54 protein-coding genes (1 of these 54 only partly in view) are annotated in these 56,103 nt (G+C 62.5%); 23 read left to right on the forward strand and 31 right to left on the reverse strand.

The window, feature by feature from the left end:
- A partial coding sequence (locus tag CKO25_RS15515; RefSeq protein ID WP_200388862.1) for a transposase occupies positions 1-292 on the forward strand: 292 nt, incomplete at its 5' end.
- A 193-nt stretch (positions 293-485) separates the two neighbouring features.
- Here CKO25_RS15515 and CKO25_RS15520 read toward each other — a convergent pair.
- Positions 486-1,187 (reverse strand): phospholipase D family protein, encoded by a 702-nt coding sequence (locus CKO25_RS15520; RefSeq protein WP_200388863.1) that lies wholly within the window; start codon positions 1,185-1,187, stop codon positions 486-488.
- A 116-nt stretch (positions 1,188-1,303) separates the two neighbouring features.
- Here CKO25_RS15520 and CKO25_RS15525 point away from each other — a divergent pair, with 116 nt between their 5' ends.
- Entirely contained in the window at positions 1,304-1,543 is a 240-nt protein-coding gene (locus CKO25_RS15525; RefSeq protein ID WP_200388864.1) for a hypothetical protein, read from the forward strand.
- A gap of 130 nt (positions 1,544-1,673) precedes the next feature.
- The gene (locus CKO25_RS21645; RefSeq protein WP_200388865.1) at positions 1,674-2,024 is read left to right on the forward strand and encodes a tyrosine-type recombinase/integrase; all 351 of its coding nucleotides are present in this window, start codon (positions 1,674-1,676) and stop codon (positions 2,022-2,024) included.
- Here the strand turns inward: CKO25_RS21645 and CKO25_RS15535 are convergent.
- From CKO25_RS15535 to CKO25_RS15550, 4 genes are read right to left on the reverse strand one after another with little or no spacing between them, the layout of a single operon-like run.
- Positions 1,912-2,253, reverse strand: coding sequence for a ferredoxin family protein (locus tag CKO25_RS15535; protein ID WP_200388866.1), 342 nt, complete (start codon positions 2,251-2,253; stop codon positions 1,912-1,914). The two genes, CKO25_RS21645 and CKO25_RS15535, sit on opposite strands and share 113 nt — an antisense overlap.
- Before the next feature lie 2 nt (positions 2,254-2,255).
- Complete coding sequence (locus CKO25_RS15540) at positions 2,256-3,572, reverse strand: FAD-dependent oxidoreductase (RefSeq protein ID WP_200388867.1); 1,317 nt, start codon at positions 3,570-3,572, stop codon at positions 2,256-2,258.
- Complete coding sequence (locus CKO25_RS15545) at positions 3,569-4,603, reverse strand: electron transfer flavoprotein subunit alpha/FixB family protein (protein WP_200388868.1); 1,035 nt, start codon at positions 4,601-4,603, stop codon at positions 3,569-3,571. Before CKO25_RS15545 ends, CKO25_RS15540 begins: the two co-directional genes overlap by 4 nt.
- Positions 4,600-5,454 (reverse strand): electron transfer flavoprotein subunit beta/FixA family protein, encoded by an 855-nt coding sequence (locus CKO25_RS15550; RefSeq protein ID WP_200388869.1) that lies wholly within the window; start codon positions 5,452-5,454, stop codon positions 4,600-4,602. The genes CKO25_RS15545 and CKO25_RS15550 overlap by 4 nt, the downstream gene beginning before the upstream one ends.
- A 470-nt stretch (positions 5,455-5,924) precedes the next feature.
- Here CKO25_RS15550 and ypfJ point away from each other — a divergent pair, with 470 nt between their 5' ends.
- Together ypfJ and CKO25_RS15560 are read left to right on the forward strand one after the other, a co-directional pair.
- A complete protein-coding gene (gene ypfJ, locus CKO25_RS15555) occupies positions 5,925-6,815 on the forward strand; it encodes a KPN_02809 family neutral zinc metallopeptidase (RefSeq protein ID WP_200388870.1) in 891 nt (296 codons plus the stop codon).
- 138 nt (positions 6,816-6,953) lie between these two features.
- Complete coding sequence (locus tag CKO25_RS15560; RefSeq protein ID WP_200388871.1) at positions 6,954-7,457, forward strand: FKBP-type peptidyl-prolyl cis-trans isomerase; 504 nt, start codon at positions 6,954-6,956, stop codon at positions 7,455-7,457.
- Positions 7,458-7,638: 181 nt separating this feature from the next.
- On the opposite strand, the gene CKO25_RS15565 is transcribed toward CKO25_RS15560, so the two are convergent.
- From CKO25_RS15565 to CKO25_RS15615, 11 genes are all read right to left on the reverse strand, one after another.
- Complete coding sequence (locus CKO25_RS15565; RefSeq protein WP_200388872.1) at positions 7,639-7,800, reverse strand: hypothetical protein; 162 nt, start codon at positions 7,798-7,800, stop codon at positions 7,639-7,641.
- A gap of 185 nt (positions 7,801-7,985) precedes the next feature.
- Positions 7,986-8,297 (reverse strand): P-loop NTPase family protein, encoded by a 312-nt coding sequence (locus CKO25_RS15570; RefSeq protein WP_200388873.1) that lies wholly within the window; start codon positions 8,295-8,297, stop codon positions 7,986-7,988.
- Positions 8,298-8,350: 53 nt separating this feature from the next.
- Positions 8,351-8,860, reverse strand: coding sequence for an FKBP-type peptidyl-prolyl cis-trans isomerase (locus CKO25_RS15575; protein WP_200388925.1), 510 nt, complete (start codon positions 8,858-8,860; stop codon positions 8,351-8,353).
- Between the two features lie 4 nt (positions 8,861-8,864).
- Positions 8,865-9,215, reverse strand: a complete 351-nt coding sequence (locus CKO25_RS15580; protein ID WP_200388874.1) for a hypothetical protein — start codon at positions 9,213-9,215, stop codon at positions 8,865-8,867.
- A gap of 182 nt (positions 9,216-9,397) precedes the next feature.
- A complete protein-coding gene (gene aprA / locus CKO25_RS15585; protein ID WP_200388875.1) occupies positions 9,398-11,281 on the reverse strand; it encodes an adenylyl-sulfate reductase subunit alpha in 1,884 nt (627 codons plus the stop codon).
- Positions 11,281-11,763, reverse strand: coding sequence for an adenylyl-sulfate reductase subunit beta (gene aprB / locus CKO25_RS15590; RefSeq protein ID WP_200388876.1), 483 nt, complete (start codon positions 11,761-11,763; stop codon positions 11,281-11,283). Before aprB ends, aprA begins: the two co-directional genes overlap by 1 nt.
- A gap of 38 nt (positions 11,764-11,801) precedes the next feature.
- Positions 11,802-12,665 (reverse strand): adenylyl-sulfate reductase, encoded by an 864-nt coding sequence (locus tag CKO25_RS15595; protein WP_200388877.1) that lies wholly within the window; start codon positions 12,663-12,665, stop codon positions 11,802-11,804.
- Positions 12,666-13,051: 386 nt separating this feature from the next.
- Positions 13,052-13,936: a hypothetical protein gene (locus tag CKO25_RS15600; protein WP_200388878.1), complete on the reverse strand. Its 885-nt coding sequence runs from the start codon at positions 13,934-13,936 to the stop codon at positions 13,052-13,054.
- 269 nt (positions 13,937-14,205) lie between these two features.
- Positions 14,206-15,753: an ATP-binding protein gene (locus CKO25_RS15605; protein ID WP_200388879.1), complete on the reverse strand. Its 1,548-nt coding sequence runs from the start codon at positions 15,751-15,753 to the stop codon at positions 14,206-14,208.
- Between the two features lie 52 nt (positions 15,754-15,805).
- Complete coding sequence (locus CKO25_RS15610; protein WP_200388880.1) at positions 15,806-16,579, reverse strand: efflux RND transporter periplasmic adaptor subunit; 774 nt, start codon at positions 16,577-16,579, stop codon at positions 15,806-15,808.
- Positions 16,576-17,628, reverse strand: coding sequence for a TolC family protein (locus tag CKO25_RS15615; protein ID WP_242467655.1), 1,053 nt, complete (start codon positions 17,626-17,628; stop codon positions 16,576-16,578). The genes CKO25_RS15610 and CKO25_RS15615 overlap by 4 nt, the downstream gene beginning before the upstream one ends.
- A gap of 224 nt (positions 17,629-17,852) precedes the next feature.
- On the opposite strand from CKO25_RS15615, the gene CKO25_RS15620 reads away from it, so the two are divergent.
- From CKO25_RS15620 to CKO25_RS15655, 8 genes are all read left to right on the forward strand, one after another.
- Positions 17,853-18,713 (forward strand): META domain-containing protein, encoded by an 861-nt coding sequence (locus tag CKO25_RS15620; protein ID WP_200388881.1) that lies wholly within the window; start codon positions 17,853-17,855, stop codon positions 18,711-18,713.
- Between the two features lie 157 nt (positions 18,714-18,870).
- Positions 18,871-19,062, forward strand: coding sequence for an LPS translocon maturation chaperone LptM (gene lptM / locus CKO25_RS15625; protein ID WP_200388882.1), 192 nt, complete (start codon positions 18,871-18,873; stop codon positions 19,060-19,062).
- A gap of 43 nt (positions 19,063-19,105) precedes the next feature.
- The gene (gene lysA, locus CKO25_RS15630; RefSeq protein WP_200388883.1) at positions 19,106-20,356 is read left to right on the forward strand and encodes a diaminopimelate decarboxylase; all 1,251 of its coding nucleotides are present in this window, start codon (positions 19,106-19,108) and stop codon (positions 20,354-20,356) included.
- Entirely contained in the window at positions 20,353-21,024 is a 672-nt protein-coding gene (locus tag CKO25_RS15635) for a class I SAM-dependent methyltransferase (protein ID WP_200388884.1), read from the forward strand. The genes lysA and CKO25_RS15635 overlap by 4 nt, the downstream gene beginning before the upstream one ends.
- 53 nt (positions 21,025-21,077) lie before the next feature.
- Entirely contained in the window at positions 21,078-21,896 is an 819-nt protein-coding gene (gene dapF, locus CKO25_RS15640) for a diaminopimelate epimerase (RefSeq protein ID WP_200388927.1), read from the forward strand.
- Between the two features lie 10 nt (positions 21,897-21,906).
- Positions 21,907-22,635: a DUF484 family protein gene (locus CKO25_RS15645; protein ID WP_338115147.1), complete on the forward strand. Its 729-nt coding sequence runs from the start codon at positions 21,907-21,909 to the stop codon at positions 22,633-22,635.
- A complete protein-coding gene (xerC, locus tag CKO25_RS15650; protein WP_200388886.1) occupies positions 22,632-23,555 on the forward strand; it encodes a tyrosine recombinase XerC in 924 nt (307 codons plus the stop codon). Before CKO25_RS15645 ends, xerC begins: the two co-directional genes overlap by 4 nt.
- Before the next feature lie 95 nt (positions 23,556-23,650).
- Positions 23,651-24,313, forward strand: coding sequence for a sulfotransferase family 2 domain-containing protein (locus CKO25_RS15655; protein ID WP_200388887.1), 663 nt, complete (start codon positions 23,651-23,653; stop codon positions 24,311-24,313).
- Between the two features lies 1 nt (position 24,314).
- Here the strand turns inward: CKO25_RS15655 and CKO25_RS15660 are convergent, their stop codons facing one another.
- Positions 24,315-25,109 (reverse strand): DUF2189 domain-containing protein, encoded by a 795-nt coding sequence (locus tag CKO25_RS15660; RefSeq protein ID WP_200388888.1) that lies wholly within the window; start codon positions 25,107-25,109, stop codon positions 24,315-24,317.
- A 244-nt stretch (positions 25,110-25,353) separates the two neighbouring features.
- Here CKO25_RS15660 and CKO25_RS15665 point away from each other — a divergent pair, with 244 nt between their 5' ends.
- Together CKO25_RS15665 and CKO25_RS15670 are read left to right on the forward strand one after the other, a co-directional pair.
- Entirely contained in the window at positions 25,354-25,896 is a 543-nt protein-coding gene (locus CKO25_RS15665; RefSeq protein WP_200388889.1) for a hypothetical protein, read from the forward strand.
- A 101-nt stretch (positions 25,897-25,997) separates the two neighbouring features.
- Positions 25,998-26,960: an MBL fold metallo-hydrolase gene (locus CKO25_RS15670; protein ID WP_200388890.1), complete on the forward strand. Its 963-nt coding sequence runs from the start codon at positions 25,998-26,000 to the stop codon at positions 26,958-26,960.
- Between the two features lie 80 nt (positions 26,961-27,040).
- Here CKO25_RS15670 and CKO25_RS15675 read toward each other — a convergent pair whose 3' ends face one another.
- From CKO25_RS15675 to CKO25_RS15685, 3 genes are all read right to left on the reverse strand, one after another.
- The gene (locus CKO25_RS15675; protein WP_200388891.1) at positions 27,041-28,225 is read right to left on the reverse strand and encodes an MFS transporter; all 1,185 of its coding nucleotides are present in this window, start codon (positions 28,223-28,225) and stop codon (positions 27,041-27,043) included.
- Between the two features lie 433 nt (positions 28,226-28,658).
- Entirely contained in the window at positions 28,659-29,510 is an 852-nt protein-coding gene (locus CKO25_RS15680) for an OmpA family protein (protein ID WP_200388892.1), read from the reverse strand.
- Positions 29,511-29,557: 47 nt separating this feature from the next.
- Entirely contained in the window at positions 29,558-30,382 is an 825-nt protein-coding gene (locus tag CKO25_RS15685; RefSeq protein WP_200388893.1) for a DUF502 domain-containing protein, read from the reverse strand.
- Between the two features lie 278 nt (positions 30,383-30,660).
- Between CKO25_RS15685 and CKO25_RS15690 the strand changes: the two genes are divergently transcribed.
- From CKO25_RS15690 to CKO25_RS15705, 4 genes are all read left to right on the forward strand, one after another.
- Positions 30,661-33,024 carry an ABC transporter permease gene (locus tag CKO25_RS15690; RefSeq protein ID WP_200388894.1) on the forward strand — a complete coding sequence of 788 codons (2,364 nt, stop codon included), beginning with the start codon at positions 30,661-30,663 and terminating at the stop codon, positions 33,022-33,024.
- 53 nt (positions 33,025-33,077) lie between these two features.
- A complete protein-coding gene (locus tag CKO25_RS15695) occupies positions 33,078-34,298 on the forward strand; it encodes an efflux RND transporter periplasmic adaptor subunit (RefSeq protein WP_200388928.1) in 1,221 nt (406 codons plus the stop codon).
- A gap of 308 nt (positions 34,299-34,606) precedes the next feature.
- Positions 34,607-36,376 (forward strand): FAD-dependent oxidoreductase, encoded by a 1,770-nt coding sequence (locus tag CKO25_RS15700; protein WP_200388895.1) that lies wholly within the window; start codon positions 34,607-34,609, stop codon positions 36,374-36,376.
- A 148-nt stretch (positions 36,377-36,524) separates the two neighbouring features.
- Positions 36,525-37,646, forward strand: a complete 1,122-nt coding sequence (locus CKO25_RS15705) for a baeRF11 domain-containing protein (RefSeq protein ID WP_200388896.1) — start codon at positions 36,525-36,527, stop codon at positions 37,644-37,646.
- 57 nt (positions 37,647-37,703) lie between these two features.
- Here the strand turns inward: CKO25_RS15705 and CKO25_RS15710 are convergent, their stop codons facing one another.
- The 7 genes from CKO25_RS15710 to CKO25_RS15740 all read right to left on the reverse strand — a co-directional run bounded on the left by CKO25_RS15710 (position 37,704) and on the right by CKO25_RS15740 (position 47,517).
- Positions 37,704-39,059 (reverse strand): phenylacetate--CoA ligase family protein, encoded by a 1,356-nt coding sequence (locus tag CKO25_RS15710; protein ID WP_200388897.1) that lies wholly within the window; start codon positions 39,057-39,059, stop codon positions 37,704-37,706.
- Positions 39,060-39,222: 163 nt separating this feature from the next.
- Positions 39,223-39,660 (reverse strand): ACT domain-containing protein, encoded by a 438-nt coding sequence (locus CKO25_RS15715; protein WP_200388898.1) that lies wholly within the window; start codon positions 39,658-39,660, stop codon positions 39,223-39,225.
- A gap of 91 nt (positions 39,661-39,751) precedes the next feature.
- Positions 39,752-41,080, reverse strand: coding sequence for a phenylacetate--CoA ligase family protein (locus CKO25_RS15720; protein WP_200388899.1), 1,329 nt, complete (start codon positions 41,078-41,080; stop codon positions 39,752-39,754).
- Between the two features lie 10 nt (positions 41,081-41,090).
- Positions 41,091-41,591 (reverse strand): 2-oxoacid:acceptor oxidoreductase family protein, encoded by a 501-nt coding sequence (locus tag CKO25_RS15725; protein ID WP_200388900.1) that lies wholly within the window; start codon positions 41,589-41,591, stop codon positions 41,091-41,093.
- 166 nt (positions 41,592-41,757) lie between these two features.
- On the reverse strand, positions 41,758-43,383 hold the full coding sequence (locus CKO25_RS15730) for a thiamine pyrophosphate-dependent enzyme (protein ID WP_200388901.1): 1,626 nt from the start codon (positions 43,381-43,383) through the stop codon (positions 41,758-41,760).
- A 126-nt stretch (positions 43,384-43,509) separates the two neighbouring features.
- A complete protein-coding gene (locus tag CKO25_RS15735; protein ID WP_200388902.1) occupies positions 43,510-44,349 on the reverse strand; it encodes an SWIM zinc finger family protein in 840 nt (279 codons plus the stop codon).
- 18 nt (positions 44,350-44,367) lie between these two features.
- Positions 44,368-47,517 carry a DEAD/DEAH box helicase gene (locus tag CKO25_RS15740; protein ID WP_242467656.1) on the reverse strand — a complete coding sequence of 1,050 codons (3,150 nt, stop codon included), beginning with the start codon at positions 47,515-47,517 and terminating at the stop codon, positions 44,368-44,370.
- 113 nt (positions 47,518-47,630) lie between these two features.
- On the opposite strand from CKO25_RS15740, the gene CKO25_RS15745 reads away from it, so the two are divergent.
- Positions 47,631-48,053 carry a hypothetical protein gene (locus CKO25_RS15745; protein WP_200388903.1) on the forward strand — a complete coding sequence of 141 codons (423 nt, stop codon included), beginning with the start codon at positions 47,631-47,633 and terminating at the stop codon, positions 48,051-48,053.
- A gap of 20 nt (positions 48,054-48,073) precedes the next feature.
- Here CKO25_RS15745 and CKO25_RS15750 read toward each other — a convergent pair whose 3' ends face one another.
- Genes CKO25_RS15750 through CKO25_RS15765 form a run of 4 tightly spaced genes read right to left on the reverse strand, consistent with a single transcriptional unit; the run spans position 48,074 to position 53,235 of the window.
- Entirely contained in the window at positions 48,074-48,865 is a 792-nt protein-coding gene (locus CKO25_RS15750; protein WP_200388904.1) for an ABC transporter ATP-binding protein, read from the reverse strand.
- Positions 48,866-48,868: 3 nt separating this feature from the next.
- A complete protein-coding gene (locus CKO25_RS15755; protein WP_338115148.1) occupies positions 48,869-49,963 on the reverse strand; it encodes a FecCD family ABC transporter permease in 1,095 nt (364 codons plus the stop codon).
- A complete protein-coding gene (locus CKO25_RS15760) occupies positions 49,960-51,015 on the reverse strand; it encodes an ABC transporter substrate-binding protein (RefSeq protein ID WP_200388905.1) in 1,056 nt (351 codons plus the stop codon). Before CKO25_RS15760 ends, CKO25_RS15755 begins: the two co-directional genes overlap by 4 nt.
- Positions 51,016-51,021: 6 nt before the next feature.
- Positions 51,022-53,235 (reverse strand): TonB-dependent receptor, encoded by a 2,214-nt coding sequence (locus CKO25_RS15765; RefSeq protein ID WP_200388906.1) that lies wholly within the window; start codon positions 53,233-53,235, stop codon positions 51,022-51,024.
- 254 nt (positions 53,236-53,489) lie between these two features.
- On the opposite strand from CKO25_RS15765, the gene CKO25_RS15770 reads away from it, so the two are divergent.
- The 3 genes from CKO25_RS15770 to CKO25_RS15780 form a co-directional block, all read left to right on the forward strand.
- A complete protein-coding gene (locus CKO25_RS15770) occupies positions 53,490-53,927 on the forward strand; it encodes a rhodanese-like domain-containing protein (RefSeq protein WP_200388907.1) in 438 nt (145 codons plus the stop codon).
- A gap of 336 nt (positions 53,928-54,263) precedes the next feature.
- Positions 54,264-54,881, forward strand: a complete 618-nt coding sequence (locus CKO25_RS15775; RefSeq protein WP_200388908.1) for a DUF2076 domain-containing protein — start codon at positions 54,264-54,266, stop codon at positions 54,879-54,881.
- Positions 54,882-55,097: 216 nt separating this feature from the next.
- Positions 55,098-56,103, forward strand: partial view of a hypothetical protein gene (locus CKO25_RS15780; RefSeq protein ID WP_200388909.1) — the 5' portion only. It continues 629 nt past the right edge of the window; only the first 1,006 of its 1,635 coding nucleotides appear in the window; it begins with the start codon at positions 55,098-55,100; the stop codon falls past the right edge of the window.

The following is a 56,103-nucleotide window of genomic DNA, read 5'->3' on the forward strand; positions in this document are numbered from 1 at the left end:
AAGGCCTCTCTCAACAGGACAAGGAAAACGTCAAATCCGTCGCTGGATGCGACAGGTCTCGAATCGCGGAATCAGGTGTTTCGATCGCTTTCTTGGAACGCTTAGAACTCATTTCACTGAAATCACTCATTATTTTGTCAACCGTCAGACGAGCGGATTTGTAGAAGGTCTCAACAATAAATTGAAAGTCCTCAAACGACGATGTTACGGCATCACCAACCTCGCCCATCTGTATCAAAGAGTGTGCTTGGATCTCAACGGATACGCTCGCTTCGGCGTGGAGCCAATATGAATCAATGCGTTAGAGTTTTCGTGTTCAGCGACTTTTCGTAGTTGATGTGTACGTCAAATCTAGCGTTAAATAATTGTTTTTAAATTCTTTTTACATTCCCCTGAAATCCGGGAGAGCCTTTGGAACTACAAAATATCATAAATTTCAACATCTAGACGTTCGTAACAACTCTAATGTCATCTTGATACACATGTTAGTCTTCGGGTCGGAATGTATTAGGCCAAAGGAAATACGGACCAAACTTAGGACTCATACGAAATTCACCACCCACCTCCTTACCTTTAGCGGTAAGGTAGTACTTTCCCTCGCGGGCCTCTAGGTATGCGAGTTCCACGAGTTTTTCTGTGAGTTCTCCAGTTTTCACCCCGAGCTGCTTGGCAAGTTTTGAGGTGGTTAGCTTATCGAATGACGTTTCCTCGGTCTCTGGATTGCTCTCAACCTCACTCGATACTCGCTCAAGCGAAATTCGCACCTCTTCGCTGATGCGAATAATCCTTTGTGATTCTTGGTAAGCATCTTTATAAAGTTCCCCATCGTCAGTCCGGCGAATTAGAACTCCCATTTCGTTATTATTGACTTGACTAAACTCGTAGAGATTCAGACTGGCAATGATGCAAAGCTCCTCGTTCATGTAGCACTTCGCATGAAGGTTCTTGCAAAAGCTAGTGCGGATGTATGTCAACTCCTTAAGCCAGTTAATTTCTTCTGGCTGCAGCTCGCTTTTCCCATAGACAATCCGAACGTCAATCTTTAAACGGTTCTTGTCGGCAAGAAGCTCCTTTATCCGATCATTTAGCTTCAAAAACGGACTTATTAAAATGAGGCGGTCTTTTGTATCCTTGATCAGTTCTTCAAGAAAATAGTTGATCGCACTTGTGTTCAGAAACTTGGCCATTCGTGGATCTCGGATGTTGTCTGCGTTGGGTTCTTCAGAAGGCTAACGTGTTCTAGGTTGCATGCGTCTTTCCGTGTACAAGACTGCATGCAGTCTAGCGCAAGAGTAGCCTAACGATGCCTGACGTCAACACCACGCGGACGCGCCGTGAGGACGGCGCACCGTCGAACTGGGACCGTTACCTGGATCTCCTGATCCGCCGTGAGGTTCCGGCGAAGTTCCGTCAATGGTACGTCCGACGGGTCGAGGATTTCCTGAAGGACCTCAAGCCGGCGGCCTTGTCGGCGCTGACGGCGGACCAGGTCACGGACGACCTGCGACGCATGTCGGCACGTTCCGATCTCGCCGAATGGTAGATACGTCAGATGGTCGATGCCTTGCGCTTGCTGTTGGTTGACCTAGCGCAAGTTCCTGCCGGGAGGGGGTTCGATTGGGGCTATTGGTGGGAGGGGCAGCAGACCTTGTCCCCCGAGCACGCGACGATTGATGGAGTGCGTACGGCTGCGGGTGCTGGATCTCGATTTCGATAACGGCTTGATCCTGGTGCGCAACGGCAAGGGCGGCAAGGATCGGGCAGTGCCCTTGCCGCAGCGGCTGCGCGAGCCGTTGCAGGCCCATCTAACTAGGGTCGAGGGTCAGGCGGCGCGGATCGCCAAGCGCCTGCAACAAGACAAGCGCCGCTCGGTCGATCTGCTCGATGGCGGTGTGTTTCATCCTCTTGGCCCTAGCCGAGCTTGTAGGCGACGCCGTAGCCGCCGCGCGGGAGCGCCCAGCCGATGTTGTGGAAGGGGCAGCCCACCCGACAGCTTCCGCACTCGAGGCAGGCCTGGTAGCTGACCATCACCTGGCCGGCCCGGTCCAGGTGATAGACCCCGGCGGGGCAGAAAGCGAGGCAGGGTTTGGCCGGACAGCCCTGGCAGACCTCGTGGTCCTTGATCCAGAGATGGGCGAAGTCTTCGTCGACTTCGTATCGGACCGCTCCGATCAGGGCATCCAGATTCACCTGCGGCAGGCTTTCCTTCAACTTGGGATCCAGGGGTTCGGGTTGGCGTTGTCGTTTGGTCATGGTCAGCCTCGCAGGCCACGGAGCAGTTTCATCATGTCGTGGGCGATTCCGAAGAAGGAGCGTCGCCCGCGCAACAGGCCCAGGATCTCGCCCTCCATCTCGCGCTTCGGCATGCCCTGGGCGGTGAAATAGCGCAGCGCGGCCTCGTTCATGAAATCGACATAGGTCCCGATGACGTGTGGTGTGCTGTCGAGGAAGTCGGTCATGCGCCGATACTGCTTGAGATCCTTGAGCACGAAGCTCTCTTCGAGCTTGGTGCGGTAGGCGCGTAGGAAGGCGGCCGAGAAGTCTCCTCGGCGATGGGCCTCGAGCGCCGTCTCGCCGGCCATGCGCCCGGCGGTCATGGCGAGATTGGAGCCCTCACGATGCACCGCATCGACCATGGCGGCCGCGTCGCCGGCGATCAGCACACCGTCTCCCACCAAATCGGGCATGCGATCGTAGCCCTGCTCGGGGATCAGATGGGCGCCGTACTCCAGCACGGTCGCACCCGCGAGATAGGGGCGCACGACCGGATGGGCCTTGAAGCGCGCCAGGATCTCGTAGGGCTTGAGGTTGTGGACGATCAACTCCTCGAGCAGCAGGCCGACTCCGATGGAGATCGCCTTGGCATCGGTGTAGATAAAGGCGGTGCCGGGCAGCCCCAGAGTGGCGTCGCCAAAGATGTCGATGGCCACCCCTTCATCTGCCCCGGCGAGTCCGAAGCGCGCCTCGATCTCGGCGGCTGGCAGGGCCAACACCTCCTTGACCGACAAGGCGACATAGCGTGGTGGGAGGTCACCCTTGGCCAAGCCCAGGCTCTGGGTGAGCAGATTGTTGACGCCCTCGGCGATGACCAGGATGGGGGCCTGGACCAGGCCCTCGGGGCGGTCGGTGGCGACGCCGAGGGCCCGTCCCCGAGCGTCGCGCACCACCTCGGTCACGGTTGTCTTGGTGATGAGCAACACGCCGGCTTGGACCGCCTGTTCGGCAAACCAGGCATCGAAGCGTGCCCGCAGAGCCGTATAGGCTCCGGTCGGCGCGGTCTTATAGTGCACGCTCTTGTGCATGATCCGCACCACGCTGTCGGGTGACAGCAGCCAATAGCCCTGCTCGGTGACAGGCCGCTCGAAGGGCGGGTGGCGCTCGGCATAGTCGGGGATTACCTCGGCGAGTGCATGGGGATAGAGCACGCCGCCGAACAGATTCTTGGCGCCGGGGAGGCGTCCCCGCTCGATCAGGCAGACCTTCAGACCGCCCTTGGCCATGGTGATGGCGGCGGCGACCCCGGCCGGGCCGGCGCCCACCACGATGGCGTCGCAGCGGTGGTTCGGCGTCATGGCGAATCCCCCGCGCGCAGCGTCTGCAGCTGGCGGATCAGCTCGGGGATCACCTCGTGGAGATCGCCAACGATCCCGAGATGGGCGATCTGGAAGATCGGCGCCTCGGGATCCCGGTTGATGGCCAAGATAAGATTCGCATCGCCCATGCCGACTCGATGCTGCACGGCACCGGAGATCCCGGCGGCGATATAGAGCTTGGGCCGCACCGTCTTGCCGGTCTGTCCGACCTGATGATCAGCCGAGATCCAGCCGGCATCGACGAGTGGCCGCGTGACGGCGACAATGCCGCCGAGCAGATCAGCAAGCTGCCTGAGCAGTGTCAGGCCGTCGGGACCGCCGAGCCCGCGCCCGCCGGCGACGATCACCTGAGCGTGCTCCAGGTTGAGCCGCTCGGCACCGGGGATGAGCCGCAGTCGTCGCACCGGGAGGTCGGCCTCGCGGAGATCCAGCTCGACCGCCAGGATCTCGCCCGTGGCACCCCGCGGCAGTGCCTCGGGAAGCGGCAGCACGCGCGGTCTGACCGTGGCCATCTGCGGGCGGTGTTTGCGGCAGAGGATGGTCGCCATCAGGTTGCCGCCGAAGGTTGGCCGGGTGGCGGCCAGGATCCTGAGTTTGGGATCGATGGTGAGTTCGGTGCAGTCAGCGGTCAGTCCGGTTTCCAGTTGGGTGGCGATGGTGCTCGCTAGGTCCCGGCCGAGAGTCGTCGCCCCGATCAGCAGGATCTCGGGACGATAGGTCTGGGCCAAGCGGCTGACGCCGAGGGCATAGGGCAGATTACGGTAGAGTGCCAGCACCGGATCCTCGAGCAGGTACACCCGGCTGGCGCCGTAGCGGAAGGCCTCGGCGGCGAGGTGGCGCACACCGTACCCCGGGAGCACGGCTTCCACGCAGGTTGCCTCGCCGTCGAGTTCGCTCGCCAGCCGCCGGGCCGCGCCCAGCAGCTCCCAGGAGACGGGATGCACCTGCCCGGCGTCTTGCTCGATCAGCACCCAGATACGTGGGGCACCGAGATCCGGCGTTTCAGTCATGCGTTGCTCTCGTCACGGGGGGCGGTCGCGGGAGCGGAGCTCAGCACGCCGGCCGTGACCAGACGTTGCAATGCCTGGCCAACGACCCTGGTCAAACCGCTCTCGGCCACGGACATCCGCTCACCTGGCTCCTTGCGCGGTGGCGTGAATGCCTTTGAGACAATGGTGGCCGACCCTTTGATCCCGATGCGGGCAGGATCGAACGGAACGGGGGTGGTGGCATCCCAGGTCTCGGGTCGATAGTGGGCCGCACGGACCAGATTGGGCAGGGGCGCGCGGGCGATCGTCGCGATCTCCTTCTCGACCGTCAGGAGCGCCGGCAAGGTGGTTTCCAGCACCTCGATGCCTTGCTCGATCCGGCGGTGGATGATGGCCGTGCGGGTCGCGGGATCAAGGGACTCGATGCGCATCGCATAGGTGATGAGCGGGACGGCCAAGCGCGTGGCGACGCCCGGCCCGACCTGCGCGGTGTCGCCGTCGATCGCCTGCTTGCCGAACAGCAGCAGGTCCGCCGGGTCCTCGACCTGGATGGCCGCGATCGCATGGGCGATGACATAGGCGGTGGCGAGGGTGTCGGCGCCTCCGAATTTGCGGTCGGACAGCAGGATCGCCCGATCCGCACCCTGTTCCACGCACTCGACGAGCGCCTCGGCCGCCTTCGGCGGCCCCATGGTCAGCACGGTCACCGTGCCACCGAACCGTTCCTTGAGTCGGATCGCCATCTCCAGGGCATGGCGATCATAAGGGTTGATGACCGCCGGCACGCCCTCTCGAATCAAGGTGCCGGTCTCCGGGTCGATGCGAACATGGGTGGTGTCCGGCACCTGCTTGATGGCAACGATCGTATGCATGCGCGAGTCAAAAAAGAGGATGCGTCTCCCAACGGGGACAAGACGATTTCATTGTAGGCGGTCGATGATCCAGATGCCGTGCGGTGGGACACGAATTCGTCCGTGGATCGATCGGCTGCGAGACCGGGGCCGGGTCGAATCCAGGGCGAATGGATGCCCAGTGCGGCCCAGGTGTTGATTCCATCGCCCCATCCCCGAGCCACGGGTCGGTGTGATCGGGCAGGCTCTGGCGCGCAGAACCAGCTGAATACAGGAGTCAATCTCAACGCACGGCATCTGGACCTTCGTTGCGATCTTGCGCACTATCTGCATCATCTTGGCCGGTGGGTGGATTGGGGTCATGTGTGTCCTGTGACGCTGATCGTTCTGTGGACATGGAGCATGGGCATCCTGGCAAGACCCTGGCAAAGCGCAACCCGAGGGAGCGTGCTGGGTGCTCCAGGGACAACTGGCATCGGAGATGTTGAGACATGAAGTGGCGAGATCGTCAACAAAGCAACAACGTCGATGACCGGCGACACCAGAGGGGGCCCGTGCAAGGGCAGGGTGGGGGGCCATCGGTTGCAACGATCCTGATGCTGTGGCCCATCATCAAGCCGCTGTTGCGCTCGAAGCTGGGGCTGGCGATCCTGGGCATCGGCGCGATTTTTTATTTTGCCGGCTTCAACCTGTCACTCGACCCTGGTCTGAGCGGCTCCAGCCCGATCGACGCGGCACGCGACGACGAGATGGCGGCCTTCATCAAGACCGTGCATGCGGACACAGAGGCTGTTTGGTCTCGCCTCTTCGCTCAGTCCGGACATCGTTATCCGCCGCCTATCCTGGTGCTCTATCGGGGATCTACGCAGAGTGGCTGTGGCCCCGCAAGCGCGCGCATGGGTCCTTTCTATTGCCCGCAAGACCAGCGCATTTATGTGGATCTCGGATTTTTTGATGAACTCGCACAACAACATGGCGCCAAGGGCGAGTTCGCGCGCGCCTATGTCCTCGCGCATGAGGTTGGTCACCATATCCAAAACCTTGAGGGCACGTTGGCGGATGTCCAGCGCGCGAAACAGCAGGTGCGAAGCAATGCCGAGCAGAACGAATTACAGGTGCGGGTGGAACTGCAGGCCGACTGTTATGCCGGTGTTTGGGCGAATCATGCCCAGCAATTGTTCAGTATGCTGGAGGAGGGCGACCTCGAGGATGCGCTGAGGGCCGCCGCGGCGATCGGTGATGACCGACTACAGCAACAAGCTCGTGGTTTCGCAATCCCGCATACCTTTACGCACGGAACCTCGAAGCAGCGCGCGGGTTGGTTTGCGCGTGGTTTCAAGACGGGTGAGATCAGCGCCTGCGACACCTTTGGTGGCGGTTAGCCCAATGCCGCATGATCTCTGCTCATCGGCGTCTTGGCCGTGTCAACGCGCGTGGTCGTCGGGCAGATGCACTGACCGCTGGAGTCGAGCGGCACACCGGGACACGCCAAAACCGACATCACCTTTCCGGAGAGGACCATGACCGAAGCCGCTACCCATGCGATTGCCGCAGGCAAGTATGTCGAACTCACCTATTGCGTCAGGGACAGCAAGAGTGGGGATATCCTCACCGAAATCACACGGCCACTCAATTATGTTCACGGCGTGAATGAGATCCTCGCGCCGGTGATCACCCGCGAACTCGAGGGTAAGACGCAAGGAGAGCGGGTCGACTTACTCGTCGACTGCACCGAGCTTTATGGTCCGCGAGACGAGTCCCTGGTGATCACGGAAAAAGTTTCTCTCGTGCCGCGCGAATATCGCCAAGTCGGCAGTCAGATTTTGATGGAGAACAACCTCGGTCGCATGAAGAGCTTTCTGGTGACCAAGATTGAGGGGGATCGGATCACCTTTGATGGCAATAACCCGCTCTGTGGCAAGGAGGTCATCTACCAAGTCAAGATCCAGTTGGTGCGGGATGCAACGGAAGAGGAGCAACAGTTGGGTGGTCACCCAGCGGCGGAGGCTGGCTCCGAGTCGTGAGGGCGAGGGTCTTGATGCCGCCAGGGGTAGGCTAGGAAAGGTTGAGCTGGCGTGATGATCGGTGATCAACGGCCAGAACTCGCCGGTTCGGTGAGCATCGCACGCGGCCCATCCAGTCCGATGGGAGGTCGTGGGGTATCGCGGTCGCCATGACCACGGAGCCCCACGATCAACCCCTCACTCAGGGCCGTTTCGGCGCCTTGTACTCGACTTCTTTCTGGAGATTGTCCCAGAGTGTTTCATAGCCGACGAAGCCCTTCTCGTTGGGCTCCATTTGCTTGGTTCTGAAAAACCGGGCCTTGCCTTCCGGGACCTTTGGTCTGCTCTTGGTTTGCTCGCTCATCAATCACCTCTGTCAACACATCATGATGGATAGGATGGGGCGCGACCTCGATACCCGTGGACCACGGGATCAGGACGCCTGATTGCCACACATGCTCGCTAGCCTCAAAGACATCATCAGTTCGACTCGCGTTTCCAGCGCATTGCCGATGAACCGACGAAGCACTGAACAGATGATGATTCGGCTCAAGATTTCAGCAATTGCTCCAGAACCTCATACACAAATTCATGCGTGTACGAGTTCTCGCCACAGTGAACCAATTCTTCATCGGCGGTGCGAAACGTGAGGTACGGATGCACTTCCGTGCCATCGAATTCAATCGCCGATGTGTCATCGATTGCGCTGACCACGCTGAATGCGATGCTGGCCGTCAACTCATCGAGCTTGACGCCACTCAGCCCGGCTTCCTGCAGTTTCACCCGAATGCTCTGGACCAGTTCGCGCACCAACAGGGCCTGCTGTTCTTCGAATCGCGCGGTATCGAGCTTCAACTGCATGTTTTGTATCCTATGCCGGAGGTGTCAAGCCCATCGGACCGCCGGCGTTGGTGCTAGAACGGAACAGGCGTGACACCTGACAATTTAGGTTGCTTCTCGACCTTGCCGCCCGCCGCCATTTCGGCTTCCGTGGCATCACGCACGGTCAGGATCTCGAGCTCGAAGATGACCTGACGGCCACAGAGCGGATGGTTTCCGTCGATCGTCAGCGTCTTTTCGTCGATCCTCGTCACCAGGAAGGTCCGGGTGTTACCCTGCTCATTTTCCATGACGATGCGGGTTCCGATCGCTCGGTACTCCTGCGGAACATTCTCGATGGCGTCTGTCACGACCAGGGATTCATCCCGCGGGCCAAACAGCCGGTCGCCGTCCAATTCGACCGAGATCATCTCGCCGGTTGTTTTGCCCTCCAGTTCCGCCATGACTTGGGGCGACAGCACATCATTGACGCCATGCACATAGCCTAAGGGAAAATCGACCCCGGTGAGGACTTGCACGGTCTTTGCATCGATCACCCGGTATTTGAGTTCGACGTACTTATTGCGTTGAATCGTTTCTGTCATGGCACTAGAAAATCGATGCGGCAAAAATGCGGACTTCCCCTTTCTCATAGCCGAGAACCATCCGCCCCAGCCATTCGCCTTCCGTAGTCGTGCTGCGCACGCGGTAGAGGACGGTCACATGCTCGCCGCGCCGAATCAGACCGAGGAAATTGCGTTCTTCGACCAGGTTCCGGGATAGGGTGCTGTGTGCGAATTGCTTGCCGAGCTCGACCTCGTTCAACCCGAGCAGTAATTCATAAGAGAAGTGGCGAATAAACTTGCCGTACTGGCCTTTGTTGGAATACTTGATGAGATCGTCCCATAGCGGATGGGCGATCTCGAGAATCTCTTCGTCTGACTGATCGATGATATTCATATCGCGTCGCGATTCTCAGCGCTCGAATTCTAACGGCCGGACCCTTGCGAGTCGGCGAGTGTGCCGTGATGGAGCCATCGACGGCTGCATCCCTGTCGCATCCACCAGTTGTCGCGCCCGTGTCGCTGCGCTCGGAGCAGGCATCCGAGGCCCCGAACCCGGGGCCTCGCTGTCAGAGACGTTTAGGCTGCCGCCGCCTCGGGCAGATCTTCAACCAAGTGATAGCAGGGTGCTTTCTCCATGGTGTATTCGCCGGTTTCGGGATCGCGGCGGGACACCGTCAACACATGCCAGTTCTCGTCGTCCACCTTCATCGCGTCGCCGCGATAGTAGTAGCCGGGCCAGCGGGTTTCCTTGCGGAACAGCGTGTGATGCATGACCGCCTCGGAGGTGAGGTGGCGATGCTTCAGTTCCCAGGCACGCAGCAACTCGTGGATGTTCTCTGCCGCCAGCTTCTCGAGGTCTTCCTCCAGCAGCTTGATCTTCTTCAGGCCGATTTGCAGCAGCTTCTCGTTGGTCATGTAGCTGACCGTGACGCCACCGCAATACTCGTCCATCAGCTTCTGTAGACGATCCAAGCCCTGACGCGGATTGATGTAGTTCGGGTTGACCGAACCCGCAGTGATCTCATTCCGATAGATCTTATAGTGCTCCATCGGCTTGTAGATCTCTTCCTTGCGACGGTTGATCTGCTCCTCAGAGACGCGGATTCCCTCGGCCTTGCCGTCATCGATGTACTTGCAGGCCGCCTTGGCTGCGAGTCGGCCTTCCGTGAAGGAGCCGGAGGAGAAGGCGTGCGGGGTTCCACCCACGGCATCACCCGCGCCGAACAGACCTTCCACCGTGGTCATCCGGTTGTAACCCCAGAAATAGTCTGGTGGGGACACATCCTCGGGGCCGGAACACCAGGCACCACACCCGGTGGCATGCGAACCCATGACGTAGGGCTCAGAGGTCGTCAGCTCCGGATTTTCATATTTCGGATCGACGTCCGTTGCTGCCCAGAGCACCGCCTGGCCCACGGTCATGCCAAGGAAGTTGTGCCAACCGATCTCTTCGAGATGCGGATCCTGGAACGCTTCCATCGTCACCATGTGGATAGGGCCGCGACCGGCGTTCACTTCATTGATGAACGCATGATTGCGCAGGCAAGTTGGAATCGGGCGATGGGACAGATGCGACGCCGCGACATCCAGGTAGCGTTTGCCGACCATTTCCTCGAGGGCTGGGAACCACTTGGATTCGTATTCTTCGCCCATGCCGTTCTGTGTGTAGGTCTTCAGGTGCAAGAAGTAGGCGCCGACCGGACCATAGCCGTCCTTGAAGCGGGCGAGTACGATCCGGTTCTCCATCTGCGTCATCTTCGCGCCGGCACCAATCATGAGGCCATAGGCGGAACCGGACGACCAGGGTGCATACCACACGCGACCAGCGCCCTCACCGACGGAACGCGGTTTGAAGATGTTGGACGCACCGCCCGCGGCGACGATGACCGTCTTGGACTTGAAGACATGGTAGTTGCCGGTGCGCACATTGAACCCGACGGCACCCGCGACGCGGTTCTCCTTGGATTCATCCATCAACAGATGGGTCACGCACACCCGGTTGAAGACCTTGTCAGCGGACTTCTTGGCCGCCTCGGCCACGATTGGCTTGTAGGATTCACCGTGGATCATGATCTGCCAGCGGCCTTCGCGCTGGTAGGCCCCGGTCTTGGGGTTACGCATCAGCGGCAGACCCCACTCCTCGAACTGGTGCACGGTCGAGTCCACATGGCGCGCCATGTCGAACAGCAGATCCTCACGGACCATGCCCATTAGGTCGATGCGCGCGTAGCGAACGTGGTCTTCCGGGTTGTTCTCGCCGAAGCGGGTGCCCATGTAGCAATTGATGGCATAGAGGCCCTGGGCGACGGCGCCGGAACGGTCGATGTTCGCCTTCTCGGCGATAACGATCTTTTTGTCCTTGCCCCAGTAGCGCGCCTCGAAGGCGGCACCCGTGCCGCCGAGTCCGGCGCCACACACCAACACGTCAATGCCATCCTCAACGATTGTTTTGTAAGCCATTATTCGTAAACCCCTGTTTTCATTTTGAGTCCGGCGGCTTCGAGTGTGTGGAGACCACCGTCATCGAAGCGGAGGTATTTCGGCTCGTTGAACAACAGTTGTCCGTCGCGCATCTCATCACTGGGTGCTGGCTCATCGGCTAACTGCGGAATGTGCTTGCCCCAGGGCTTCGTGGTGATCGGCGCGAGGAGATTCATATCCTTCTCGCCGTTGCGGAAGATGATGCGCCAGGCGATGACACCCTTTTCCTCATCGCGGCGTACGCGCACCGAGTGGCCGAGCGGAGCGAAATCAGCATAGCCGCGCACGTCGATCGCGTTATGCGGACAGGCCTTCACGCAGGAGTAACACTCCCAACACATGTTGGGCTCGATGTTGTAAGCGCGGCGGACCTTCGGATCGATATGCATGATATCCGAGGGGCAAATGTCGACACACTGGCCGCAACCGTCACAGCGGGTCATATAGACGAACGTAGGCATTCTGGATTCCTCTTCGTAACTGGGGTGTGCGTCGCAGGTCAGTAGTGACTGGGCGCTTCACGCTTGATGCCGAGTCCCATGTTCGGAGGATTGGCCCCCATGTATTCCGGAATGTCCGGATACCGCTCCCTGCACTCGGCGCTCGCGAGATCAGGGATCTCGGGCAGCTTGTCGCGCGAGCCGTCCGCGACCGCAACCTTTTTCTGGAAGGCCGCCGCGGGTTTGAAGAACATGTGCGCGAATTTCGACCACAAGATCGTGCTGAACAATGTGGTCGATGCCAACACGAAGAGCACGAAGGCGAGGACGCTGACCACGGAGGTCGGACCTGTGATCGTCTGGAACAGCGACCAGATCAGCGCGAACGTCGCCATCAGCAGAAGCGAAACGACGAAGATGTCGGACTGATGCACGTCATACCAGGCATTCCCTTCGGAACGGACATCGGCGCGCAGTTTGAACCAGAACCAGTAGCCGCCAACGCAGATTGAAACGGCTCCGAGATGCCACAACATGCCAATTAAAGCTGCTCCGAACCCGCCGGCACTGGGCAAGCCAAAGATCAGAGTGGCCGTCGTCACCACGAAAACGATAAAGCCGTACATGGTGAAGAGATGCGCGAAACGCCGATCGGGATTCTCGAACTCGCTCGAGCGCAGTACTTCGTTCTTGAAGGTACTGATCGCCAGACTCATCTTCTCCGAACTGTCAACCTCGCGCTTGGCGAGTTTCTTGAGCGATTGGCCCTTTTCGAAGAAATACTTGGCGCTTTTCTTGTGCACGACATCAAGCAAGGTGCCCCCGATGACCAGCAGGACCATCAGCACCACATACGCCTGCATGACTCCCGGTTCGAGCGGGAGATTCACGGACAAGGCCGCGAAAGGATTATTAAAGATCATTGGATGGTGACTCCATTTTCTGACCCGTACGATTTGAAAAACAGTGACCCGATCGGTTTTCTCATCAGATCAACTGGCCACGCCGAAACGATGAATACCCACGACACTGGGTCTTCGGCTGTCCGTGACGCGCGTCCCTGGCTCCAACGACATAGTCTACGCGCTGTCGCTAAAGTTGCGTGATTGAAACATTTTCGGGAATCATCACCCCCGCTAATGATCTTCCTCGGTGCATCCGTCGCGCACCTCGGGTGATCCATCTCTGACTCTGATCCTCTTCGTTGAGGATCTCCCTGGGATGCCGCGTCGCTTCAGCGATGGCGGCTGGGTTGACGTCTTATCGCTCTGCTGTCTCGACCCGGTGTCTGCGTTTCCTCGCGACAGGGTCACTGATAGAGCACGCCATCCCGACGTCCCATCACATAGGGCCGCTCCCCGGCCGCCATGCGCAGCCGCGCTTCGACCCGAATGTTGTCCATCACGGTGCTGTCGGCGATATCCGGGTAAAGCGGATAGAAGCGCGCCACGTCGAGCGCGTTCGCCTTGGCCGCCAACTCCATTCTCCTGCGGTCCTCCCGACTCACGCCATGCAGCATCAACAATCGTGGTGCTTGGCGATGCAGATAGCGTTGGCAGAGATCCTGATGCTCCTCGCTCGGCCAATCCTCACGAATCAGGAACGGGGGAAACGTCTCACCTTCAGTCTCCCCTCGGGTAAACCATTGCGCTCTGGGTTTGGTGCCGGCGCGCTCGGCGACGCACCGCTCGAGTCGGTAGTTCACCGGTCCATAGGATCGGCTGCGCTCGACCTCGCTCGTTGCGATCGGCATCACCGCCGCAGGGAGTGCCGTCCACTCCGTCAGTCGCGGGAACGAGGCCATCTCCGAGGCGTGGACGCAAGAGAAGATCAGTGCGAGCGGCGAGTCGTCCGTTGGGTCGAGCAGCCAGTATTCATAACGATCGGCGGCTGCGAACGGCAGTCGTGCCTCAAGCAGGAAGGTCGCTAATTCAAGGATGCGGTGGTCGACGTCTCCGTCATCCGTGGACGGGTTCTCGCTGATTGTTTTGAGATCGCACTGCCGGATGTGTGCCGCTCTGACAAAACGACCGCGCCGTGGACCGCTGCCATCCTGGCGATGAGACTGGGCGTAGATAAATTGGAACTCCCACAGATCACCATCTGTCGAGAGTGCACGCGCGTGCTCGGATTCGGCAATTTGGACTTGCGCGGAGTATGGCTGCAGGAGGCGTTGAGAGTGGGCTCTAATCATCGACCCTGACTGTGGTGAATTGAGCACTGCGTGCCTGTGTGCCCGCAACTTGTGCTTGCCCGAGTGTAGGCTAGCGAGAGTGGCAGGGCAAGGTCTGCGCGGCGCCGATGGCGGGACTCGAACCGCGCAGGCATGGCGACCTGATGGTCTGCTCCAGCAAGCCGCGAAGCCCTTGGGGGAATGGACAAGCACTGAGTCGGTTTTAAGAACACCCGGGCCTCGCGCGCCCGACGGGCGCGGTGGCAGGCGAGGGTGACGAGCCCGTGGCGTCAACGTCTCATTAGGGTTGGCAGTGTGATGAGGATCTCGCAGCCACCCGTTTCCGCGGCAGCCGCGGTGATCGTTCCACCATGGGCCTCAACGACATTTTTCGCGATGGCGAGGCCAAGTCCCGCGCCGCCGGTGTTGCGACTGCGCGAGTGATCGACCCGGTAGAGACGGTCGAACAGGTGTGGCAGATCGGCTGCAGGAACGCCGGGTGCGGTATCGGCGAAGCGAATCCGATAGGCGCCATCCGGGCCGCGCGCGAGCGTGACCCTGAGCGCTCCCCCCGGATCGGTGTAACTCAGACTGTTGCGGAGCAGATTGCCGAAGAGCTGAGCAAGCCGGTCCGGGTCGGCCCACAGTCGCGGCTGTGCGTGACGGCCGAGACGAGTCGCTTCGCCACTGGGGCGGTCGAGTCGGTTTTCGAAAATCAGGTCGAGCCGAGCCTGCTCGAATCGCGCCCGATACTGCTCGATCTCATCGGCCAGGATGTCGGCGAGGTCCGTGTCTCGCATCCGATAGGTTAGCGCCCCGAGATCCGTCATCGCGAGATCCTGTAAGTCGTCCACCAGCCGGGACAAGCGCAGGACATCTCCGTGCAGACGGTCGATGGCACTGTGCTCGAGCGGTCGGACGCCATCCTGCATCGCCTCGAGATGGGCGCGCAGCAGCGCGATGGGCGTGCGGAGTTCATGGGAGATGTCGGCCACCCACTGCCGACGCGCCCGATCGGTTTGCTCCAAGGCCGCGGCGAGCGCGTCGATGTCCGCACCGAGACGGCTGAGTTCATCGTTCCCCGTCGCGCGCACGCGGGCGCTGTAGTCTCCAGCCGCCAGTGTGCGCGCGATCTGTTGGACGGCCTGCACGGGGCGGATCAAGCGTCGTGAGAGTGGATCGGCGAGGATGGCCGCGAGCGCCAGCATGGCGAGCACGAACAGCACAAGACGTCCGCCTTGGCGCTCGACGAAATGGAGGTCGGCCAGTTCGGCGACCGGAGGGCCAGGGATGATGGCGAGGCTCCCGATCGGTTGCCCGCCCCACTCCAGGGCGAGCCGCCTGCTTCGTGAGAGGAGTTCGGGTTGCCCATAGAGAAGGGTTCCGTCCACATCCAGGAGCATCAACCGCAGCTCAATTGGAATGTTGCGTGGGGTGCCGTCATGATGGGCTGGACGAGGCGGAAGTGACGGGGGCCAGCCGGCTCCGCCATCACCGCCCATGAGTGATTCGGACTCGAGGAGGCGGCGCACCAAGGGTGGTAGCCGCCGCCCTTCACTCGGCCGCAGCCGCCGACCCGAGCCGGCCCCTTCAAGCCCGAACAAGGCGCCGATCCACTGCTGCGGTGAGCCTTTCAGCGCGTCCCAACTCCCATCCCGGGCATGGATCTCGGTTAGTCGTTCGGCGATGACCTCGACGCGCGCCTGCTCGCGCGCATCGGCGAGTTCGATGAGGCCGCGCTGCAGCGACCAGTGTACGAAGGCCAAGGTCCCCAACAGGACCAGCACGCAGGCCAGCAGGAGCGTGAGAAAGACCTTAGCGTGAATCGAGAGCGTCATGTGCCGGGGGCGAGCTGGTTCCGGCTCTCATGATGGCGTGTATCCCGCCTGTTCAAGGAACGAAGATCCGCACGGTCTCGGAAGGACGCAGTCGCTCACTCGGCCGTCGATTGAAGATGATATCCAGATAGTAGACCGCGCCCTCGAGCTCGACTCGCACCGCTTGCACACCGAGACTGTAGACGCGCCCCTCGCGCAGGTTGCCATCGATCTGCACGCGTGCGGGCTGTCCAGGGGTGAAGCGGCGCAGGGTTGAGGCGGTCACCAGGGCGCGCGCGAGCATCTGATCATCCGGCGCGATCACGATCAGGGGGTCTTGCTGGAGCGTTTTGTAGATCACGGCCCCGTTCCAGACCCGGCGCGTGACAATGATGCCGTCGAACGGGGCACGCAATTCCGTGCGCTCGAGTGCGACGAGGCTGCTGGCCTCCGCTGCCCTCGCGGCTTCCTCTTCGGCTGCCGCCGCCACCTGCACCAACTCCGCATCCTTCAATTCCTCGATCGCGATGAGACCGCGATCGAACAGTTCTTCGCTGCGTGCGAGATCGCGCTCGGCCTTTTCCCGTTCCACCCGTGCCCAAGCCACGCGCGCCTTGGCTTCGAGCAGCTTGGCTTGAGCCTCGCGTTGATCCATCCGCAGCAGCAGATCGCCCTGACTGACATGCTGTCCCGCGCTGACCAGCACCTCCTCGACGACCCCAGTCTCCACCACGCGCATTTCAACTTCGTGCACCCATTCCAGCCAGCCTTTCAGCTCTTCATTGGATTGGGCCAGTGCCGTGCCGCACAGGAGGCTGAGAACCAGGATGCGGATGAGTTGGGTCACGGGGCGGACACTCCTGCTGCGGTTCCAAGGATCGGGCCGCCGATGAGGGCGTTCAGTTCAGCCCAGGTGAGGGCGCGACAATAGCGGAGGCGTTCGGTTTGCAAGCGAGTCTGGCTTTGCAGGCTCATGGAGTACCCGAGGTCCGCGGTGACCTCTTGCTCGTAGAGGGTGCGGCTTTCGTCCAGCTTGAGATCTCGCAGCCTAGTCTCCGTTCGGAGGTTGCGCTCTGCCGCGGTGAAGGCGCGCAATCGCAGAAGTAATTCCAGTGTTTGCTGACGCAACTCCCATTGCACGAGTTGCCGGTCGGCCGTGGAGCGTCCGTCAAGCAGGGCGCGCAGCGGCGGGCGTTGCGCGGCAAGGTCCAGGATCCGCTCCAGGCTCGGTGGCTCGGTGGGCCAAACCGGCAGTGCAGGGATGATGAGAGTGCGCGGCAGATCCTGGGGGTTACCGAGTGCTTGCGCGAGCAGAGCGCGCGTCAGTTGCTGGCTGGTCTCGCTGGCGGCGCGACGGTGGAGAATGTCCTGATAGATGGACTCCAGTTCCAACACCCGCAATGGTGACATCTGTCCGAGCTCATGGCGCACCGCGGCACGATCGAATTGAATGTAGGCCACCGCCATGGCTTCGCTATCCGTGGCGAACGTCGCATCAGCGAGTAAGACGTCAAAGAAGCGCTCCATGATCTCGAGGCGCTGTGCGTCTTGGGGCTCCAGAAGATGGAGTAAGGGCTGGTTACGATTGGGATCGGCGACGTTAGAGTTGCTGAAGGCGAGTCGCTGACAATCCAAAAAGAGCGACTGACGTCTCGGTAGGCGCGCGTTCAGATCCGCGGAGGCGGTGACGCGGGGATGGCTCGCCGCGGTTTCAAGGGCTTCCTCCAGACTCAGCGGATCCGAGATGGCCGCGACGGGGGAGGTGATCAGGCCCCCTAGCCAGACGGCGAGCGCGGCCGCCGCGAAGCGATGTCGGCGGACCAGCGGACGGGCGCGTTGCCGCTGAGCGCGCATGGCCAAGAGGCGTTGGGCGATGGCCGTAGCCGCGTCTGTCATCGTCGTGCGGTGCTCGTTTCGGGTTGTAGATCCGGTGTGGAGGTTAAGCGCTTTGAAGGCTGACGCTCAAGCCATTGAGTGCGCTGTCGTGCTGGGATGTTGCACTCGGCAGCTGGGGCGTGGACAGTTAGACTGTCGGCGGTGGTCGATGCACCCCAGAAGGGTGTTGCCCGTTGGCCCCATCGGCCGACCACTCCATCCATCCTGCAATGAGGACATGCCGCATGTCGCACCTGCGCACCCTGCTCGTGATGAGCCTACTTGGGATTGCCCTGCCCGCCCTGGCGACCGACCCTCCCGGGCAGACTCCCGACCTGCCAACCGCGGCAGTCGAGGATGGGGTGGCCGCGCGGTTGTCCGCGACGCCCTGGCGGATCATCGCCTACCGCGCTGAGGGTGATTTAACGCCCTTGCCAGCGCGCGAGACCCCGGCGCGGTTGAATTTTGGCAGCGATGGCATCGTCTCGTTCAACCTAGGCTGCAACAGTTTCTCGGGTACCTTCAGCAGCGATGGCGAAGGCCTGACGATCGGTCCCCGCATGGCCTCGACCATGATGGCGTGTGAGGACGATCTCATGACCCTCGATCAGGTCATCAGTCTCAATCTGGTGCTCGTCGCCGGCTATCGAGAGCAGGCCGCGCAGCTCGATCTCGTGGATGCGGACGGGACGGTCGTGGTGTCCCTAGAGCCCTTGATCGAAACGCCGTTGCTTGGCGTGAACTGGCGGCTCGCCCAGCTCAATAAAGGACAGGGTGCCCTGAGCTCGCCACTGCAGGGAACCGAGATCAGCATGACCCTGACACCCGAAGGACGCTTGTCGGGGTCTGATGGCTGTAACCGCTACGTCAGTGCCTATGCACTCCAAGACGACAGCCTCACGATCCGCCCGGTTGGAACAACACGGATGACCTGCCGCGCGCGCCCAGCGGTTGCCGATCAGGCTGAGGCCTATCTCGCCACGCTGTCGCAGGTGCGCCGTTATCGGGTTGATGGTCGCGAACTCTGGCTCAGCGATGAGTACGGTCAAACGCTGGCTCGTTTCCGGGCTCCGACCGGCATGCCGGTTGAGCGCCCGGAACCTTGAGCAGCCAGCATCTCAAGCAGCTGGAGCCCGGAGCAGTCGGCAACCGGTCATCCGACAGGATGCTCCCGTGGCACAGGTGTTGCGGAACGGACCCGCCGTTGGGTTCGGGTATATACTCACGGGTGTCACCGAGGGCAGGTCCTCGGGAGGGAAGAGCATGCAATGCTGGGCCAGAACCATCTTCTATAGTCTTGTCGCCGTGCTCGGAATCTCCAGTATGCTCGGTGCGTGCGGGCAAAAAGGACCTCTCTACCTTCCCGAGCCGCCGGTCGTCGACGCCGTCGTTTCTGATCGGATTCCGGGCGAGGACGTGCCGGATGCAATGCCGATCGACGACACGCCGCCGTGACCCGAGGCACCCTGAAACGAGACGCTGATATACCTGAGTCCGCATGGATCACTTCAATTATCGAAACGACGTTCTCTATGTCGAGGATGTCCCGCTCGCCGACATCGCTGGCCGTTTTGGCACGCCCTGCTATGTCTACTCGCGCGCAACCCTGGAGCGTCACTGGCGCGCCTTCGACCGGGCCTTTCGTGATCATCCGCATCTGATCTGCTTCGCGGTCAAGGCCAACTCCAACCTCGCGGTCCTGAATGTCCTGGCGCGGCTTGGTTCCGGCTTCGATATCGTCTCGGTTGGCGAATTGGAGCGCGTTCTGGCCGCGGGTGGAGATCCGGGCAAGGTGATCTTCTCCGGTGTTGGCAAGCGCGTCGACGAGATCCGCTTTGCGCTCGAGGTCGGGATTCGTTGTTTCAATGTCGAGTCTGAGAGCGAGTTGCGTCGGCTCGATTGGGTCGCGGGGGAGTTGGGCGTGGTCGCGCCTGTTTCCCTGCGTGTCAACCCCGACGTTGATGCCCAGACCCACCCTTACATCGCGACCGGTCTGAAAGAGAACAAGTTCGGGATCGACATCCAGGTCGCCGAGTCGGTCTATGTCCAGGCGGCGGCGCTGGCAAACGTACGGATCATCGGGATCGATTGTCACATCGGCTCGCAGCTCACCGATCTCGCCCCCTTCGTTGATGCAATGGGGCGCGTCCTGGCCCTTGCCGAGCGGCTCGGCGAGCAGGGGATCAGGTTCACCCATCTTGATCTCGGCGGTGGGCTCGGGATTCGCTATCTCGATGAGCATCCGCCCGAGCCCGCGGCTTATGCGGCAGCCATGAGCTATCAACTCGGCGATCGCCCCTATGAAATCATTCTCGAGCCAGGGCGGGCGATCGCTGGGAACGCCGGGGTCTTGGTGACCCGCGTGGAATATCTGAAACAAACCGGACATCGCCGTTTTGCCATTCTGGACGCGGCCATGAACGACCTGCTGCGTCCCGCGCTCTATCAGGCGAAGCAGGACATCGTGCCGCTGCGGCGTGACTTGGAGCGGGAACCCGCCCACTACGACCTCGTCGGTCCCGTCTGCGAAACCGGTGATTTTCTCGGCAAGCAGCGGTTGCTCGCGCTCGGTGAAGGCGATCTGCTAGCGATCCGAGGTTCCGGCGCCTACGGTTTTACCATGAGTTCGAATTACAACAGTCGACCGCGTCCGCCCGAGATCATGGTCGATGGTGAGCAGGTGCACCTGGTGCGTGCGCGCGAGACCATCCAGGACTTGTTCCGTGATGAGTCTGTGTTGCCGCAATGAAGCGTCGTCTCGAACCTGAGCTGATGGATGAGACGGAACAGGCGCGTGCCTACGCCGCCGCGGACTTCGATGCCTCCAACAGCCTCTTCATGGATCTGCTCAGGGGGTTGAACCCGGGACCACTCGAGGGTGCTCGGGCGCTGGATCTCGGCTGCGGGCCTGCCGACATCAGCATCCGCTTTTTGCGAGCCTATCCGCACGCGTGTTGTGACGCGCTCGATGGCTCACGGCCCATGCTCGATCTGGCCCAGGCGGCGCTCGCTGCCCTGCCCGGTGTGGCCGCGCGCTGCCGCTTGATCGAGGATCAGATCCCCTCCGAGACCTTACCAGAGCGCCATTATGATCTGATCCTGTCTAACAGCCTCCTGCATCATCTCCCGGATCCGCAGGTCTTGTGGCACACCCTGCGGCAGGTCGGCAAACCAGGTGCGCCGGTCCTGGTGATGGATCTCATACGTCCGGCCTCGGCGGGCTGGGTGGAGGCCCTGGTCTCGACCTATGTCCAGAACGAGCCCGAGGTCTTGCAGGCGGATTTTCGCAACTCATTGTTTGCTGCCTTCGAGCCGGCCGAAGTGGTCGAGCAGCTTGCCCTCGCGGGGCTCGCCCAGCTTGAGGTCGGGGTGGTCAGCGATCGCCATCTGGCCGTCCTGGGGCGGCTCGCGACGTGACCGGTTCCGGTGGGGATGGGTCCCCTCGCGGGGCGCGACTCGCCTTCAGCAAGATGCAGGGGCTGGGGAATGATTTCGTCGTGCTCGATGCGACGGCCGAGCCGATCGAACTCAACGCCGATTTGGTGCGCCGGCTGGCTGATCGGCGCTTTGGCATTGGCTGTGATCAGATCCTGATCGTCGAGCCGCCGCGGTTGCCTGGAACCTGTTTTCACTACCGCATCTTCAATGCGGACGGCTCCGAGGTGGAGCAATGTGGCAACGGCGCCCGATGTTTCGCCCGCTTCGTCCGCGACCAGGGCCTCACCGATCTCGACGAGATCCCGGTCGGAACAGCGGCGGGTCCCATTCGACTTGCGCTCCAGCCCGACGGCGGTGTCCGGGTCGACATGGGTGCGCCGATCCTCGCACCTGAGCGTATTCCGTTTCTCGCCGAGCGCATCGCGACGACCTATTCACTCGAGCTCGCGGGGGAGAGTCTTGAGATCGGGGCCGTCTCAATGGGGAATCCGCATGCGGTCATTCAGGTCGCCGACGTCGCGACCGCGCCGGTCGCGCGGTTAGGCGCCCAGGTAGAGGTTCATCACCGTTTTCCGCAACGCGTCAATGTCGGATTCATGCAGGTACTGGCGCCGGATCGGATCCGCCTGCGCGTCTTCGAGCGAGGCGTCGGGGAGACCCTGGCCTGCGGGACGGGGGCGTGCGCTGCCGTGGTCCAGGCGCGCCGCCTTGGCCTGGTCGAGCCCCGGGTGCGCGTCGAACTGCCCGGCGGAACCCTGACGATCGAGTGGGACGGCCCCGCGCCGATGCTTCCCTCCGTCTGGATGACGGGTCCGGCGGTGCATGTCTTCCGAGGCGAGATCGAGCCATGAGAGGCGAGTCGTGAGCAGTCAAGGGGCACCACCAGAGACGGTGGTTGATGACGCCGATGACGAGCGTGTGGCGGCCTATCTCAAACAGCATCCTGAGTTCCTATTGCGCAATCCCGCGGTGTTGGCCGAACTCGAGATCCCTCATCCGAGCGGCCCCGCGGTGTCGTTGATCGAGCGCCAGGTGCGGGTCTTGCGCCAAGAATTGGAGGCGGAACGCCAGCGCTTAACGCACCTGGTCGCGCGCGCGCGCGAGTACGAAGCCCTCTCCGAGCGGCTCCATCAACTGGTCCTGAAGCTCTTCGCCGCGCAGGACTCGGCGCAGGTCTGTGCGCTCCTGAAGGACACCTTGTTGAGTGAGTTCGCGGCCGAGGCGATGGCGCTGAAATTGTTCCAAGCCGAATCCGAGTCCGGCCCTCGGCGTGATCCACTGACGCTCGCCTTCCGTGGTTTCCTCGATCATCGCCAATCCCTCTGTGGCGCCTTGAATCAGGACAAGGCCCAAATCCTCTTCGGTGACCAGGGTGCGATGATCCGCTCCGCGGCGGTGGTGCCTGTGCACGCCGGTGGTCACGTCGGAGTGCTCGCTATCGGCAGCCGCGATCCGGATCGCTTTCGTGCCGAGATGGGCACGGATCTCCTCGATCGGCTCGGGGAGATCCTGGGCCATAAACTCCGTCTGATGACGCCGATGGAGTGCGGTGAGACGCTCGAGCAGCCGACGCAGGTCCCCTTGCCATGACGCAGCAGATCCCCGAGCTGATTCCCCCCTTTCTCCAGCATCTCGCCCACGAGCGGCGATTGTCGCCGCATACCCTGACGGCCTACCGCCGTGATCTGGAACGGATGAGCGACTGGTTGCGCCAGCAGGGGGCAGGGTCGATCACGGATCTCGACACCGCTCGGGTGCGCCAATATCTCGCTTGGCGGTATCGTCAAGGCGTCATCGGCAAAACCTTGCAGCGCGAACTGGCCAGCCTCCGCAGCCTCTTTCGCTGGCTATTGCGCGAGGGATACGCAACGGCGAACCCGGCGTTGGGCGTGCGCGCACCCAAGAGCCCGCGGCCGCTGCCGGCGACACTCGATGCCGATCAACTCGGCGCCCTGCTCGACCATGCCCCAGTCGATGACCTGCTTGCGATCCGTGATCACGCCATGATCGAGCTGTTCTACTCCAGTGGCTTGCGGCTCGCTGAATTGGTTGCGGTCGATCTCGGTGAGATCGATTTAGTGGAAGGCGAGCTCGGGGTGATGGGTAAGGGCGCGAAATCGCGGCGTGTGCCTGTTGGCACCAAGGCGCGCGAGGCGGTGAAGCGTTGGTTGAGCGTGCGTGCGAACCTGGCCGCGGCGGACGAGCGCGCCTTATTCGTCAGCCGTCGGGGAACCCGTATCCATCCGCGGACCGTCGAGGTCCGTCTCGCCCGCTGGGCACGCGAACAGGGAGCGTCACGTGGTCTTCACCCGCACCTCTTGCGCCACAGTTTTGCAACACACCTGCTCGAATCGTCCGGAGATCTGCGCGCCGTGCAGGAATTATTGGGCCACCGCGACATCGGGACCACGCAGATCTACACGCACCTGGATTTCCAGCATCTCGCACAGGTCTACGATGCCGCTCATCCACGGGCTAAGAGAAAATCGAAACCGGGTTGCGACGAATGATCTGGCATCCCGTTGACTGATTGAAAGCAAGCCTTCTTGCGGTTTGACTCCCGCAAACGGCCCTGATCCCTGCTGCGAGCGCCTCCTGTCCTGCCATGCTCCTCTCGCCTAAATATCGCTTCCTCTTTGTCCACATCGCCAAAACCGGTGGCACCAGCGTGCGCGCCGCACTCGAAGGTCTGCGCTGGCGCGATCCCTGGTACTGGCCCATGTTCCTCTGTAGTCGTTTCAGCCATCTCAGTGGCCACCGGATTGCCACGAAGTTGCCACGCCATGCCAAAGCGATCGCGGCTAAGGAGATGCTGCCCAAGCCGATCTTCGACGGACTCTTCAAGTTCGCCTTCGTCCGCAATCCCTGGGACTTGCAGGTGAGTTCGTTTCACCACATCCGCCGCGAACGCCCCCAGTTTCTTGGTGGTCATGAGGCGTTTTCATCCTTCCTGCGCTGGAAGCTCGATCCGCGGCGCCCGTATCAGTATCACCTGGATACCTCGATCGAGTTGCAGAGTGATTATCTGATCGATCTGCATGGCAACCTGATCATCGATTTCATCGGGCGCTACGAGCGCTTGCATGAGGATTTCGACACGGCCTGTCAGCGCATTGGGATCACCACGCCACCACTCCCGCACGCACGCAAGGCGACCGACCGCCAGCAGGACTATCGTCACTACTACACGGACGAAACCGCCGAGTTGGTCGCGACGCACTTTGCCTCGGACATCGACCTCCTCGGCTATCGTTTCGATTCAGAATGAGCTAGACCTCATCGTCACGCGGCACCAGATCTCGGTAGGCGTGCCAGGTGGCATGGCCGACCAAGGGAATGGCGATGAAGAGACCGATATAGAAGGTCAACAGGCCCACCCCAACGATCCCGACCAGCAGCATGGCCCACAGCATCATTGGGATCCAATTGTGCGCGACGGCTCGAAGACTGGTGCGAACCGCGGTGAAGCCATCGATTGGCCGATCGATCAGCATCGGCACGGTGACCGCGCTGATACAGAAGGCGCAGATGGCGAAGAAGGCTCCGACCAAGAGCACGGCGATGACGAGGCCGGTGTGTTGGCCTGAGAGGACCACGATGGGAAAGAACTGTGAGAACGGCGGGAAGGGGTCATGGAAGAGCATGATGAAGAGGAACACGGAAGCCAGGATCCAGAGTTGCATCGTCATGAGCAAGAACCCTAAGGCGATGCCGAGTTGGCCCTGATTGCGTTTGAAAGCCTCCATCGCCTGACAACTGGTGACGGGTTCACCCCGCTCGAGGTGGGCACTCATCTGATACAGCCCGATGGCCAAGAGGGGGGCAACCAAAAAGAATCCAGCGGTGAGAAAGGGAATGAGAAAGGTCAGTTGCCCGATGATGGTCAGCGCAAGGATCAAACCACTCAGTAGGACGATCATGGCCCCGTACCGAAGGCTGTAGAGTGGCGCGGTTTTGATGTCCCGCCAGCCTTTGGCAAGCCAGGTCCAGGGATGGTCGAGTGTGATCTTGTTGATGCGGGGCACGGTGCTCCCCGGCTGGTCCGCGGCTGCGAGATGGTCCATGCGAAGTCCTCCAGTTTGTTGTGTTTTGTGGGGGCTGGCGGCTTGGTGTGATACATGGCGCTGGTGTGGCGTCGAAGACCAAGTGCCTCGCTAAGCTTCTCCAAGCGCACTGGAAAAGGCAAGTCGGTGACGATCTGGATTGAGCGCATGGGCCATGCTCAAGCTCTGATACAACGAAGCCATGAGCGAGGTGACCTGATCCGCTTGGTATACTGATTGCGCCCGATCGCAGGAGTCCTCCACCATGACACTGACACAGCAAGACATTGAGTTCATCAAGAGCCAAATGGCGAGCTGGCTTGCCGAGCAAAGTCTGGGCAAGCCGCCAGCGGTCTATGAAATCGAGCTGCGCGAGCGGAGGGTGCGCGTTGAGGAGGAACTGAAGCATCAACGAGAACTGATGCGACAGGGTTTCGATCAGGTCGAACGTCGACTCGAGCAAATCGACAAGCGTTTTGAGCAGATCGACAAGCACTTCGAGCAGGTCGACAAGCACTTTGAGCAGATCGACAAGCACTTCGAGCAGGTCGATAAGCGCTTCGAGCAGGTCGATAAGCGCTTCGAGCAGGTCGATAAGCGCTTCGAGCAGGTCGACAAGCGCTTCGAGCAGGTCGAACGTCGACTCGAGCAAATCGACAAGCGCTTTGAACAGGTTGACAAACGCCTCGAGCAAATCGACAAACGCTTCGATGAGATGCTGCGCCGCCACGATCGGCACTTCCTGTGGCTGATCGGGTTCATCACCACCGTGGGTGGCATGGTCATCGCTGCCGGTCAACTGTGGTAGCCGATGTCGCTGCAGTGTCGCGACGCTTGGTTTAGACTCCGGCACCATTGCAGCTGACGCGCCGCCCGCCCGCTTGGACGGGCTCATCCTAGGAGTCATCCATGTCCATTGCTCCCTATCAAGAGATCAGCGACGGTCTCTACCGCCTCGAAACCGGCCTTTATCGACAGGGTCTTGCAGCGTGCTATCTCGTGCGCTCAGCCGATCGACTCGCATTTGTGGACACGGGCGCGACCAACTCTGTGCCGGGCTTAATGGGTGTCATCGAGGATCTGGGACTGACGTCCGCGCATGTCGACTATGTCATCCCGACCCATGTTCATCTCGACCATGGCGGCGGAGCAGGGGCGCTCATGGCGCGGTGTCCAAATGCCACCCTGGTCATCCATCCGAATGGCGCCACCCACATGCTGGATCCAAGTCGTCTGACTGCCGGTGCAACGGCCGTCTATGGCGAGGAGGCGTTCGGGCGTGATTTTGGGGCCCTGACACCGGTTCCCGAAGCGCGCATGGTGATTGCGGAAGACGGTGCGACCTTTGATCTCGCGGGTCGTCCGCTGCGGTTCATCGACACCCCGGGACACGCCAATCACCACGGCTGCATTTACGATGCGGTCAGCCGTGGCATCTTTACGGGCGACACCTTTGGGATCTCGTACCGTGAATTCGACACGGAGGCGGGACCATGGATCTTCGCCCCGACGACCCCCGTGGCCTTCGACCCCGAGCGCTGGCTCCAAAGTCTCGATCGGCTGATGGCTTTCGATCCGGAAGTGATGTATCTCACCCACTATGGCCCGGTGCGTCACCCCGCGGAGCTGGTTGGGCGCCTGCGCGCAAGTATCCAGGATCTGGCCGAACTCGCGCTGGCCGAGGAGTCGCAGCCGATTGCCGGGCGCGAGACACGGATCAAGGCGGCGGTCGAAGCCCATCTGATCGCGAGCGCTCAGGCGCACGCCACAACGCTCACCGAGACGGTGATTACGGAGTTGCTGAGTTTGGACACCGAATTAAACGCGCAGGGTCTTGAGGTCTGGTTGAAGCGTCGCGCGAAAACCCGCTGAGACCCCCGCCAGGGGGCGTTGCGGGGCTTCACGCGGCTTGATGCCGGGGGGTAACGCTCAATCAAGTCTGCTGTGATGCATCACAGTGCGTTGTTCAGGCCAGGAGAGTGATCGGCGATCAAGACCTGTTTTAGAAACAGGAAACTGCCTAGCAGGCTCATCAGGCTTGCTAGGATGATGGCGTAGAAAAACGAACCCGAAAAGTCGTATAAAACACCACCACTTATTGGCCCAGCGATGCCTGCAACGGCATAACCAAGAAAGACGTAGGGATACACAACGCCAAGATTTTGAACACCGAAGATTTGCGCTGTTTCTTTTGCGAAGAGAACAAAGTTTCCGCCGAATCCAAAACCAATCAAGAAGATCAAAATAAGATAGGTTACATCCGATAAGGGGAAAATATTCAAAGAGATAATGGCAAGTGACTGAACCAGTAGTGCGAGGAAAATGCTCAAACTTGCTCCGAGGTAGTCGCTTAATCCCCCCCAGACCAGCCGACCTGAAAAATTTGAAATCGCAAAAACGGAAACGCCGAGGACCAAGATTTGTGCGGTGATGTCATATTGACTTCCGATCATGATCAGACTGCCAATCACCAGCAAACCCGCAAAGGTTCCTAGGAATATACCAAGACACAGTCTTCTGAAAACCGCGGTGCTAAAAAAGGATGACGCGTTGGCGGATTCCGTGCGTTCACCCGGCGTGGTTTCGGCTGGGAAGATGAAATTTGAGACCATGAGAATGATCAGGCCGTAGGTGATTCCAATCATTTTGAGCAGTTGCAGAATGTCATGGTCCTGGTTGAGTAAACATTCAGAGATTTCAGACATCAAGACCGCGCCCAAACCAAAACCGGCTGCGGCAATGCCGGTGATCAACCCTTTTTTCTTGGGAAACCATTGAACGGGCGCTGTGAGAGCAACCCAGTAACCAAAACCAGTCGCGATTCCAGACAGAAGCCCGATACTCAATAGGATCCAAATGAAATTGCCTTGCGAGTAGCTTGCTAGGTAATATCCCAAAAAAAACAAGATGCCCGAAATGTAGCCGAAATAACGGTATTTGACTCTGCTTCCCAATCGTCCAACAAAAATCATGGTCACGGGGAACACGGCGATGATCAATGCAAAAATAATCTGTGATTGCGAGGACGAAAAACCATGATTCTCGATCAATTCAGATGCAATGATACTCCAGGCATATAAGCTTCCTATGCAAAGCATGATCATGAAGGATGCCGTGACCGTCGCAAATTTTTTCATGTTGTTTCTGAGCGTCAAGGGTGACCGGAATCGGAATGCCGTGAGCCATCAAATCTTGTGCCATGATGTCTCCTTTTCTGCTGCACAAGGCCTTCAACGGTCGCTAGCGCTGCGGACAGGTCTTCGCGTCTTCACGAAAACCGCAATGTCACGGTGAATCCCCCCTGTTCGGCACCGACTCGAGGCAATGCCGGATGCCGGATGCCGGAGTTTGCGCTCCAGAACACCCCGCATTGATCCCAACGCGACCAGACACCCATCAAGAGCACGCCCCGAATTGGGGCGCCTGATTCATCTTAGGTTGAGTTGGAGTCATCCGTTCGCGGCACGCTCTTTGGGCTCCCGCGCGAAATCTGGATGCCTGAACTGGTGGAGTCGTAACGGACCACTGTTCGTCCTTCGCCCACTTGTTCTCAACGTCATGCCCTGTTCCCTAATCCAACCGGACCAGCTCCACGCGGCGGTTCTTTGCCTTGTTCTCAGCAGTGTCGTTGGGCGCGATCGGCATCGACTTGCCGTAACCTTTCGACGTGAGACGGTCAGGATCGATTCCAAACAGGACAAGGTATTGCCGAACCGAATCGGCGCGTCGCTCTGAAAGCTGAAGGTTATAGTCTGCTTGACCATCGCCGTCGGTATGACCTTGGATCTCGACCCTCAGGTCAGGATGCGCGAAGAGCAGCGTCAGGACTTCCTGTAGCTGCTTGTTGGATTCTGGCTGGAGTGTTGCCTGATTGTAATCGAACAGGATCCCGTAGAGGGCGACCGTGCCATCTGCATCCATGGCGGCTTTCATCTGGGCTGGACCAAACTCCAGTATGGTTTCCAACGGCTTCTCGTCAACGATCACCAGCGTCGTTGCGCCTGCGCCGGACACCCTCACCTGCGCCCATGTCGTGCCACCATCTTCGCGGGGCATGGTCAACACCAGGTTATTGGAATCTTCGAACTCGATCTGCCCAGCGTGTTCCAGCGCAGCCGCCTTGAAATTCTGGAAATATTCGAGCTTTGAAACACTTCGATCGCGCTCTCCATCCGCAGTGTGCAGATAATACACGAGCCGCCAAAATTCGCCTTCGACACGTTTGCGCTCTGGCCGCCCTGTATCCGGATTGAGCACCCGGAACTCATGTGCGTTGAATCGATCATGCCGAGAACTTCTCTCATCGAGCTCTGATCCAGGATACGGACGAATCAAGGGATGTTCAGACAGATCTTGTGCGGCGGTCGGTGCCGTCATGCCCAACAGCATCAGGGCGCAGACGGTCATCAGGGCTGATTTCATGTTCGTCACCTCTTACAACTGATTTACACCGGGGACAGGGAAAGGTTTCAGGTCGATATCGAGCGATCTGATGAGCGCTCGGGGGGCTGACTTGGATGGGCTGCGCGGGGCTTGGTCCGCGGCGTCTTGATGGGCCGGTTATTGGGAGCAGGTGTCCACACCGAGCCGCCCGTCAAGACCGCTCTGAGGGCTTGGTCCTTCCCAACGTGCAAGTCCGTCACCTGTTCTGGTTCGAGGTAGACCGTGTAACCGCCGACCTGGTAGCTCATCGGCAGGTATACGGCGATGCGTCGATCCGTCCCCTGGCGCCGGCCGGGGCTGGTGACGGTGTGCAGCATGTCCCCGGTCACCGGGGCTGGTGCAGGGGTTGGCTCAACCGTGGGGACGGGGCTGGAATCCGGGGGGGCGGCCGCGATTGACTGGGTGCTCGCGGCGCGCTCAGGCAGGCGTGCGTCCTCTTGCATCACGAAGCCGACCAGTTTTAGACCCTGAATCTCGACCACAACCGGGCGTCCAAGCGTGCGATCACCGGTTTGGCCGAACAGGCCCGCAACGTCCTTTAGACCCTGGAAGATGGTCTTGACCAAGGGGATACGATCGAGGACACGTTCGGTCAGATCCAGCAGCCAGCGCACCAGGATGAGATTAGCCAGCAGGCCCGCGGCAAAGATCACGCCGATCCCCACGATGAGACCCATGCCGGGGATGTACCAGGCGTCCGGCAGCAGGCCGCGCAGCAGGGCGCCCAGCAGCTGCTCAGCCGCGCCGCCGAGCCAGAACAAGAGGGCTAGGGTAATGATCAGAGGGGCGAGTAAGGCGATGCCCTGCAGAAAGAGGGTGCGGATGTGCGTGATCGTTGAGGGCGAGTCCATGGGTTTCTCCAGCAGGGTCGAGGTCTAGGCAAGCGGCGCATCAGGCTCAACCTGTGGGCCGCCTGAACCTGGACAGGGTGCGGCATCAACGACCGGGTGACAGCGGGCTTGGCTCGGAGTGGCGCGCGTGGCGTGGTGTGTCCAGTCGTGCTCCATCGGGCGACACTGTCGCATGTTGGTGCGGCCAGGAACAGTCTGGTCGCCCGTTTGCCGTATCATGATGGCCTGAACCGGTTCGCTCGCGCGGGTTCCCGGGAGGCTGACGCGGATGGAGGATCATGCGAACGCTGCGGACCAAGCTGCTGCGGGATCTCTGGATGCTCAAGGGACAGATCGCCGCGATTGCCGTGGTGATCGCGGCTGGCGTGATGGTGCTGATCCTGTCCGTTACATCTCGCGATGTCTTGCTTCTGTCTCAGGCACGATTCTATGAGGAGTCGCGATTCGCCGAGGTGTTTGCCGAACTCAAGCGGGCGCCGGAGGGCCTGGCGACACGGTTAGGCGAGATCTCGGGTGTCGATCAGGTCGAGACGCGTGTGAAGTCCGCGATCCGCTTGGAAGTACCGGGCGATGCGGAGCCCGTGCGGGGTCTGTTGCTCTCGATCCCTGATGGTCGCCAGCCCGGGCTGAATCAGCTGTTTCTGCGCTCGGGCGCCTTGCCAGACCCAGCGCGCACCGATCAGGTGCTGATCAGCGAGCCCTTTGCCGAGGCCCATGCCTTGGAGATCGGCGCGTCCGTGCGAGCCATCATCAATGGGCGGTTGCAAACCCTGACGGTGAGCGGCGTGGCGCTCTCGCCCGAGTTCATCTATCAGGTCGGCCCCGCGGATCTGCTGCCCGATGCGGCGCGCTACGGGGTCTTCTGGATGAATCGCAGCGCCCTGGCGCGGGCGCTGGATCTCGATGGGGCCTTCAACAGTGTGCTGCTGTCATTGCAGGCTGGGGCCGCCGAGGAGGACGTCATCGACGCCCTCGACTGGGCGCTCGCGCGCTATGGTGGGATCGGTGCGGCCGGGCGCGATGATCAGGTCTCGCACCGTTTTCTCACCGAGGAGATCGCGCAACTGCGGGTGATGGCGATCGTCCTACCGGCGATCTTTCTCGCCGTGGCCGCCTTTCTGCTGAACCTGTTGATGGCGCGTCTGATCCAGACCCAGCAAACCGAAATCGCGATCCTCAAGGCCTTTGGTTATACCCATCGCGAGATCGCCCTGCATTATGCGTTGTTCACTGGTGTCATCGTGGTCCTGGGCGCACTGCTCGGGATCCTCCTCGGGGGCTGGGCAGCGGAAGGGATGGCCGCGCTCTACACGGAGTATTATCGATTTCCGCGCACCGACTTCCGGTTACAGCACCAGGTGATCGCGCTGGGCGTGCTGGTTGCGGCCGTCGCGGCGGCGCTGGGGACCGCGCGGGCGGTCTGGCGCACCCTGCGTTTGACCCCCGCGGCGGCGATGCGTCCACCGGCGCCTGAGACGTTTCATGCCTCCTGGCTCGAGCGCTCCTGGCTTGGACGTCGCCTGGGGCAGCCGAACCGGATCATCCTGCGCAATCTGGTGCGCCATCGATTGAAGGCACTGCTGTCGGTGATCGGCATCGCGCTCTCGGGAAGTCTCCTGCTGCTCGGCAGTTACCAGTTCAATGCGATCGATCATCTGCTCGACATCCAATACCGCTTGGTGATGCGTATGGACGTCCAACTCGTCTTCACCGACCCGACCCCGGAACATGCCCTCGGGAGCGTGCAGGCCCTGCCGGGCGTGCTCTACGCCGAGGGCTTTCGGCAGGTGCCAGTGCGCTTGATCCATGGACACCGTTCCGAGCGCACCAGCCTCCTGGGGTTGGAGGCCGAGCCGCGTCTGCGTGGTCTTCTGGACGCCGCTCAGCGGCCGGTGCGCCTCCCGCCAGAGGGATTGATGCTGACGCGCTTCCTCGCGGAGGATCTCGGGCTCGCGCTTGGCGACGAACTCGCGCTCGAGATCATGGAGGGGCATCGACGCACCCTGCGCGTCACCCTGGCGGGCCTCATCGATGAGCCGATCGGGGTGAGCGCCTACATGGAACGGCGGGCACTGAACCATCTGTTGGGGGAAGGGCCGGCGCTCTCGGGCGTGTGGTTGCGCACCGATCCGAGCGCGCGCGCGCAGCTCTTTGCACGGCTCTGGGAGGCGCCTAGGATCGCCAGCATCGGGCTGATCGCGGATGCCGAACGTCAGTTCCGGGAGTACATCGACGGGACCCTGTTGGTCACCATGGGGATTCTGCTCGTCATGGCAGGTTCCATCACCTTAGCGGTGGTCTATAACAATGCGCGCATGGCCTGGGCGGAACGCGAGCGTGAACTGGCGACGCTGCGCGTGTTGGGGTTCGGTCGGGCGGAGGTCGCCTGGATTCTGATTGGCGAGATCGTCGTGTTGACGCTTTTTGCGATTCCATTGGGCTGGCTGGTGGGCACCGGCTTCGCCTATCTCCTCACCCAGGCCCTGGCCATGGAGTTCGTTCGCATCCCCTTTGTAGTGACGCCGCAAGCCTACGCCGTCGCGGCCGCCGGGGTGCTGCTCGCGACGGTGCTCGCGGTCTTGGCGATGGCGCGACGCTTCGGTCGGTTGGATCTGATCCGCGCTTTGAAGCGCATCGAGTGAGCCCGCCTGACCGATATCCAATCGCTTTCATGGTCTGATCCCTCATGTCCACAATGCTGCGCAGACGCCTCATCACGGTCCTCCTGACCTTGGTCCTGTCGGGTCTCTTGCTGCTCGCCCTGATGCCCTCGCCGCTGTCGGTCACGGTCTCGCCGGTGCGGCGAGACCATTTCGTCGAGATGGTCGAGGAGGAGGGACGTACCCGGCTGCGCGACCGCTACAGTGTGTCCGCCCCGATCAGTGGCTATCTGCGGCGGGTGGCCCTGGAACCGGGTGATGCGGTCGCCGCCGATCAGGTGCTCTTCGAATTGGAGTCCATGCCGGCCCCGGCGCTGGACACCCGCTCGCGCTTGCAGGCGCAGGAGTCCCTCGCGGCCGCGGGGGCGCGTCTGGAGGCGGCGGAAGCGGAACTGGCGGTGCGCCAGACCGAACTGGCGTTGGCGCGGACCGAGCACGATCGCAGTGAGACCTTGCATCAGCGTCAGTTGATCTCGTCGGAGGAGCGTGGGCGCCGGCTCGCGCAGCGTGATGCGGCCGATGCCGCCGAGCGGGCCGCGCGACACGCGATCGCGGTCGCGCGCTTCGAACTGGAGTCCGCGCGTGCCCTAGTCGAAGTCGCCGACGGGAAGCGTGCGCCTAGCGAGCAGCCGGTGCTCGCGGTGCGCGCGCCGATCACGGGCGTGGTGATGCAGCGGCAGCGCTGCTGCGAGGGCCCGATCGAGTCCGGTGCGGTGGTCCTGGAGATCGGCGATCTGGATGCGCTCGAGGTGCGGGTCGATCTGCTCTCGGTCGATGCCGTGCGGGTGCGCCCGGGGATGCGGGTGGTGCTGGAGCGCTGGGGTGGGGGGCATCCCCTGGAGGGGCGGGTGCGGCGAGTGGAGCCTGCGGGATTCGAAAAGGTTTCGGCGCTGGGGATCGAGGAACAACGGGTCGCGGTATGGGTCGCGATCACGACCGCGCGTGAGCAATGGCAGCTCCTCGGCGACCAGTACCGGGTCGAGGCTCGATTCATTCTCTGGGAGGCCGAGGATGTGGTGCAGATCCCGAGCAGTGCCCTGTTTCGTCATCAGGATCATTGGGCTGTCTTCGTCGCCGACCCGGACGCTGTCCAGGCCCGGGCCCGCGTACGCCCTGTCGAACCCGGGCGCCGCAGCGGCCTCTGGACCCAGATCCTCAATGGCCTCGAGCCGGGTGAACTGGTCGTGAATCATCCGAGCGGGCGCCTGAGCGACGGGATGCGCATCACCCTGGACCGGCGATCCGATCCGTCTTGAGCGGGATCCTCAAGCGCCCGTTCAATCGACGGGTCTGCGGCGGCGGCTCTGATGCGGTGCCGTGGGCCGACGAGGATCGGGCATTGGTCGATCCAGCAAGGCAGGTGCCGCTCCCCAGCGCTCATCGTGCGCGGGAGCGGCCTAGATCGAGGCGGTGTCTCGATCATGAGTGGCCCTGATCAATGGTGCCTGATCGGTGAATGATTTTGCTTCGACCTCTGCTCGAGAGGATAATGACGCTGTCGCCGCACCACCCGATGTCTTCTCATCCATCCCCCCATGACCCGTACCGGGAGAGTGAATCCGTCATGACCCAAGCCCCCCTCGACTCACCCGCCGTGGCGTCCGCTGCTGCCGATCAGGCGCCGACCATCTTGATCGTCGGTGGTGTCGCCGGTGGTGCGTCCGCCGCGGCACGGGCGCGACGCGTCAATGAGCACGCGCGGATCGTCATGTTCGAGCGTGATGCCGAGGTGTCCTTCGCCAACTGCGGATTGCCCTATTATATCGGTGGTGAGATTCAGGATCGCAGCCAGCTCCTCGTGGCGACGCCCGCGCTCTTTCGTGAGCGGTTTCGGATCGATGCCCGGGTGCGCCACGAGGTCGAGTCCATCGATCGGGTCGCCAAGACGGTGCGGGTGCGCAACCTCGAGACCGGTGAGGTCTATCATGAGTCCTACGACAAGCTGATCCTCTCGCCCGGCGCGGCGCCCATTGTGCCGCCGATCCCGGGCGTGAACACGCAGGGCGTGTTCACGCTGCGCAACATCGACGACATGGACCGGATTGTTGAGGGCAGCGAGGATGCGCGCGAGGTCGTGGTCGTCGGTGCCGGCTACATCGGCCTGGAGATTGCCGAGCAGTTTGCGCACAAAGGTCCTGAGGTCACGATCGTCGAACTGCAGGATCAGGTCATGCCATTCTTCGATCGGGAGATCGCCGAGCCGCTCCATCGGGAGTTGGAGCGCAATGGCGTCAGGCTGGAACTCGGCCGCGGAATCGCGACCATCGAGGAAACCAACGGGGTGGTGTCGGGCGTTACCCTGACCGACGGAACGCGGCTTGCCGCCGATCTGGTGCTGATGAGCGTCGGGGTCCGACCGAACATCGAGTTGGCCGTCGCCGCCGGTCTCGCCATCGGGGACAGTGGCGGCATCGCGACCGATGACTTCATGCGGACCTCGGATCCCGACATCTACGCCGTCGGTGATGCCGCCGAATACCGGTTCGGACCGACCGGAGCGCGCCAACGTGTTCCCCTCGCTGGGATTGCCAACCGGACGGGACGCGTTGCGGGAGAGCATGCGGCGACGGGGCGGTCGCGTCCCGCGCCAGCGGCCTGGAGTACCTCGGTCGTGCGGGTCTTCGGCTATGCGGCGGGGATCGCCGGTCTGTCGCGGGTCGCGGCGAGGCAAGCCGGTTTCGATGCGCGTGCGGTCCACATCGTGTCCTACCATCATGCGAGCTATTACCCAGGCGCGGCCCCGCTGGGCATCAAACTGGTGTATGAAAACGGGACCGGGCGGGTGCTGGGCGCGCAGGTCATGGGGGCGGCGGGCGTTGACAAGCGGCTCGATGTCGTGGCGACTCTGATTCACTTCCAAGGAACGATCGATGATCTCGCGTCCTTGGATCTGGCCTATGCACCACCCTTTGGCTCCGCGAAGGATCCTTTGCACATGGCGGCCTTCGTCGCGCAGAACGATCTCGACGGACTCTCGCCATTGGTGGCACCGGATGCCGATCTCTCTGATTTCCAGGTCGTCGATGTGCGCGAGGCCGCTGAGCGTGAGGAACTCCCGCTCTGTGATGCCCCTCATGCGAAGCATATTCGCCTCGATGACCTGCGGGACCGGCTCGGTGAACTCGACCCCAGTCTGCCGACCCTGGTGTCCTGTCGCAGTGGGCAGCGTGCCTATGCCGGGGTGCGGATTCTGGCCCAGCACGGCTTCGCTGAGGTCTACAATCTGTCCGGCGCGGCGGCGATGCGTGACTTCGCCCGGAATCGTCGCTCCGGGATGGAGGCGAAGACACCGGTCAAGCTCCCGCGCCCCGAGCATCTCGTCAACCAACCCTAAGCGGTGCTCATTGCCAGCGCCGCGAGATCCGTGCACGACGGCGCGTGGATTCGCAACAGGCGCATACCAGGTGCCGATCCATTCGCGACCTGTCCCCGAGCGTGCCGCGACGAAGGCCATCCATCATCACCACTTATGAGACTAAACCATGCTCTATCTCGACCTTCCAACCGCCGCTGACCTGGCCGACCTCGCGACCCAACGCACCGATCTCGCGGTCTCCATCGTGTTGCCAACAACTCCGGTCAGCACGGAAACCGATGCCGATCGCATTCTTCTGAAAAATCTGACGAAAGAGGCCCTGGACCAATTGGAGGCCGCCGGTGCCGACAAGCGGCGCGTCAGAGATCTGATCGAAGAACTCGACGATCTGGTGGAGGACAATGAATTCTGGCGCTTCCAAGCCCACGGCTTGGTGGTGTTCGCAACACCAGACAACCTGCGCACCTTCCGGGTGCCCAATGCCCTTGAACCCCTGGTGAAGGTCTCGGATCGTTTTCATCTGAAGCCGCTGCTGCGTTCGGTCAATTTCTGTAACGCCGGCTATGTGCTGGCCTTGGCCGATGGCAGCGTGCGTCTGATCGAGGTCTCGGCCGATCTGCCGGCAACTGAGGTCAAGGTCGTCGGGATGCCGAGGGACGCGGCCTCGGCGGTGGGGGAAGCGAGCATCGCGACCCGTTCCTACTCTGGGCGCATCGGCGGTTCCGAGGGGAAGAAGGTGCGCCTGCGCCAGTACGCGCGCCAGGTGGATACGGCCTTGCGAGGACTCTTAGCCGGTGGGTCAGCGCCCTTGATCCTGGCTTCGGTCGAGTCGCTCGATGCCATCTTCCGCTCGGTTAACACCTATCCTCATCTTGCCGCGACGGGGATCGAAGGCAATCCGGAGCGTCTCTCCGCGGCCGAACTCGCCGCCGCCGCGCGTCCGATCCTGGACGCACTCTACCGCTCCGAGATCGCGGCCTGGAATGCGCTCTACAGCCAGCGTGTCAATGAGGACCGTGCCACGTCCGACATTGCGCGCGTCGCACGGGCGGCGACCTATGGCGCGGTGCAGAGTCTGCTGGTCGACATGGATCGGGTGGTGCATGGCACGGTCGACGAGACGGATGGCACGGTCACCTTGGCCGACGAGGCGAGCGCCGACACCTATGGCGTGATCGATGAGATCGCACGGCGGGTGCTCCTGACCGGTGGTGAGGTGCTGAGTGTGCGGGGGGCCGATCTCCCCGAGGAGCACCCCTTGGCGGCAATCCTGCGTTACGCGATCTGAGGTTGCGCCGATCGACGTGGTGACGGTGGTATGACTCGTCGTGTCACCGCCCGGTTGTCAGGCGCCGAGGTTGCGTCGATCGAGCACCCGCTTGGCCTTGCCGACGAACCGCTCGAGGCTGCGTGGCTCCACCAGATCGACGTGGGCGCGGATGCCGGCCACGGCTTGGATCTCGCGACTGATGCGTTCGCAGAGCGTCTGCATGCGATCCATCCGGTCGGAGAAGAGTTCGGGTCGGATCTCAACCTTGACATGGACCTCGTCGAGCCGGCCCGGTCGCGAGACCTCGATCAGATAGTGTGGTGTCGTGCCTTCCACCCGCAGCAGCGCCTCCTCGATCTGTGACGGGAAGACGTTGACCCCGCGGATGATCAGCAGATCGTCAGTGCGCCCTGTCACTCGGCTCATCCGTGCGGTCCCGCGTCCGCAGGCACAGGGCTGGCGATCAAGACGGGCGATGTCGCGGGTCCGGTAGCGGATCAGAGGCATGGCCTCGCGGGTGAGTGTGGTGATGACCAACTCGCCGGCTTCGCCCTCGGCGACAGGCTCAAGTGATTCGGGGTCCAGGCATTCGACGAGAAAATGGTCCTCCTGGATGTGCATGCCTGTGCGTGCGCTACATTCGCCGCTCACCCCAGGGCCGATCACCTCGGAGAGGCCGTAGTTGTTGAAGGCGGTGATGTCGAGCTGTTCCTCGATCTCGCAACGCATGTCTTCGGTCCAGGGCTCGCCGCCGAAATGACCGGTGCGAATCGGCAGCGTGCGTGGATCGATGCCGAGTTCGCGCGCTCCATCCGCGATGGTGAGGGCATAGCTCGGGGTACAGATCAGGACCTCGGGGTCGAGATCGCGCATGATCTCGAGTTGCCGCCTGGTGTTGCCGGCCGCCGCCGGAATGATGGCCGCGCCGACGCGCTCGATCCCATAATGCAGTCCAAAGCCGCCGGTGAAGAGTCCATAACCGAAGGCGATCTGGACCGTGTGCTCGGGTTTCAGGCCACCCGCGACGAGAAAGCGGGCGCAAAGGTGTGACCAGGTCTCGAGATCGCGCGCGGTGTAGGCCACGAAGGTTGGTCGTCCGGTGGTGCCGGAGGAGCCGTGGATGCGAGCCAGCGCGCGGCGCGGGACGGCAAGGAAGCCGAAGGGATGCTGGCGGCGCAGATCGTCCTTGGTCGTTAGCGGCAGGCGGCGCACGTCCGCGAGTGAGCGGATGCTGTGTGGGCCGATCTCACGATGAACGAAATGATCGCGATAGAAGGGCACCTGGGCAACCCGCGCGACCAGCGTGCGCAGGCGCTCGATCTGGAGCGCCTCGATGGCGTCGCGCGAGCGCGTCTCGGCCTCCGGGTCCCAGAGGCCTTGCTCGGTTCCGTGCTGATGCGCGTGATGACTGGGATGCGACTGGGGGGACATGATCCTCGTTCCGGTGGTGGGCTGGCGTTTCCGCGTGTCCCGTCAGTGAGAGGGCCACGCGGTCCGCTCGCCGGTCAGGCGTCATGCTGGGTGTCTGGATCGCGATCCAGCCACACGGACTCGACAACGGGGCTTTAAACAAGATCGATGCGAGTCGCTCGGCTCAGGATGCGAGATTCAGGAGTTCCTCGCCATCGACCACATGCAACCCTTGGTCGAGCAAGACCTTGATGGCGCGATCCGGATCCTCGAAGCGAAAGATCAAGATCGCTTTGTCGCCACGTCGCAGCGAAAAGGCGTACATGTACTCGATGTTCAGCCCCGCCCCCTCCAGGACCGCAAGGGCCGCGGCGAGACCGCCCGGGCGATCGAGCACGTCCACCGCAACCACCTCGGTCAGGTTCACCACCCAACCGGCGTCCTCAAGGACCGCTTTCGCCTGGTCCCAGTCCCGAACGATCAGGCGCAGGATGCCGAATTGGGCGGTATCCGCGAGCGACAGGGTCAGAATGTTGATGCCGGCCTTGGCGATCGTCTCCAAGGGTGCGCCGAGACGTCCGGGGCGGTTTTCGAGAAAGAGCGAGAGTTGTTGGAGTTTCATGGCGTCTCATCCTCGTGGTGATCCAATGGCGAAGGCAATGGTCGCGGGTGGCACGGGCGCGTAGGCCACGTGCCGTGGCGCAGCGGTCGTGTCAGCGCTTGTCGAGCACCCGTTTCGCCTTGCCCTCGCTGCGCGCGATGCTGCGCGGTTCGACGAGATGGAGCGCGACGCGGATACCGAGGATATGCTCGATGGCCTTGGCCAACCGTGCGCGGACATCCTCGAGCGCCCGAATTTTGTCGCTGAAGACCTCGGGTGTGACCTCCACCTCCACGGTCATCTGGTCGAGTCCCTGGTCGCGCGTCAGGATGATCTGGTAATGGGGCAGCGTGCCCTCGACCGCGAGCAGTGCCGCCTCGACTTGGGAGGGATAGACGTTCACACCGCGGATGATGAACATGTCGTCCGAACGTCGCCCGATGCGGCGCATCCGCCGAATGGTGCGCCCGCAAGTGCAGGGCTCGCTGATCAAGGAGGTGATGTCACGGGTGCGATAGCGAATCATCGGCATCGCCTTCTTGCTCAGGGTGGTGAGCACCAATTCACCCTCCTCGCCGTCTGGCAGGGCCGCGCCGGTCTCGGGGTCGATGATTTCGGGATAGAAGTGGTCCTCGAAGATGTGCAGACCCGCCTGTGCGGAGCACTCACTCGCCACCCCTGGACCAATGATCTCGGAGAGGCCATAGATGTCGTAGGCCTTGATGCCGGCGGCGGCCTCGATGTGATCCCGCATCGCGTCGGTCCAGGGCTCGGCACCGAAGATCCCCGCGCGCAAGGGCAAGGTCCGCAGATCGACGTCGAGTTCTGCGGCCCGTTCGATCAGATAGGTGAAATAGCTTGGGGTGCAGCAAAGCGCGGAGACGCCGAAGTCGCGAATCAGCATGATCTGGCGGTCGCTGTTGCCGCCGGAGATGGGCACCACCGTGGCGCCCAGGGCCTCGGCGCCATAATGTGCCCCGAGGCCGCCGGTGAAGAGTCCATAGCCGAAGGCATTCTGCAGGATGTCGCCGCGATGCAGCCCACAGCAGGCGAGGGTGCGAGCCATCACCTCCGACCAGACGCCGACGTCTTCGCGGGTGTAGGCGACGACGATCGGCTTGCCCGTCGTTCCGGAGGAGGCGTGCAGCCGCACCACGTCGCTCATGGGGCTGGCGAAGAGCCCGAAGGGATAGGTATCACGCAGGTCGGTCTTGACCGTGAAGGGCAACTGCTGGATGTCTTCGAGACGCTGGATCGATGCCGGCGTCAGTCCCCGCGCCTGCATCCGCTCGCGAAACAAGTCCACATTGGCGTAGGCTCGCGCGACGACGGCGCGCAACCGTCTGAGCTGGACCTGCTTGAGTGCCTGCTCGGGCAGAAAATCAGGCGCGCTGGCGGGGTGGAAGCCACCTTCGGCATCGTTCCAGAGCTCTGTCAGCATGATGGTCCTCTCATTGGGGTTGGGCGAGCGAGCCCCGGGACGCGGCCTCGCGACCAAGCTCAAAGGCCTGATCATTGATCTTGTGCAGCTTTTCCGCGAGATTCGCGTAGATGGCGGCCATCCAGTGTGCGCGTGGAATGTCGAGCACGCTCGAGACGGCGCCGAGCAGGGCGACATTGAGGCTTTTTTTGTTCTTGAGGGTCCCAGGTGCGATCAGCTCCGGGGCAATGAGTACCCCACCTGGCTTCAGGACCGCGCGGTTGATCTCGACCTGAGTACTGTCCAGCACCAGCAGGACATCGGCCTCACCGGCGGGCACCATGGGGCTGAGCACGTGGGTCCCGTAGCGGACATCACTGCTGACAGAGCCGCCGCGTTGGCTCATCCCATGCAGCTCACTCTTCTTGACATCAAAGCCGGCCCGAAAGGCGGCCTCGGCGAGCATGTCGGAGGCAGTCAGGACCCCCTGGCCGCCGAGACCGGCAATGACGATGTTCTTGAGCGTTTCCATCAGGGGTCTCCAAGCTGAATCCAGATCGATCAGTTTGCGATCCCCGCGGGCTGGTGCCGCAGGGCTTGACGCGTGTGTGCTGTGCCGTTGCCGCCCCGAGCCGCGAGGGTGATCCGCTGCCGGGTCGTCGTTCTCGCCATGCCCGCTGGCACGCGGGCGGGCGGATTCAGACGCCTGCCGCGGCGCAGGTTTGCTGTGGTGTGCCCTCGGCGGCGGCCTTGTCGTACAAGCGGATCTTGGGTGCCGCCAGGACACAGGGCTGGCGCGTGATCACCAGCGCGGTCTCGGGTTTGGCGAGCAGGTCGCTGATCAGATCCTTCAGCGAACGGGTCTTGTCCGTGGTCTCGACGAGATGAACGTTCTGTACGCCCATGGCCCGTGCGATGGCCTCGAAATCCATCCGGTTCGTCGGTGAGTGATCGAGCGAGCGACCGGTTCCAGGATGCTCCTGCAGTCCGGTCATCGCCGTGGTGCCATTGTCGAGGATGAGGACAAGATGCCCGCTCGGCGGTGGGTTGTAGACCATCTCGGCAAGTCCGGTCAGCCCGGAATGCACGAAGGTCGAATCCCCGATCACACTGACGACGCGGCGAGCCTCGTGCTCGGGCAGGGCGTGGCGCAGACCCAATCCGACACCGATGCTCGCGCCCATGCAAACGCAGGTATCCATGGCCGAGAAAGGTGGCAGCACGCCGAGGGTGTAGCATCCAATGTCGCCGGCGACGATGCAGTCGAGATCCTTCAGGGCCTGGAAGACCTCGCGGTGGGCACATCCTTGACAGAGTTCGGGTGGCTTGCCCTTGGGGGGGACGGGCTCGGGGCTGGTCTCGCCGGCGATGATCCGGCGCACGCGCGCGACGTCGAGTTCGCCGAAGCGATACATCTCCGCCTTGCCCTCGACGGGGATCCCCTCCGCGCGCAGGTCCGTGACCAGTACGGGATCACCCTCCTCCACCACGAGCACCCGTTGTACGCTGGCCGCGAAGTCGCGGATGCGTGTGAGCGGGAGTGGATAGGTCATGCCGAAGGTGAAATGGCTGGCGCTGGGCGCCGCTTCGCGCGCATGCACCGCGCTAATGCCGGTTGTCAGGATCCCGAGTTCGCTGTCACCACGATCCTCCCGCACCGGGCCTTCCGCCTCGTTCCAGGCCGCGATCTCGGCGAGTTTGGCACGCAACCGATGATGCGCGGGCTTGGCGAAGGCCGGGATCATGACCCGCTCCGGGATCTTGCGTTCGAAGCTCGGCACGGCCGTCGCGGCGACCGGAGCGCGGGGCACCACAACCGTCTTGGAGTGGCACACCCGGGTCGTCAACCGCAACATCACCGGGATCTTCCAGCGCTCCGAGATCTCGAAGGCGAGCCGTGTGAAATCGTAGGCCTGCTGGGAGTCGATGGGCTCGAGCGTCGGGATGACGGCGGCCCGTGAGTAATGGCGATTGTCCTGCTCGTTCTGGCTCGAGGCCATGCCCGGATCATCGGCCGAGACCACCACCAGACCGCCTTCGACGTCCGTGTAGGCCGCGGTGTAAAGCGGATCAGCCGCGACATTCAGTCCGACATGTTTCATGGTGACCAGGGTTCGCGCACCGGCGAAGGCCACCCCAAGCCCAACCTCGAGGGCCACCTTCTCGTTCGGTGACCATTGGGCGCGGCCGCCGAGTTGGTCGAAGGTCTCCAGGATCTCGGTCGATGGGGTTCCTGGATAGCCGGTCCCGAGCTGCACCCCCGCGTGCAGAGCCGCCAAAGCGACCGCATCGTCGCCACTCAGCAATTGCCGTTCTCCGGTCATGATCGTTGACTCTCCAAGACTGTTGTCGCTCTAGGCTAGGGCCGAGGCCAGCCGGTTCGCGGCCATCCGCGCGCGCCATTATCCGCATCCATGCTGCTCTGCAGCAAGCCAACGCACTGATCCGGGTCATCTGATGCCCTTGTTTTTCGTCCGCACCCGCTCGTAGAGCTCCTCCATGATGGTCACGAAGGGCGTGTCCTGCTCCCAGAAGGGCGGCATCTCACCACCTTTCTTGATCAAGATGCCCGGCACGGGGGACGCCGTGATGGGGTGGATCTCGCTCGGTAGACGCCGTGACGCGGTCCAGAAATCGGTTGGGTCGTGCGGGGCGGTCTGGGTCGGCACTGGTTGCGTGTAATAGGTGGTTGCCGGGATGAGCGGCAGATCCTCTTCCTCGAGGACGTCAGCGAGCAGGCTGCCGAGCGGGGTCTGACGCAGCGCCGTGTTGAGACGCTCGCGGGTCAGGCCGCGCAGTTCGAACAACAAGAAGGGATCCTGGTCGAGCTGCGCGGCGAGCCGGTAGTACAAGCCCGCGATATGCTTGCAGGGATTGGCGTCATCCGGACACGAGCACTCGGTCACGCGAAAATCCTGACGGCTGCGCGGCAACAAGGCGAGGCCGTGTCGCGCAAAGAGTTGATCGATCTCATCGGGCATCTCGTTCATCAGGAGCTTGGCGACGATGCTCGCGCGTTGCCCCAGCTCGGCGATCATCTGGTCCCAGGCGTTCGCGCGGATCGGCTGCATCTGGATGCGAGTCTGATAGCGCGGCTCTTGATAGACCCCGAAATAGGGATTCACTTGGCCGCGGATAGTTGCTGTCACACCCTCTGGACTCACTTTGAAACTGCGGACGCGGTGGTCACTGGCATATCCGCGTCCGCGCTCGAGTCGGCCGCGATCCGTGAAACTCGCCAGTGCCGCGAGGAAGTGTTCACCCCACCAAGTGCGTCCAGGTCGTGTCATGCCAGGCTGCCTCCCGAGTTAGTCGACCAAGGCATTGCGATTGAGGCGGATCAGGCTTTTGAACCGCTCGTTGTCGAGTTGTGTGAGCCAGGACTCGTCCTGACCGACGATGGCCCCGGCCACCGCCTTCTTCTGCTCGATCATCTCGTCGATGCGCTCCTCAAGGGTCCCCAAGGTGACGAACTTGTGGACGAAGACGGTCTTCTCCTGCCCGATGCGAAAGGCGCGGTCGCTTGCCTGGTCCTCGACGGCCGGATTCCACCAGCGATCAAAGTGGACCACGTGATTCGCCTTGGTCAGGGTGATGCCGACACCACCTGCCTTGAGCGAGAGGATGAAGATCGCAGGTTCGGATTCAGGATCTTGGAACGCCGCGATCATGGCCTCGCGCCGAGCGCGCGAGGTGCCACCGTGCAGGTAATGGGTGGGGTAACCGCGCTCCTGACGCAGCAGCCGATCGAGTTGCGCACCGATCTCGGTGAACTGTGAAAAGATCAGGATGCTGTCGCCCGCGGCCATTACCTCTTCGAGCATGCCGTCAAGGCGCTCGAGCTTGTGCGAGCGCTCGGGCGTGAAGGCGCTGCCGTCCTGCAGGAACTGGGCGGGATGGTTGCAGATCTGCTTCAGGCGCATCAGGGTCGAGAGCATCAGTCCCTGGCGCTCGATCCCGGACACCTCGGCGAGTTGCCGCTCGACGTCGCGCACCACGGACTCGTAGAGCGCCGCTTGTTCCCTGCTGAGGTTGCAATATTGCTTGGCCTCGACCTTGTCGGGGAGGTCCTGGATGATCGTCTTGTCGGTTTTCACGCGGCGGAGGATGAAGGGTTCGACCAGTCGCTTGAGCATGGTGGCGCGCACGGCGTTCTGATCGCGTTGCACCGGGATCTCGTAGGCTTTACGGAACCGCGACTGGGTGTCCAGATAGCCGGGTTGCATGAAATTGAAGATCGACCAGAGATCGGTGAGCCGATTCTCCACCGGGGTGCCCGTGAGTGCGAGTCGATGGCGCGACTTGATCTTGAGGATCGCCTTGGTTTGCTGGGCCTTGGGGTTCTTAATGTTCTGCGCCTCGTCGAGCACGACCCGGTGCCAGTCGATCGCGCTCAGCAGGGCTTGATCCCGCCGGGCAAGGGCGTAGGAGGTGATCACCAGATCCAGTCCAGCGGTCTGTTCGCGCAAGTCAGCCGGCTGCTGTACCCGTGTCGGGCCATGATGGATGAGGGTGCGCAGACTGGGCGCGAAGATGTCGACCTCTTTGCGCCAGTTTCCGATCACCGAGGTGGGCGCGATCAGGAGGGTCGGCGGCTGGGGGCCGGATTCGCGTTCGCTCAACAGCCGCGCGATCACCTGCATGGTCTTGCCGAGTCCCATGTCGTCGGCCAAGCAGCCATTGAGGCCGAGCTGTTCGAGAAAGCCGATCCAGGCCACTCCGCGGCGTTGATAGGCACGCAGTTGTGCCTTGAGTCCGATGGGCTCGGCGATCGGCGCCAATTGCTGGTGATCGCGTAATTGCTCGAGCATGGCGGCGAGTGTCGATTCGCGATCGAGTTCGAAGACCTCCTCGGTGGCGATCTTGCGCAGGAGTTCCGGGAGGGCGAAGCGGGGTTCCTCGTCGCCGTGCGTCTCCCAGAACGCCAGCAGTTGTTGCATCGTCTCGGGGTCGAGTTCGACCCATTGACCGCGAAATTGGATCAAGGGAGTCTTGGCCTCGACCAGTTCACGCCACTCCTCGGGACCAATGACCTGATCACCGAGCGCGAGTTCGTAGCGGTAACGCAGCAGCGCGTCGAGACTGAGAGCGGATGCGCCGGGCGTGGTCCCGGGCGCGGGAGCGCTCGTGAGTGGATCGCTTGGACGCAACCGGATCTTGATCCGCCGCCGCCCCTGGGGTGTCCACCACGCCGGCACCACGATCTTGAAGCCTGCGTTCTCGAGTACCCAGGCGTCCTCCTTGAGGAAGTGGAAGGCCTGTTCCAGTTCCAGGTGGATCGCGTGTGGTGTGGCGGTGTCCAAGCCCGCCCAGAGCGGTGAGTAGATCCGTGCCGCCAAACCTAGATTCAGTAAGAGTTGGCGTTCGCAATCACGGCCGAGGCGGCGGTGCAATGACTGCTTCTCGGCGACGGAGCAAGTCCAGTAGTCGGCGAGGGCCAGGCGTTGGGACGGGTCGTCTTTGGGAACCAGGATCAAGTCGAGCCGCCAATCGTCTGGTGCCGTGGCGGGCGCTTCGACCAGACGGAATCCGAGCGAGAACCCCTGTGCCTGATCGGCCATGGTGAGCCGGTGTCGCCAGCGCTGCCACTGTCGGTACTGCTCCAGCCCTTGGCCGGGTGGGTTGGCCAGGGTCGGCTGTTGCGCGAGGGCAGCGGCGAGCAAGGTGCCATGGGTTCGTTTCATGACGGTGGCCGGCCATGCGGTGGTGCGCAGGGTGCGATCGAGTAGGACCTCGCTGAAATGGCGGAGCAGGCTGGTCGCTTCAAAGCCTTGCGCCAGGCCTGGCGCGCCTGGCGCGGCGGCCGGCGGCATCCGCATGGCCGCCTGTGCGATCAGGTCCTCGTAGTGCTCCGAGGCCCACTGCCAGGCACCTCGCGTCTCATAGGCCGGAGGTTTTCGCTTGCCCTGTGGTGGCGGCGGCTGGCTGTAGATGAGCGCGGGGATATAGTGATCGCGCATCAGCAGGCGTTTCAATTCCTGGGTGAGCCAGTACCAGAAGAGGAAGTCGGGTCCAGGCTGGATCACCGCGGACTGATGAAAGGCGAGGAAGTGAATGTCGCTCAACTGCTTGATGGGATGATCGAGACGATAGCCGTCCAGGGTCCAAGCGATGAGACTCGCGCGCTCCTCCCGTGCCGCATCGGCCAGTGCTCGTGCCCGTTGTGGCGAGGGCAAGGGGGCATCCGGGTTGCTCGGCAGCAAGAGGGTCCAGCGGTCGATGGCGCCCGGCTCGGGCTGCGGGATTCCGAGCTGTTCCAGCAACCCTGGCCAGGCCCGGGCGGGACAAGCGAAGGGATGGATGCGCTCGTCTCGGGGAGCGGCACGCCGCGGGGCCGCTCCCTCCGCCGGCGAGGGCGTCTGCTCGGCCCACAGCACGAGCGTGCCTGCTTGGACGAAGCGCCCTGGGTTGGCCGGGCGCCAGAAGGCATGGAGGGTCGTCATCGGGTTGCTGGACATTGCCTGGGTTCTGGAGGTGTTGGCGTTGGTGTGACGAATTCCTTGCTCCGGGCGGCAAAGGCGGCCAGGATGATCATCCCAATCGATCCGTTCCGTTTCAACCGAGGGATGCCGTGACCGAGCGCGAGCAAACGACCGATCAACCCGCCATCGTGCGCGCCTTCATGCAGGCTAAACCCGCCGAGCAGCATCTGCTGCTCGAGTGGTCGCGTGGCTTCACCGCCATTCGTTTGAGCGAGCGTGGTGGTGGGGAAAAACTCACCGCTTTTCTTGCCTTGACCCGTGAGCGTCGGGCGGCTTGGCCCCTCGTTAAACTGCTTGGCCGGGCGCTGCGCATCCTCCTCTGGGATGCGCGTTCCTGGACCTTCCGTCTCGGCGTTGGATCCTTGCTGGTGGTCTTCGTCGGCTTCGGACCCTCGGCCGCGGCACTCATCCCCCTCGTCGAGGGCATCCGTCTGCCGCTGTGGATCTTGGTTGGCGGCGTTGCGGTGCTGCTCGGGGTCCTGATCGACCTGATCCGCAAGCAGTGGCGTTGAAGACGGCTCGGGACGCGATGTCACGCGCGCCGACGCCGCGCACCAGCGTCTGCGGCGACAGCGGCACCACGCGGAATCATGACGGGCAGGCCGCCTACCTCGCCCCGCACCACGGCAATGCCGTAGGCTTGCTCGACCTGGTCGGTTCGGAGCTCCGCCATCGCCCCAGTGTGGATCGCGCCCCCCGGCCCCAGCAGGAGCACGCGCTCGGCGAAGCGCAGCGCGAGATTGAGGTCGTGCAGCACCACTAGGCCGACCAGATTCTGGTCTTGGACAACCCCCTGGATGGTCTCCAGAACCTCGATCTGGTTGCGCAGATCCAGATGATTGACCGGCTCGTCGAGCAGCAGCAGCCGCGGTTCCTGCACCAAGGCGCGTGCGATCAACACCTTCTGTAATTCACCACCGCTCAGTTGCGTGACGGGCCGGTCGCTCAAACAAGCTAGGCCCAGTCGCTGCAGCATCTCCTCAACCAGAACGAGATCCGTATCCGTGCGGCCACTCGGGTGCGGTAACCGCCCCAGCAGCACGGCCTCGAAGACGCTGACCTGCGCCGGTGTTGTCATCTGCGGCAGATAGGCGATCCGCTGAGCCCGCCGCGTGCGAGTCAGGCGCGACAGATCGGTTCCGTCGAGTCGAACCCGATCCCGGGGGGCGGGCAGCAGGCCGGCGATGAGTTTCAGCAGCGTCGACTTACCGACCCCGTTCGGCCCCAACACGGCCGTGAGCACTCCCGCGGGAGCCTGCAGCGCCAGCTCCGAGAGGACTGGCGCGCCGCGATAGCCGAAGGACAACCCCGCGATGCTCAGCATGACTCAAGGCCGCCCGCGCAACAGCAGCACCAGGAGCAGCGGCGCCCCCACCAGTGCCGTCACCGCCCCAACCGGGAGGACGACGGGCGCGAGTAGGAGCCGTCCCAGGGTATCGGCGGCCAGCAGGATTAAGGCTCCGGCGAGCGCTGAAAACGGGAGTAGGAAGCGCTGATCGGACCCGATCAGCAGCCGGACCGCGTGCGGTGCAATCAGGCCGATGAAGCCGATGATGCCGAGAAAGGCGGTCGCAATCGCCGCCAGCGTCGCGGCGGCAGCCGTGCCGAGCAGACGATGACGCACCACATCGACGCCCAGGGCGCGGGCGGGATCATCCCCCCAGGCCATGGCGTTGTAATGCCAAGCGGCGCGCCAGGGCAGCACACCGAACACCACGAGCGCGCCGGCGAGCCAGGCGACCTCTGGCCAGCCAGCGCGTCCCAGGTCGCCGAAGGTCCAGAAGAGGGTGGCCGCGGCCTGGGTATCGGAGGCGAAATATTGCACGATCATGGTGGCTGCGCTGGCGAAGGCGCCGAGGGCGATCCCGGCGAGCACCACCGCCTCTGGGGTCAGGCCGCGCAGGGTGGCAATCAGCAGGATCAGGGCCGCGCTGCTCAGCCCGCCGAGCAGCGCCAGTGATACCACCCCGAGTGGTGCGTTCAGGGTCACCGCTTGAGCGCCGGTGCTGTGCAGTTGACCGGCACCGAAGAAGACGATGGCGCAGGTCGCGCCGAGGGCTGCGCCTTGGGCGATGCCGAGAGTGAAGGGCGAGGCGAGCGGATTGCGCAACAGCCCTTGGAGCAAGGTGCCTGCGAGTGCGAGTGCGGCCCCCGCCAGGAGCGCCGCGGCGACGCGTGGGAGGCGAATGCCCCAGATGATTTGGGTCTCGATCCCCTCGCCGCCGGGCCCCGCGAACAAGATCGCCAGCAGCGCTTCCACACTCAAACGATAGGTGCCGCTCGCCAGTGACACCAGGGTCAGAACCAGGAGAGCGGCCCCCATTGCCAACCCCACCAGGGTCCGACGCCACAGCCGTTGTCGATAGCGTGTGAGCGGGCTGTCGGAGGCGACGGGCGCGTCGTCGCGCCAGGTCGGTCTCACCAAGGTCGTCCCCGTCCGTTCAACAGGTCGACTCGCATGAAGCCGAGTCCGTCGCGCGCCAGCTCGGCATAGACGGGTTGGCCGAGAAAGAGGGTATGGATCTCATCGGCTTTGGCCACCGGGGTCACGTCCGCGAGGGCATCAGGGTAGAGGATGCTGGCGATGAACCAGGCATTGATGAGTGCATGTTCGACATTGGTGTTATAGGCATTGTAGGGCAGGGTCGCGTAGACCTGTCCCTCACGCACGGCGCGCAAGGCTCTGAAGGGCCCCGGGTTGGCTGCCTGTTCACTCAGTACCGCTGGCACGCCCGCGGCATCGATGAACAACCGGGGCGGGTCCCAGGCCAGGAGCTGTTCAAGGTCGAGGAAGAGATGGCCGGTGCGTCCGGTGCGCTCGGCGAGGTTCTCGGCGCCGGCCCAGTCCAGCGAGGGATGTCCCGCCTGCGTGCTGGTGAGGCCCTGTTGACCCTTGAGGCTCACCCCACCGAGATAGGCTGTGACCGGGAGCTGGTTGCCGATGCGCTGTGCGAGTTCGGCGATGGAGGATTCCATTGCATCGAGCAGGGTCTCAGCGCGTGTCTCGTAACCCAACACCTGGGCGAGCTGCCGCAGCGAGTCGCTGAAGACGGCGGGCTCGAGACGTCCGGTCGCGCCGTAATCGAGCGACAAGATCCTGATGCCAACCCGTTCGCGCAGCATCCGCACCTGCTGCTCGTCAAGCGTGACCGCGACCGCGAGATCGGCTCCGACGCTTGCCAGGGCTTCGAGATCCGGCAGGCGCCCCGCCCCGCCAGGACCGATGATGGGCAGCCCAGCGATCCGCTCGCCGAGCGAGTAGGCATAGGCACGACCTTCGGGTGGGCGCTGCTCGATGGCCTCGATCGCACTTACGTTTGCCACGGCGTCGAGATAGACCAGGAAGCGCAGCGCACCCGGTCCCAGGGCAACCAGTCCCAGCGGGGTCGATGCTCCCGGCGCGGTCTGGATGATTCCGCTGATGGACGCGGCAGGCCAGGCCAGCGCCGCGGACAAGAACTGACGTCTGTGCATCAGGATTCAGAAGTCCACGCTGAGGCTTAGGACGAGGCTGCGCGGCGGTCCGGCATAGAAGCCCACCGTGCCGGAGCCGTCGTCCTGTGCATTGATCGCCCCGATGTATTGTTCATCGAAGAGATTGTTGATCTCGAGGCCCACACGCACTGCGCCGCGGGTGCCCATGGACGGTGAGGTCCAGCTCGCCGCGAGGTCGAGGAGCCAGTAGGCCGCAACCGGCTGTGTATTGAGTGGATCGCCATAGCGCTTGCCAACATAGCGCACAACTGGTAACGCCTGCCAGGGACCATGCTCGAAGATGAGGCCGGCGCGCAGCATCCAGCGTGGGGTGTCTGGAACTTGATTGCCCGCGATCGACAGCGTCTGGATGCCGGTGGGGGCGCGTCGGGCCAGATCGTCATCGAAGGTGTAGCTCAGATAGGTCGGGTTGAGGTAGGCGACGAGGTTGGGAGTCAGCGCGTAGCTGGCGAGCAACTCAACCCCCTTCGCGGTGGCGCCACCGACATTCTGGTGATAGTTCAGGCCAACCGTGGGATCCAATGCGACAGAGAGCAGGTCGTGATGTTGCGCATAAAAGAGGGTCGGCGATAGCTCGAAACGGTCGCCCGTCCACCGCAGCCCCAGATCGACGTTGTCCGAGGTTTCCATCTTCCAGGTGTCGAAGAGATCCTGTAACACCAAACCCTGCGCCTTGAAGGCGGCACGGTTGCTGGCGTAGATGTTGGTCACCGGCACGAAGGCATAGGGACGCATGTAATTGCGACCGTAATTGGCATAGGCCTCCAAGCGCCCCGCCGGGTCCAGTTGCCAGCTCGCTCCGATGCTCGGCGACCAGGCATCGAAGGTAAGCGCGCGAAGACTGAGATCCGGGTCTGGGGCGAGATTGTGGCGCAGTGCGGCGGACCACCCGCCCGGGGTGCTGCTGTCGGTGCGATAGGCAATGCTCGCCGGCTCCTCGTAGCGAAAATATTTCACACCCGCTTGCCATCTCAGTCGGTTCAGCGTTTGCCCGACCTGAAGGTAGGGGCTTTGCACGCTTCCGCGCCCTTGGTTGTCGGCCAGATAGACCCAGCCATCGGGCCGGCGTGCCGTGGGGGTGATGGCCATGCGACGCACCGCCTTCTCGAGGTTCGCGGACTCCCACCAATATCCGGTACTGAGCTCGAGGTTGCCGATCTGATCGATGTACTCAGCCACTAGACCGTAGCGGTCGAGGTCACGGAACTGGTCCTGAAGCCCATTGCGCTGCTGGGCGGTCTCGGTGGAGAGGTAGGGTCGAAGGGTCAGTGCACCAGTGCCGAACGGCCGGTTCGCGATGCCGAGCAGGTCACGATTCTCGGTTTGCGTGAAATAGAAATCGTAGAAGTTGCGGTCCAGCGCCGGTTCGCCGCTGAAGCGCCGGCTGTGGTCGAGATCACGGGTGTGACGAACAGCGCGTGCTTGCTCGAAGGTTAGCGGGCGCAGATCGTGCGTCTGGGCGTTGGTCGCATTGAAGAAGAGGTCGAGGTTCGCGCCGGCGATGCCATCCGACTGGCTTAAGCCAAAGGATACGTTGCGACGTGGTCCGAGTGAGCCGGCGCCCTTCCAGTTGTCCGCGTCGGTATAGGAGGCGGACAGGAAGCCGCGGATTCCGGCCATGCTAGTGCCTGTGTCGAGCCGCACGAAGGCGCGCTGATAGGCATCAGACCCAAACGCCAGGCTGGCGAGCGCCCCAGGCGCGAAGGCGGGACGACGATAGCTCATGGCAATGGCACCACCGCGGTTGCCCACCGCCGAGCCGATCGCCAATGGGGCCATGCCCTTGTAGAGCGCGAGTGACTCGATGTTTTCGAAATCGTAGAGATTTTCGCGTGGACCGATCGGCATGATGCCGTAGTTCGGTAAGCCGTCGATGGAGAGCCCGACGAACTGGCTCCTCACGCCACGAATGCGCATGACGGTCGCGCCAAGGCCGTAGGGGTCGGTCAACTCGGTGTCGACCCCGGGCAGGAGGTCGAGATTCGCATAGACGTTGGTCCGGCCCGCCGCTCCGCTCGCGCGCCGGCCTTGTTCGGTCAGGGCACTGCCCGTATAGATGGTATCCCCCGGATATTGAACCGAAAAAACGGGTGGAGCCACCACCTCGATCGGACTCAGCAGGATCTCATCCGCGCAGATCATGCCGGCCGGGCACAGGGCGGCGGCAAGGATATAGCGCGGAAATTTGGAGTCACCCATTCGCTCGGCTTGGCCTCAACTCAACCTCAATCGCCACGATATTACCGATACAATCATCGTATTACTAGATCACGCCTATTTGGTCTTCGCCAGCGTCCCGGGGGGATTGCGCTTAGGGCCGCTGCACCCAGATGTGTCCTGGGTCAGAACTGGTGTCGACTGGTGGACGTCAGCCATGGCGCGGTCTTGGATTGCGGGGTACCGCCCCGATGTGCCATCACAACCGAGAGCAGTCCAATAAGGAGTTCGTCATCATGTCCATCCGCCGCATCGTCAGACTTCCAGCTATTGCCCTAGCGGCCACCCTTGCCGTTGTCACCGGCCATGTCCAAGCTAGCCCGACCCTCAGCGCGACCGAGGCATTGGCGAAGGCCCAAGCCGGCGACATCACACTGATCGACATCCGCACCCCGGGCGAGTGGCGTCAGACTGGGGTCGCCGCTGGGGCATTGATGATCGACATGCGTTCGCAATCCTTCGTACAAGACGTGTTGCAGTCCGTTCAGGGGAATCCAGACGCCCCGATCGTGCTCATCTGCCGCACTGGGAACCGGACGAGCTACGTGCGCGATGCGCTCGAGAAGTTGGGCTTCACCAACGTCAGCCATGTGCCCGAAGGGATGGCGGGGAGCGCCGCTGGGCCGGGGTGGGTGCGCCGGGGTTTGCCGATCGAGGCCTGCCAGACCTGTTGAGGCCTGCGCGCGAGGCGGGGTCAAACCGATCAGACGCGACCCTGCCCCGCTCCAGGCTGTGCGGTCGTCGGGGTCAGTTTCGAAGGAGCCGCATCCACCGGGCGACCATTAGGGTAGGTCGATTGGCCCAGTCTGGCTCCAGACGGGTGCCCGCTGGTTGCCTATCAGGCGGCACAGGTCCCGCGAGATCTTTGCACCTTCGGTGTAGAATCCATCGATTCGATGCCTCCGCGCTAGCCCTGCAGTGGGATCGCCGCGTTGGGTTCGAGGTGAGCGGGACTGTTAATGCTGTACAGACCCCAAAGACTTTAAGCGAGACCGAGACGAGGGATCCCGATGGACCAGAATGAACAGCGTCTGATCACCGACCTCTTTGCGAAACTCAAACAGGCCGAGGAACAGTCCGGCCCGCGTGATCAGAGCGCCGAGCAGGCGATCGCGGACGCCGTGACGCGCCAGCCGGCCGCTCCCTACTACATGTCCCAAGTCATCCTGGTCCAAGAGCAGGCGGTCCAGGCTCAGAACCAGCGAATCCAAGAACTCGAGAAGCAACTGGCGGAGCGTCCGGCGGGCGGTGGTGGCTTCCTTGGCAGCCTTTTCGGGGGCGCCTCACCAGCCAGCGCCGCAGCACCTTCCCCCGCGGCACGGACCCCCGCGGGGGCCGCATTCGGACAGACGCCTGCCGCGGCACCCGGGCGTGGCTGGTCACAGCCAGCCGGCCGCTCGGCTGCCGGCGGTGCGGCCGGTGGTGGGTTCCTAGCCTCGGCCTTGACCACGGCCGCGGGCGTCGCGGGTGGCATCATGGTTGCCAACGCCCTGACCGGACTTTTCAGTGGCGATGAGGCGCAGGCGGCCGAGGTGCCGGAGGCTCCAGCGGATCTTGAGCCCACCGGGTTCGAGTCCGATGACGCCTTCATGGATGATGGCGGCTTCGAGGACTTCGAGGAGTTCTGATCCAATACAAGCGTCCGCACTGCCGGTGAGCCGAGCGGCTCGGCCGCCGGTGTGTTGTGCCTGTAGGGAATGGGCGAGCAGTGGCATTGCTTGCCGGCGTGCGTTGGTTTGGCGACCATGACCCAGTCGTGGCAGTCCTAACGGCGCCAGGGCACTGACAGCCTAAACCTGCGGCAGTGCCGATCCGACTCTCAATGATCGAGTGGACTGATCAAGATGACATCTGAACACGCAACCCGGAAGCGGGCGCTTGAGGCTCTTGAGCGACTAGGTCAATCCGCCGATCGGTTGCGGGATCTGACGCCACGGATGCTTGGCGAAGCGCCTGCGTTCGAAGCCTTTGTCACGGCATTGTTGAGGCCGCTGAACAATTACCGCCACGTCGCGGGCCGACTCCTCAGCGAGCCGCATGCGATGCCGGAGGGCGCTAGCAGCGCGGGTCGTGCGGGCGCAATGCCCGATCCCACGCAGATTCTGGCTGACAGCGAACGCTTGATTCAGGCGGTTGACACCTTCGTGGCCGCGCCGCTCGTCGACGAGGCCCGGGCACGTCTGGTCACCTTGATCAATGAGATTATTCGCCCCGTGCTGATCCCGCATAGCGCCCACCATCAGCCGGGTCAGGCGCCGCCGACGTCGGTAGCGAAGCGCGTGGTCGAAGCACCGCAGCGGCCGTCTCAGCCGGGGGGCGAGCCGATGATTGAGGAGTCGATCGTGCGCGACTCTTCGATCGCTCCTGACGATCGTTCCGAGCACGCCGCGTCGCGACCTGCTTCGTCCGCCACCGCGGCTTCGCCCCAACCTCTTGCCGAAGCGGTACACATTCACGAGGACGCCGCCACCCCGGCGGATGTCCCTCCAGGATCTGGAACCGCGACCATCACCCCGGGCGACGCCCAGCAACTCTGGTGGCAAAACCGGTTGGAGCGGCTGAATCGCCGAATGAACACGGGTTTCATGTTCATGGGCGCGGTGGGGCTGAGTTTGGTTGCGCTGAATTTGTATGGAACCTTTGCGCGCCCTGGCTTGGGGGCGCTGGAGCGGGCCGACCCCGAAGGCACCGCCATGGCAAGCGTTTCCGCGCCGTCGGGATTGGGCGAATCCGTGACGCCCGCCGCACCCGCACCCAGCCTCGATCTTGAGGCGATCGAAGCGCTCGCGCGGCAACTCAAGGCCTCGGGTGATGACATTGCCAACCTGCTGGATGACTGGGGAGCGGGAC

Source organism: Thiocapsa imhoffii, from assembly GCF_016583985.1.
Lineage (GTDB): Bacteria > Pseudomonadota > Gammaproteobacteria > Chromatiales > Chromatiaceae > Thiocapsa > Thiocapsa imhoffii.

Bases quoted from the DNA above. Each gene is read 5' to 3' on its own strand.
- CKO25_RS15705 (WP_200388896.1), top strand. From the start codon at position 36,525: ATGCTCTATCTCGACCTTCCAACCGCCGCTGACCTGGCCGACCTCGCG.
- CKO25_RS15675 (WP_200388891.1), bottom strand. From the start codon at position 28,225: ATGAAAAAATTTGCGACGGTCACGGCATCCTTCATGATCATGCTTTGC.
- CKO25_RS15540 (WP_200388867.1), bottom strand. From the start codon at position 3,572: ATGACGCCGAACCACCGCTGCGACGCCATCGTGGTGGGCGCCGGCCCG.
- CKO25_RS15545 (WP_200388868.1), bottom strand. From the start codon at position 4,603: ATGACTGAAACGCCGGATCTCGGTGCCCCACGTATCTGGGTGCTGATC.
- CKO25_RS15580 (WP_200388874.1), bottom strand. From the start codon at position 9,215: ATGAATATCATCGATCAGTCAGACGAAGAGATTCTCGAGATCGCCCAT.
- CKO25_RS15690 (WP_200388894.1), top strand. From the start codon at position 30,661: ATGCGAACGCTGCGGACCAAGCTGCTGCGGGATCTCTGGATGCTCAAG.
- CKO25_RS15730 (WP_200388901.1), bottom strand. From the start codon at position 43,383: ATGACCGGAGAACGGCAATTGCTGAGTGGCGACGATGCGGTCGCTTTG.
- aprA (WP_200388875.1), bottom strand. From the start codon at position 11,281: ATGGCTTACAAAACAATCGTTGAGGATGGCATTGACGTGTTGGTGTGT.
- CKO25_RS15710 (WP_200388897.1), bottom strand. From the start codon at position 39,059: ATGTCCCCCCAGTCGCATCCCAGTCATCACGCGCATCAGCACGGAACC.
- CKO25_RS15565 (WP_200388872.1), bottom strand. From the start codon at position 7,800: ATGAGCGAGCAAACCAAGAGCAGACCAAAGGTCCCGGAAGGCAAGGCC.
- CKO25_RS21645 (WP_200388865.1), top strand. From the start codon at position 1,674: ATGGAGTGCGTACGGCTGCGGGTGCTGGATCTCGATTTCGATAACGGC.
- CKO25_RS15735 (WP_200388902.1), bottom strand. From the start codon at position 44,349: ATGACACGACCTGGACGCACTTGGTGGGGTGAACACTTCCTCGCGGCA.
- CKO25_RS15740 (WP_242467656.1), bottom strand. From the start codon at position 47,517: ATGTCCAGCAACCCGATGACGACCCTCCATGCCTTCTGGCGCCCGGCC.
- CKO25_RS15595 (WP_200388877.1), bottom strand. From the start codon at position 12,665: ATGATCTTTAATAATCCTTTCGCGGCCTTGTCCGTGAATCTCCCGCTC.
- CKO25_RS15525 (WP_200388864.1), top strand. From the start codon at position 1,304: ATGCCTGACGTCAACACCACGCGGACGCGCCGTGAGGACGGCGCACCG.
- CKO25_RS15570 (WP_200388873.1), bottom strand. From the start codon at position 8,297: ATGCAGTTGAAGCTCGATACCGCGCGATTCGAAGAACAGCAGGCCCTG.
- CKO25_RS15605 (WP_200388879.1), bottom strand. From the start codon at position 15,753: ATGACGCTCTCGATTCACGCTAAGGTCTTTCTCACGCTCCTGCTGGCC.
- ypfJ (WP_200388870.1), top strand. From the start codon at position 5,925: ATGAAGTGGCGAGATCGTCAACAAAGCAACAACGTCGATGACCGGCGA.
- CKO25_RS15760 (WP_200388905.1), bottom strand. From the start codon at position 51,015: ATGCACAGACGTCAGTTCTTGTCCGCGGCGCTGGCCTGGCCTGCCGCG.
- CKO25_RS15600 (WP_200388878.1), bottom strand. From the start codon at position 13,936: ATGATTAGAGCCCACTCTCAACGCCTCCTGCAGCCATACTCCGCGCAA.
- CKO25_RS15685 (WP_200388893.1), bottom strand. From the start codon at position 30,382: ATGGACTCGCCCTCAACGATCACGCACATCCGCACCCTCTTTCTGCAG.
- CKO25_RS15700 (WP_200388895.1), top strand. From the start codon at position 34,607: ATGACCCAAGCCCCCCTCGACTCACCCGCCGTGGCGTCCGCTGCTGCC.
- CKO25_RS15575 (WP_200388925.1), bottom strand. From the start codon at position 8,860: ATGACAGAAACGATTCAACGCAATAAGTACGTCGAACTCAAATACCGG.
- CKO25_RS15665 (WP_200388889.1), top strand. From the start codon at position 25,354: ATGACACTGACACAGCAAGACATTGAGTTCATCAAGAGCCAAATGGCG.
- CKO25_RS15720 (WP_200388899.1), bottom strand. From the start codon at position 41,080: ATGCTGACAGAGCTCTGGAACGATGCCGAAGGTGGCTTCCACCCCGCC.
- CKO25_RS15725 (WP_200388900.1), bottom strand. From the start codon at position 41,591: ATGGAAACGCTCAAGAACATCGTCATTGCCGGTCTCGGCGGCCAGGGG.
- CKO25_RS15770 (WP_200388907.1), top strand. From the start codon at position 53,490: ATGTCCATCCGCCGCATCGTCAGACTTCCAGCTATTGCCCTAGCGGCC.
- CKO25_RS15775 (WP_200388908.1), top strand. From the start codon at position 54,264: ATGGACCAGAATGAACAGCGTCTGATCACCGACCTCTTTGCGAAACTC.
- CKO25_RS15560 (WP_200388871.1), top strand. From the start codon at position 6,954: ATGACCGAAGCCGCTACCCATGCGATTGCCGCAGGCAAGTATGTCGAA.
- CKO25_RS15550 (WP_200388869.1), bottom strand. From the start codon at position 5,454: ATGCATACGATCGTTGCCATCAAGCAGGTGCCGGACACCACCCATGTT.
- lysA (WP_200388883.1), top strand. From the start codon at position 19,106: ATGGATCACTTCAATTATCGAAACGACGTTCTCTATGTCGAGGATGTC.
- CKO25_RS15670 (WP_200388890.1), top strand. From the start codon at position 25,998: ATGTCCATTGCTCCCTATCAAGAGATCAGCGACGGTCTCTACCGCCTC.
- xerC (WP_200388886.1), top strand. From the start codon at position 22,632: ATGACGCAGCAGATCCCCGAGCTGATTCCCCCCTTTCTCCAGCATCTC.
- CKO25_RS15615 (WP_242467655.1), bottom strand. From the start codon at position 17,628: ATGACAGACGCGGCTACGGCCATCGCCCAACGCCTCTTGGCCATGCGC.
- CKO25_RS15750 (WP_200388904.1), bottom strand. From the start codon at position 48,865: ATGCTGAGCATCGCGGGGTTGTCCTTCGGCTATCGCGGCGCGCCAGTC.
- lptM (WP_200388882.1), top strand. From the start codon at position 18,871: ATGCAATGCTGGGCCAGAACCATCTTCTATAGTCTTGTCGCCGTGCTC.
- CKO25_RS15620 (WP_200388881.1), top strand. From the start codon at position 17,853: ATGTCGCACCTGCGCACCCTGCTCGTGATGAGCCTACTTGGGATTGCC.
- CKO25_RS15715 (WP_200388898.1), bottom strand. From the start codon at position 39,660: ATGAAACTCCAACAACTCTCGCTCTTTCTCGAAAACCGCCCCGGACGT.
- CKO25_RS15695 (WP_200388928.1), top strand. From the start codon at position 33,078: ATGCTGCGCAGACGCCTCATCACGGTCCTCCTGACCTTGGTCCTGTCG.
- CKO25_RS15535 (WP_200388866.1), bottom strand. From the start codon at position 2,253: ATGACCAAACGACAACGCCAACCCGAACCCCTGGATCCCAAGTTGAAG.
- CKO25_RS15680 (WP_200388892.1), bottom strand. From the start codon at position 29,510: ATGAAATCAGCCCTGATGACCGTCTGCGCCCTGATGCTGTTGGGCATG.
- CKO25_RS15520 (WP_200388863.1), bottom strand. From the start codon at position 1,187: ATGGCCAAGTTTCTGAACACAAGTGCGATCAACTATTTTCTTGAAGAA.
- aprB (WP_200388876.1), bottom strand. From the start codon at position 11,763: ATGCCTACGTTCGTCTATATGACCCGCTGTGACGGTTGCGGCCAGTGT.
- CKO25_RS15765 (WP_200388906.1), bottom strand. From the start codon at position 53,235: ATGGGTGACTCCAAATTTCCGCGCTATATCCTTGCCGCCGCCCTGTGC.
- CKO25_RS15635 (WP_200388884.1), top strand. From the start codon at position 20,353: ATGAAGCGTCGTCTCGAACCTGAGCTGATGGATGAGACGGAACAGGCG.
- CKO25_RS15660 (WP_200388888.1), bottom strand. From the start codon at position 25,109: ATGGACCATCTCGCAGCCGCGGACCAGCCGGGGAGCACCGTGCCCCGC.
- dapF (WP_200388927.1), top strand. From the start codon at position 21,078: ATGCAGGGGCTGGGGAATGATTTCGTCGTGCTCGATGCGACGGCCGAG.
- CKO25_RS15655 (WP_200388887.1), top strand. From the start codon at position 23,651: ATGCTCCTCTCGCCTAAATATCGCTTCCTCTTTGTCCACATCGCCAAA.